The organism is Novosphingobium sp. Sphag1I (genome assembly GCF_056279125.1).
The window spans coordinates 56,899-111,595 of the sequence record NZ_JBWBQS010000006.1 but is presented as its reverse complement, the minus strand read 5'-3'; the positions used below and the strand labels follow the sequence as shown (position 1 = coordinate 111,595).

The 54,697-nt window shown below is 62.0% G+C and carries 62 protein-coding genes (2 of these 62 running past the window's edge); 27 read left to right on the top strand and 35 right to left on the bottom strand.

Going from position 1 to position 54,697, the window contains the following annotated elements; genetic code table 11:
• The 3 genes in view from argF to queC are tightly spaced (at most 41 nt apart) and all read left to right on the top strand, a layout consistent with a single transcriptional unit that may run on beyond the window.
• Positions 1-118, top strand: partial view of an ornithine carbamoyltransferase gene (argF, locus tag ACZ9HU_RS08810; protein WP_476104447.1) — the final stretch only. It extends 809 nt beyond the left edge of the window; 118 of the gene's 927 nt are visible here — the last part of the coding sequence; the start codon falls outside the window, past its left edge; the stop codon is at positions 116-118.
• 8 nt (positions 119-126) lie between these two features.
• Positions 127-996, top strand: a complete 870-nt coding sequence (gene hslO, locus ACZ9HU_RS08805; protein ID WP_476104309.1) for an Hsp33 family molecular chaperone HslO — start codon at positions 127-129, stop codon at positions 994-996.
• 41 nt (positions 997-1,037) lie between these two features.
• Positions 1,038-1,736, top strand: a complete 699-nt coding sequence (gene queC / locus ACZ9HU_RS08800; RefSeq protein WP_476104308.1) for a 7-cyano-7-deazaguanine synthase QueC — start codon at positions 1,038-1,040, stop codon at positions 1,734-1,736.
• 198 nt (positions 1,737-1,934) lie between these two features.
• Here queC and ACZ9HU_RS08795 read toward each other — a convergent pair whose 3' ends face one another.
• From ACZ9HU_RS08795 to ACZ9HU_RS08705, 19 genes are all read right to left on the bottom strand, one after another.
• Entirely contained in the window at positions 1,935-3,047 is a 1,113-nt protein-coding gene (locus ACZ9HU_RS08795; protein WP_476104307.1) for an OmpA family protein, read from the bottom strand.
• Positions 3,048-3,208: 161 nt separating this feature from the next.
• Entirely contained in the window at positions 3,209-3,661 is a 453-nt protein-coding gene (locus tag ACZ9HU_RS08790) for a DUF2793 domain-containing protein (RefSeq protein WP_476104306.1), read from the bottom strand.
• Positions 3,662-3,703: 42 nt separating this feature from the next.
• Positions 3,704-5,887 carry a phage tail protein gene (locus ACZ9HU_RS08785; RefSeq protein WP_476104305.1) on the bottom strand — a complete coding sequence of 728 codons (2,184 nt, stop codon included), beginning with the start codon at positions 5,885-5,887 and terminating at the stop codon, positions 3,704-3,706.
• A gap of 11 nt (positions 5,888-5,898) precedes the next feature.
• Positions 5,899-6,309 (bottom strand): NlpC/P60 family protein, encoded by a 411-nt coding sequence (locus tag ACZ9HU_RS08780; RefSeq protein WP_476104304.1) that lies wholly within the window; start codon positions 6,307-6,309, stop codon positions 5,899-5,901.
• Entirely contained in the window at positions 6,306-7,127 is an 822-nt protein-coding gene (locus tag ACZ9HU_RS08775) for a DUF2163 domain-containing protein (protein ID WP_476104303.1), read from the bottom strand. Before ACZ9HU_RS08775 ends, ACZ9HU_RS08780 begins: the two co-directional genes overlap by 4 nt.
• Positions 7,124-9,466, bottom strand: a complete 2,343-nt coding sequence (locus ACZ9HU_RS08770; protein ID WP_476104302.1) for a DUF2460 domain-containing protein — start codon at positions 9,464-9,466, stop codon at positions 7,124-7,126. Before ACZ9HU_RS08770 ends, ACZ9HU_RS08775 begins: the two co-directional genes overlap by 4 nt.
• A 17-nt stretch (positions 9,467-9,483) precedes the next feature.
• Entirely contained in the window at positions 9,484-10,080 is a 597-nt protein-coding gene (locus tag ACZ9HU_RS08765) for a tail tape measure protein (RefSeq protein ID WP_476104301.1), read from the bottom strand.
• Complete coding sequence (locus ACZ9HU_RS08760; RefSeq protein ID WP_476104300.1) at positions 10,073-10,273, bottom strand: phage tail assembly chaperone; 201 nt, start codon at positions 10,271-10,273, stop codon at positions 10,073-10,075. Before ACZ9HU_RS08760 ends, ACZ9HU_RS08765 begins: the two co-directional genes overlap by 8 nt.
• Positions 10,273-10,587 (bottom strand): gene transfer agent family protein, encoded by a 315-nt coding sequence (locus ACZ9HU_RS08755; RefSeq protein ID WP_476104299.1) that lies wholly within the window; start codon positions 10,585-10,587, stop codon positions 10,273-10,275. The genes ACZ9HU_RS08760 and ACZ9HU_RS08755 overlap by 1 nt, the downstream gene beginning before the upstream one ends.
• Positions 10,584-10,991 carry a phage major tail protein, TP901-1 family gene (locus ACZ9HU_RS08750; protein WP_476104298.1) on the bottom strand — a complete coding sequence of 136 codons (408 nt, stop codon included), beginning with the start codon at positions 10,989-10,991 and terminating at the stop codon, positions 10,584-10,586. Before ACZ9HU_RS08750 ends, ACZ9HU_RS08755 begins: the two co-directional genes overlap by 4 nt.
• Positions 10,992-11,017: 26 nt before the next feature.
• Positions 11,018-11,407, bottom strand: a complete 390-nt coding sequence (locus ACZ9HU_RS08745; RefSeq protein WP_476104297.1) for a DUF3168 domain-containing protein — start codon at positions 11,405-11,407, stop codon at positions 11,018-11,020.
• A gap of 5 nt (positions 11,408-11,412) precedes the next feature.
• On the bottom strand, positions 11,413-11,595 hold the full coding sequence (locus ACZ9HU_RS08740; RefSeq protein WP_476104296.1) for a hypothetical protein: 183 nt from the start codon (positions 11,593-11,595) through the stop codon (positions 11,413-11,415).
• Positions 11,592-12,221, bottom strand: a complete 630-nt coding sequence (locus ACZ9HU_RS08735; protein ID WP_476104295.1) for a head-tail connector protein — start codon at positions 12,219-12,221, stop codon at positions 11,592-11,594. Before ACZ9HU_RS08735 ends, ACZ9HU_RS08740 begins: the two co-directional genes overlap by 4 nt.
• Before the next feature lie 128 nt (positions 12,222-12,349).
• Complete coding sequence (locus ACZ9HU_RS08730; RefSeq protein WP_476104294.1) at positions 12,350-13,474, bottom strand: phage major capsid protein; 1,125 nt, start codon at positions 13,472-13,474, stop codon at positions 12,350-12,352.
• Between the two features lie 85 nt (positions 13,475-13,559).
• Positions 13,560-13,985 carry an HK97 family phage prohead protease gene (locus ACZ9HU_RS08725; RefSeq protein WP_476104293.1) on the bottom strand — a complete coding sequence of 142 codons (426 nt, stop codon included), beginning with the start codon at positions 13,983-13,985 and terminating at the stop codon, positions 13,560-13,562.
• Positions 13,982-14,290 carry a DUF6127 family protein gene (locus tag ACZ9HU_RS08720; RefSeq protein ID WP_476104292.1) on the bottom strand — a complete coding sequence of 103 codons (309 nt, stop codon included), beginning with the start codon at positions 14,288-14,290 and terminating at the stop codon, positions 13,982-13,984. The genes ACZ9HU_RS08725 and ACZ9HU_RS08720 overlap by 4 nt, the downstream gene beginning before the upstream one ends.
• Positions 14,287-15,444 (bottom strand): phage portal protein, encoded by a 1,158-nt coding sequence (locus ACZ9HU_RS08715; RefSeq protein WP_476104291.1) that lies wholly within the window; start codon positions 15,442-15,444, stop codon positions 14,287-14,289. The genes ACZ9HU_RS08720 and ACZ9HU_RS08715 overlap by 4 nt, the downstream gene beginning before the upstream one ends.
• 36 nt (positions 15,445-15,480) lie before the next feature.
• Positions 15,481-16,803: a DNA-packaging protein gene (locus tag ACZ9HU_RS08710; protein ID WP_476104290.1), complete on the bottom strand. Its 1,323-nt coding sequence runs from the start codon at positions 16,801-16,803 to the stop codon at positions 15,481-15,483.
• Complete coding sequence (locus ACZ9HU_RS08705) at positions 16,793-17,284, bottom strand: hypothetical protein (protein WP_476104289.1); 492 nt, start codon at positions 17,282-17,284, stop codon at positions 16,793-16,795. Before ACZ9HU_RS08705 ends, ACZ9HU_RS08710 begins: the two co-directional genes overlap by 11 nt.
• A 183-nt stretch (positions 17,285-17,467) precedes the next feature.
• On the opposite strand from ACZ9HU_RS08705, the gene ACZ9HU_RS08700 reads away from it, so the two are divergent.
• Entirely contained in the window at positions 17,468-18,118 is a 651-nt protein-coding gene (locus ACZ9HU_RS08700; protein ID WP_476104288.1) for a YqaA family protein, read from the top strand.
• 233 nt (positions 18,119-18,351) lie between these two features.
• On the opposite strand, the gene spt is transcribed toward ACZ9HU_RS08700, so the two are convergent.
• The 3 genes from spt to ACZ9HU_RS08685 all read right to left on the bottom strand — a co-directional run bounded on the left by spt (position 18,352) and on the right by ACZ9HU_RS08685 (position 20,252).
• Positions 18,352-19,551 (bottom strand): serine palmitoyltransferase, encoded by a 1,200-nt coding sequence (gene spt, locus ACZ9HU_RS08695; RefSeq protein ID WP_476104287.1) that lies wholly within the window; start codon positions 19,549-19,551, stop codon positions 18,352-18,354.
• Between the two features lie 5 nt (positions 19,552-19,556).
• Positions 19,557-19,796, bottom strand: coding sequence for an acyl carrier protein (locus tag ACZ9HU_RS08690; protein ID WP_476104286.1), 240 nt, complete (start codon positions 19,794-19,796; stop codon positions 19,557-19,559).
• Between the two features lie 78 nt (positions 19,797-19,874).
• Positions 19,875-20,252 (bottom strand): response regulator, encoded by a 378-nt coding sequence (locus ACZ9HU_RS08685; protein ID WP_476104285.1) that lies wholly within the window; start codon positions 20,250-20,252, stop codon positions 19,875-19,877.
• Between the two features lie 86 nt (positions 20,253-20,338).
• Between ACZ9HU_RS08685 and ACZ9HU_RS08680 the strand changes: the two genes are divergently transcribed.
• Genes ACZ9HU_RS08680 through ACZ9HU_RS08660 form a run of 5 tightly spaced genes read left to right on the top strand, consistent with a single transcriptional unit; the run spans position 20,339 to position 23,610 of the window.
• Positions 20,339-20,632, top strand: a complete 294-nt coding sequence (locus tag ACZ9HU_RS08680; protein ID WP_476104284.1) for a DUF3572 domain-containing protein — start codon at positions 20,339-20,341, stop codon at positions 20,630-20,632.
• The gene (locus ACZ9HU_RS08675) at positions 20,632-21,261 is read left to right on the top strand and encodes an HAD family hydrolase (protein WP_476104283.1); all 630 of its coding nucleotides are present in this window, start codon (positions 20,632-20,634) and stop codon (positions 21,259-21,261) included. The genes ACZ9HU_RS08680 and ACZ9HU_RS08675 overlap by 1 nt, the downstream gene beginning before the upstream one ends.
• Positions 21,254-21,718, top strand: a complete 465-nt coding sequence (locus tag ACZ9HU_RS08670; RefSeq protein ID WP_476104282.1) for a RidA family protein — start codon at positions 21,254-21,256, stop codon at positions 21,716-21,718. Before ACZ9HU_RS08675 ends, ACZ9HU_RS08670 begins: the two co-directional genes overlap by 8 nt.
• 3 nt (positions 21,719-21,721) lie before the next feature.
• Positions 21,722-22,474, top strand: coding sequence for a glycerophosphodiester phosphodiesterase family protein (locus ACZ9HU_RS08665; protein ID WP_476104281.1), 753 nt, complete (start codon positions 21,722-21,724; stop codon positions 22,472-22,474).
• The gene (locus ACZ9HU_RS08660) at positions 22,471-23,610 is read left to right on the top strand and encodes a GNAT family N-acetyltransferase (protein WP_476104280.1); all 1,140 of its coding nucleotides are present in this window, start codon (positions 22,471-22,473) and stop codon (positions 23,608-23,610) included. Before ACZ9HU_RS08665 ends, ACZ9HU_RS08660 begins: the two co-directional genes overlap by 4 nt.
• A gap of 23 nt (positions 23,611-23,633) precedes the next feature.
• Here ACZ9HU_RS08660 and ACZ9HU_RS08655 read toward each other — a convergent pair whose 3' ends face one another.
• Positions 23,634-23,990, bottom strand: a complete 357-nt coding sequence (locus ACZ9HU_RS08655) for an SEL1-like repeat protein (RefSeq protein ID WP_476104279.1) — start codon at positions 23,988-23,990, stop codon at positions 23,634-23,636.
• Between the two features lie 261 nt (positions 23,991-24,251).
• On the opposite strand from ACZ9HU_RS08655, the gene dksA reads away from it, so the two are divergent.
• The 4 genes from dksA (at position 24,252) to ctrA (ending at position 27,627) form a co-directional block, all read left to right on the top strand.
• Entirely contained in the window at positions 24,252-24,710 is a 459-nt protein-coding gene (gene dksA / locus ACZ9HU_RS08650; RefSeq protein WP_476104278.1) for an RNA polymerase-binding protein DksA, read from the top strand.
• 141 nt (positions 24,711-24,851) lie between these two features.
• Complete coding sequence (locus ACZ9HU_RS08645; RefSeq protein WP_476104277.1) at positions 24,852-25,235, top strand: PilZ domain-containing protein; 384 nt, start codon at positions 24,852-24,854, stop codon at positions 25,233-25,235.
• 78 nt (positions 25,236-25,313) lie between these two features.
• A complete protein-coding gene (locus ACZ9HU_RS08640) occupies positions 25,314-26,783 on the top strand; it encodes an ABC transporter substrate-binding protein (RefSeq protein WP_476104276.1) in 1,470 nt (489 codons plus the stop codon).
• A gap of 148 nt (positions 26,784-26,931) precedes the next feature.
• Positions 26,932-27,627 (top strand): response regulator transcription factor CtrA, encoded by a 696-nt coding sequence (ctrA, locus tag ACZ9HU_RS08635; RefSeq protein ID WP_476104275.1) that lies wholly within the window; start codon positions 26,932-26,934, stop codon positions 27,625-27,627.
• A gap of 69 nt (positions 27,628-27,696) precedes the next feature.
• Here the strand turns inward: ctrA and ACZ9HU_RS08630 are convergent, their stop codons facing one another.
• On the bottom strand, positions 27,697-27,873 hold the full coding sequence (locus ACZ9HU_RS08630) for a hypothetical protein (protein WP_476104274.1): 177 nt from the start codon (positions 27,871-27,873) through the stop codon (positions 27,697-27,699).
• An 82-nt stretch (positions 27,874-27,955) separates the two neighbouring features.
• Here ACZ9HU_RS08630 and trmB point away from each other — a divergent pair, with 82 nt between their 5' ends.
• Positions 27,956-28,675, top strand: coding sequence for a tRNA (guanine(46)-N(7))-methyltransferase TrmB (trmB, locus tag ACZ9HU_RS08625; RefSeq protein ID WP_476104273.1), 720 nt, complete (start codon positions 27,956-27,958; stop codon positions 28,673-28,675).
• 59 nt (positions 28,676-28,734) lie between these two features.
• Here the strand turns inward: trmB and ACZ9HU_RS08620 are convergent, their stop codons facing one another.
• Positions 28,735-31,011, bottom strand: a complete 2,277-nt coding sequence (locus ACZ9HU_RS08620) for an NADP-dependent malic enzyme (protein WP_476104272.1) — start codon at positions 31,009-31,011, stop codon at positions 28,735-28,737.
• A 113-nt stretch (positions 31,012-31,124) separates the two neighbouring features.
• Here ACZ9HU_RS08620 and mutS point away from each other — a divergent pair, with 113 nt between their 5' ends.
• Entirely contained in the window at positions 31,125-33,731 is a 2,607-nt protein-coding gene (mutS, locus tag ACZ9HU_RS08615; protein ID WP_476104271.1) for a DNA mismatch repair protein MutS, read from the top strand.
• 333 nt (positions 33,732-34,064) lie between these two features.
• Here mutS and ACZ9HU_RS08610 read toward each other — a convergent pair whose 3' ends face one another.
• The 5 genes from ACZ9HU_RS08610 to gluQRS form a co-directional block, all read right to left on the bottom strand.
• Positions 34,065-34,220, bottom strand: a complete 156-nt coding sequence (locus ACZ9HU_RS08610) for a hypothetical protein (protein WP_476104270.1) — start codon at positions 34,218-34,220, stop codon at positions 34,065-34,067.
• Positions 34,221-34,316: 96 nt separating this feature from the next.
• A complete protein-coding gene (locus tag ACZ9HU_RS08605; RefSeq protein ID WP_476104269.1) occupies positions 34,317-35,186 on the bottom strand; it encodes a 3-hydroxyacyl-CoA dehydrogenase NAD-binding domain-containing protein in 870 nt (289 codons plus the stop codon).
• Positions 35,187-35,205: 19 nt separating this feature from the next.
• A complete protein-coding gene (locus tag ACZ9HU_RS08600; protein ID WP_476104268.1) occupies positions 35,206-35,778 on the bottom strand; it encodes a cob(I)yrinic acid a,c-diamide adenosyltransferase in 573 nt (190 codons plus the stop codon).
• A 19-nt stretch (positions 35,779-35,797) separates the two neighbouring features.
• Positions 35,798-36,028 carry a hypothetical protein gene (locus tag ACZ9HU_RS08595; protein WP_476104446.1) on the bottom strand — a complete coding sequence of 77 codons (231 nt, stop codon included), beginning with the start codon at positions 36,026-36,028 and terminating at the stop codon, positions 35,798-35,800.
• Between the two features lie 21 nt (positions 36,029-36,049).
• Positions 36,050-36,907, bottom strand: coding sequence for a tRNA glutamyl-Q(34) synthetase GluQRS (gluQRS, locus tag ACZ9HU_RS08590; protein ID WP_476104267.1), 858 nt, complete (start codon positions 36,905-36,907; stop codon positions 36,050-36,052).
• 119 nt (positions 36,908-37,026) lie between these two features.
• Here gluQRS and ACZ9HU_RS08585 point away from each other — a divergent pair, with 119 nt between their 5' ends.
• Positions 37,027-37,635: an HNH endonuclease gene (locus ACZ9HU_RS08585; RefSeq protein WP_476104266.1), complete on the top strand. Its 609-nt coding sequence runs from the start codon at positions 37,027-37,029 to the stop codon at positions 37,633-37,635.
• A gap of 31 nt (positions 37,636-37,666) precedes the next feature.
• Positions 37,667-38,335: an MOSC domain-containing protein gene (locus ACZ9HU_RS08580; protein WP_476104265.1), complete on the top strand. Its 669-nt coding sequence runs from the start codon at positions 37,667-37,669 to the stop codon at positions 38,333-38,335.
• Here ACZ9HU_RS08580 and rpoN read toward each other — a convergent pair.
• Positions 38,332-39,843 (bottom strand): RNA polymerase factor sigma-54, encoded by a 1,512-nt coding sequence (gene rpoN / locus ACZ9HU_RS08575; protein WP_476104264.1) that lies wholly within the window; start codon positions 39,841-39,843, stop codon positions 38,332-38,334. The genes ACZ9HU_RS08580 and rpoN overlap by 4 nt on opposite strands.
• Positions 39,844-39,869: 26 nt before the next feature.
• Positions 39,870-40,655, bottom strand: coding sequence for an LPS export ABC transporter ATP-binding protein (gene lptB / locus ACZ9HU_RS08570; RefSeq protein ID WP_476104263.1), 786 nt, complete (start codon positions 40,653-40,655; stop codon positions 39,870-39,872).
• 211 nt (positions 40,656-40,866) lie between these two features.
• On the opposite strand from lptB, the gene ACZ9HU_RS08565 reads away from it, so the two are divergent.
• Positions 40,867-41,280 carry a hypothetical protein gene (locus ACZ9HU_RS08565; RefSeq protein WP_476104262.1) on the top strand — a complete coding sequence of 138 codons (414 nt, stop codon included), beginning with the start codon at positions 40,867-40,869 and terminating at the stop codon, positions 41,278-41,280.
• An 85-nt stretch (positions 41,281-41,365) separates the two neighbouring features.
• Positions 41,366-42,712, top strand: coding sequence for a TldD/PmbA family protein (locus ACZ9HU_RS08560; protein ID WP_476104261.1), 1,347 nt, complete (start codon positions 41,366-41,368; stop codon positions 42,710-42,712).
• Positions 42,713-42,769: 57 nt separating this feature from the next.
• Here the strand turns inward: ACZ9HU_RS08560 and ppa are convergent, their stop codons facing one another.
• From ppa to ACZ9HU_RS08545, 3 genes are all read right to left on the bottom strand, one after another.
• Positions 42,770-43,309 (bottom strand): inorganic diphosphatase, encoded by a 540-nt coding sequence (gene ppa / locus ACZ9HU_RS08555; RefSeq protein ID WP_476104260.1) that lies wholly within the window; start codon positions 43,307-43,309, stop codon positions 42,770-42,772.
• Positions 43,310-43,456: 147 nt separating this feature from the next.
• Positions 43,457-44,104: a DUF1345 domain-containing protein gene (locus ACZ9HU_RS08550; RefSeq protein ID WP_476104259.1), complete on the bottom strand. Its 648-nt coding sequence runs from the start codon at positions 44,102-44,104 to the stop codon at positions 43,457-43,459.
• 18 nt (positions 44,105-44,122) lie between these two features.
• Positions 44,123-46,081 carry a M61 family metallopeptidase gene (locus tag ACZ9HU_RS08545; protein WP_476104258.1) on the bottom strand — a complete coding sequence of 653 codons (1,959 nt, stop codon included), beginning with the start codon at positions 46,079-46,081 and terminating at the stop codon, positions 44,123-44,125.
• 154 nt (positions 46,082-46,235) lie between these two features.
• Between ACZ9HU_RS08545 and hisS the strand changes: the two genes are divergently transcribed.
• From hisS to ACZ9HU_RS08505, 8 genes are all read left to right on the top strand, one after another.
• Positions 46,236-47,474, top strand: a complete 1,239-nt coding sequence (gene hisS / locus ACZ9HU_RS08540) for a histidine--tRNA ligase (protein WP_476104257.1) — start codon at positions 46,236-46,238, stop codon at positions 47,472-47,474.
• Positions 47,475-48,539, top strand: a complete 1,065-nt coding sequence (prfA, locus tag ACZ9HU_RS08535; protein ID WP_476104256.1) for a peptide chain release factor 1 — start codon at positions 47,475-47,477, stop codon at positions 48,537-48,539.
• A complete protein-coding gene (gene prmC / locus ACZ9HU_RS08530) occupies positions 48,532-49,377 on the top strand; it encodes a peptide chain release factor N(5)-glutamine methyltransferase (RefSeq protein ID WP_476104255.1) in 846 nt (281 codons plus the stop codon). The genes prfA and prmC overlap by 8 nt, the downstream gene beginning before the upstream one ends.
• Before the next feature lie 236 nt (positions 49,378-49,613).
• Positions 49,614-50,528, top strand: a complete 915-nt coding sequence (locus ACZ9HU_RS08525; RefSeq protein ID WP_476104254.1) for a DUF4167 domain-containing protein — start codon at positions 49,614-49,616, stop codon at positions 50,526-50,528.
• A 73-nt stretch (positions 50,529-50,601) separates the two neighbouring features.
• Positions 50,602-52,242, top strand: coding sequence for an apolipoprotein N-acyltransferase (gene lnt, locus ACZ9HU_RS08520; RefSeq protein WP_476104253.1), 1,641 nt, complete (start codon positions 50,602-50,604; stop codon positions 52,240-52,242).
• A gap of 43 nt (positions 52,243-52,285) precedes the next feature.
• Entirely contained in the window at positions 52,286-53,512 is a 1,227-nt protein-coding gene (gene metK, locus ACZ9HU_RS08515) for a methionine adenosyltransferase (RefSeq protein WP_476104252.1), read from the top strand.
• A 192-nt stretch (positions 53,513-53,704) separates the two neighbouring features.
• On the top strand, positions 53,705-54,487 hold the full coding sequence (locus tag ACZ9HU_RS08510; RefSeq protein ID WP_476104251.1) for a universal stress protein: 783 nt from the start codon (positions 53,705-53,707) through the stop codon (positions 54,485-54,487).
• Positions 54,488-54,605: 118 nt separating this feature from the next.
• Positions 54,606-54,697 carry the 5' portion of a hypothetical protein gene (locus tag ACZ9HU_RS08505; RefSeq protein ID WP_476104250.1) on the top strand. It continues 355 nt past the right edge of the window, so the window shows 92 of its 447 coding nt (coding positions 1-92); its start codon is at positions 54,606-54,608; its stop codon lies off the right edge, out of view.

Genomic DNA, 54,697 nt, shown 5'->3' with positions numbered 1-54,697 from the left:
CGGCGAGGAAGTGACCGACAGCGTGATCGACAGCGCGCAAAGCGTTGTCTGGGATGAGGCGGAAAACCGTATTCATGCCCAGAAGTCGGTTCTGCGCTGGGCCTTTGGACAGTTGTGAGCGACGGCATGGATTGCGTTCTGCACTTCACCATTCCGTCGCGTGATGCACGGGGGCGGGCGGTTCGCCTTGGCCCCGTGCTCGACCTCGTGCAATCGGCGCATGATTATCCGCCGCCGATCCGCAAGCTGCTGGCCGAGGCGCTGGTGCTGGGTGCGCTGATGGGATCTTTGCTCAAGGATCAGGATAGCCAGTTGACCATGCAGGCGCAGACGCAGGATGGCGTCGTCGATCTGTTGGTCTGTGATTATCGCAATGGCGAGGTGCGCGGCTATGCTCGCCATGACGAGGAGCGTCTGGCCAAGCTTGGGCCGAATCCGACACTGCATGATCTGTTCGGCAAGGGCTATCTGGCGATTACCTTCGACCTGGCCGTAACGGGGCAGCGGTATCAGGGAGTTGTTCCGCTTGAGGGCGATTCTCTGGCGGAGGCTTGCCAAGCGTATTTCATTCAGTCGGAACAGGTCCCGACGCTGATCCGTGTAGCGACCTCGGACGAGGGAGGGCACTGTGTTGCTGGTGGCCTGTTGATCCAGCATTTGCCCGATGGTGAGGAAGGACGCGCTCGCTTACATGTGCAGCTCGATCATCCGCATTGGGAACATGTGGCGGTGATGGCCGGTTCGACACGGGACGCTGAACTGGTTGATCGCGATTTGGCGCTGGATCAGTTGGTTTGGCGACTTTTCCACGAAGAGAGCGAGGTGCGTGTTTCCGAAGATGCACCGCTCAAGCGTGGATGCCGGTGCAGCGAAGAACACTATCGTTCGATCCTGTCGCGGTTTGGCGAGGGCGATTTAGCGGAAATGCGAGACGAAAATGGCGCGATCATTATCGATTGTGCCTTTTGCTCTAAGCTCTTCCCGATTTCGATGTAAGGTGGTGCGGGCCTGATCGGCCTTGCCGCAATGAGATGGATATGACCCAGATTCCTGTTTCTCCGGGCCGCAAGGCGGTCGTCCTGCTCTCGGGTGGGCTTGATTCGATGGTTTCGGCCGGGCTGGCGCGCGAGGCTGGTTATGAGATTTATGCGCTGACCATCGACTATAACCAGCGTCATAGCTGCGAAATCGATGCTGCGCGTGTGCTGGCCAAGGAATTGGGCGCGGTAAGGCATGTGGTTTTGCCGCTTGATTTGCGCCAATTTGGCGGTTCGGCGCTGACGGATGATATTGATGTGCCCAAGGATGGGTTGGAGCCGGGGATTCCGGTGACCTATGTCCCGGCGCGCAATCTTGTGTTCCTTTCGCTCACGCTGGCGTGGGCCGAGGCTGTCGGGGCATTTGACATCTTCATCGGGGTCAACGCGCTGGATTATTCGGGCTATCCTGATTGCCGACCGGAATTTATCTCTGGTTTCACTGAACTTGCGCGATTGGCGACCAAGGCGGGCGATCAGGGTAGCGAGTTCACCATCCATGCTCCGCTGCAGTTTTTGGGCAAGGCCGACATTGCCCGTGAAGCAGACCGGCTTAGGCTGGATGTGGGCATGAGTTGGTCCTGTTACGATCCGCAGCCCGATGGCGCAGCCTGTGGCTTGTGCGATAGCTGCCGACTGCGCTTGGCCGGTTTTGCCGAAGCAGGCCTTGAGGATAAGGTTCGCTACGCTGTGAAGTAGAAGTTGGCCATTTCAGATTTATAGACCAAAAAAATAGGCTGGGCTCGATTATGAGTTCCAGCCTGTTTTTTTGGTTTGTTTCGCGTGTTGGTTTTGGCCGTAAGCGGCAAATGACTGGATTGCTAAGCGTCAGGCTGGCTGGCAAAAAAGAAGGGGCAGCTTTCGCTGCCCCTTCCGTGTCTGCCTGAAAGGCTGGACTTAGTTGCCCGAACCCGGACCGTAGGTGATTTCCACGCGACGGTTCTGAAGTTCGCGAACGCCGTCGGCGGTCGGAACGCGGGGGTTGGCTTCACCAAAGGCCTGGCTCGAGATCGCCGAGTCAGCGATGCCGTGCGAGGTGAAGTAGCCGCGGACCGAAGCGTTACGACGAGCCGAGAGGGCCACGTTGTACTTGGGCGTACCCGAGCGGTCGGCATAGCCAGCCAGAACGACGGGAACCGAAGCGCAGTTGCCATAGGCCTGAATAGCGCTGTCGAGGATCGACGCTGCTTCAGGGGTGATGTCGGCCTTATCCCAATCGAAGAACACGATGTAGGGACCCTTGTTGCACACCGGAGCCGGAGGCGGCGGAGGCGGCGGAGGCGGCGGAGGCGGCGGGGGCGGCGGGGGCGGCGGGGGCGGCGGAGGCGGAGCAACCGGAGCCGGTTCAGCACCGAAGTTGTAGGTCAGCGTCGCCAGCAGCGAGTGCGAGTGGAACTTTTCCGACAGCGTGTTGCCGGTGAAGCCCACAAAGCGGTCAGCACCCGGAGCGTTGAAGTAGCGATACTTCAGGCCCAGATCCCAGTTCTTGCTGATGGGAGCGCGAACGCCAGCAATGGCCTGCCAAGCAAAGCCGGTGGCCGAATCGTTAACGTTATAAGCAGCAACCGAGGTTGCGTTGAAGCTCTTGACGCGAGCAACGCCTACACCGCCGCCAATGAAGCCCTGAAGGCCGTTGTCGGGACCGAAGTCGAGCAGGCCGTTGGCCATGAAGCTCAGTGCGCTGGTGCTACCTGCGACCTGACCGTTGGAGTAGGTGTAGGTGGTGCCGTTCGCAGCTTCGAACGACTTGGTTTTTACGCGACGATAGCTGGCTTCGGTTTCCAGACGGAAGGGACCGAAGTCATAACCGACGATGCCGCCGAAGTCGTAGCCGAGCTTCGACTTGATGTTACCCAGAGCCGTGCCACCAGCGGTGACGTTGGCGACGGGGTTGGATTCTACGATGACACCACCGGCGTCGCCTTCGACGTACCAGGTCTTGTCTTTGGCCAGTGCCGGCGTAGCGAGGGCAGTCGATGCCAGCGCCAAGCCCAAGGCAATCTTGCGCATGTGTTTTCCCCTTGTGCGAGTGAGAGGCTACCAATTGGTCGCAGGTCTACCGCCTCGCTAACAGGGGTGCAAGCCGAGAAATTCCAAAGACTGTTGCATATTGGGCACATGTGCGACAATTCGGAATGCTGGCTTTGGCGCTTTTCTGCGCGATGAACCTCTTAGGGTAAAATACCTGCCAACTTTAATGCTGCAATCAGTTGATTTAAGGCCACCCTTGCTTCCGAATCGACATTCCCTCCGCCTGTGGGTGTGGTTACTTCTTGCGGAATTTTCCACTCGGAAAAGTAAAGCCAAGATTGGCCGGTTGCTCGATTGAAAATGCGCATGCCATCTTGAGGGGTGATGTATGTCCAAGCCCCGCTTTGCCAGCTGGCAATTTTGCCTGACTGCCCGCTCCATTCACCAGTGGGCGCTGATGCAATATGCCATGCGTCTCCATTGGCCGGTGTTGCAGGTGGCGTAGCAGCTGTGCCTTCGATGGCACAGTGCAATAGAGTGTCCGCGCGCGCCAAGGCTTCGTTGACGTAGAACTCCTTTTGCGCCTGTCCGACATAGAGGAAGGGCAAGCCGAAACGCGGGCTGGAATTTTCGAAGGTCAGCGGGTCGCTCATGAAAACTCTCCTTAGGATTATTCGGTTGTTTCATTCGGAAATTCACAGGGCGCAGAGGTACAGGGCGTCGGATGACTGATAGGTCCCACTTTGCTTGACCCAGATCGAAGCGTGTCCATGATTGGTGACCAGCGTCGCCTGCGCCTCTGGAGAAAGTGTCAGCTCGGGTGTGCCTACCTGCCAATAGGCATAGGGCGCAGCCGTCGGGCCGTAGCCCACTATATAGGCCTCTTTTTCCTCTTTAAGCGGTACGTCCACGTCATCCGACCAAGTCCAGCAGCCCCGCGCGCGTCTGGTCCAAGCGAGCGACAAATTGCCATCGGTCTGGAACACTGCCGCACCGTGGACTGGGGTAAGAGGACGGGTTGCGATACCTCGGCATGCGATGGACGATTCCGCCGGGCTGGCATCACCAAGGCCCATGGCGGCGATCAACACGTTTGGCGCGGTGCCAATCCTGCTTTTGTCCAGTTCCGTGATCGTGTCGTCGATAAGGCTGAAGTCTTCATCAATTGCATGACCGTCGGTTTGGACTTCTGTGCCGCCTCGGCCGCGAAGCAATTGTTCAAGCCTCCATCGTGTCCCGCCCAGCGGGACCGCACGGCCAAACTGGATGATCTCGCGGCCAAGCAAGGCACGATTTTTGCCCGCGGCCAATTGGGCCATGGTGACATCGACCAGTGCCAAATGATCATTTGCCAATTCTATTTCGACCGTGTTTTGCCGATCCAGCCGATGAGTAGGCCCACTGGCCAGAACCGTTGCGGTCTTGCCAATGGTGGCCATCTGGCGGCTGCTGTTGCCGATTTGGGTCAGCGCGCCTGTGCCGTCATCCACATAGATGGTGGCTCCCTTCCAGGTGTTGCCCGAAGTCGAAAGCGCCGCATAGATCAGGCCGCTGTCACCGGCAGTTGTGCCATCAGACGGTAATTCAAACGCGACGATTTGCGTCGGGCCCAGTTCAAGATCGGAAGCCAGATTGGCTTGGCCCGACGTCGTTGTGCCAAGTGTCAGCGTTTGGGTTGGCGCGATACGCGACAGTCCCAGTTCAATACCGGTATCACGCCATTCCCAGTCATCCACCCGCCAGACACCAGAGATATCGGGCAGTGTGACGCATGTACCCGGAGTGATCGCGGGATCGAGCTCCGCACATCGCCACTGAATGGTTTCCTGTGCCCAGCCTTCGTTCTGTGCCACGCTGCAGATCAGGCGAAAGGCCTGACCGCTGGTGGTGCAAACCGGCAGGTCGATCGTTTTGGGTTGACCGGGCAAGGTCGCGCCCGGCGCGCGTTGAGAGCCGGGTTGGTAATCAAGGTCCAGATCGTAATAGCGCAGCGTTCGCGGGGGCGACTTGCTGGGCGGGGTGCGCTTCCAGCTAAATCCTGCTTTGCCGCCGAAGTCACCCGACGTAGTGGCTGCCACCGGCTCGCCCAGGCTTCGTGTAACCGAGCCATTTTGATGGGCGATGGTCAATCCGCCGCCGTCTGCATCGCAAGTGATGGGGACAACCGGCATCCAGGTCGCCAATGTGTCGGCCAACGGGTCGCTGCATGAAAAGCCAAGGATGCCTTCAACCGGCAAGTCAGCCCGCGCCTCATCGACCGAATCGTGAACAAGAGCGCCCAGATTGAGCGTTCCTTCATCGCAGAAAATTTCAAAATTGAGGCTGGGCAACCGATTGCCGAATTCGCCCAGTTGGAGGCTTTCAAACACGACATAGGCCGTGCCTCGAAACGCCGGACAGGTGGCCGCCCCCAAGACCGCAGCCATCAGCGGGTCGACGGGTTGATCATCGGCACCCGTGTGGATACGCAATGTTCCCCCGACCTTCAGATCACCCGAAGCCCCGCGCAGCAATTTGCCATCAGCCCAGATCCGACCGATACCCTGAATGGGCCGACTGGCCAAAGCAACGGCGAAGGATGACGTATAGCTATAGGTTGTGGTCGATGGCTGGCCCTTGCCCCCGCCGGTGGTCGATGCATGCTCGCTTAAATCGGTTGCCCAGATGATGGTGCCGCCAACGCGCATTTGCCCATAATGGCGCGGCAAGGTTGCGCCATATGTGGACGTCGTGACGCTCATGTCTTGCAGGCGCGGGCCCTGTCGTTTCTTGGTGCCGAAAATCGAACCGTCGATCTGACTGCCGACCAGGGCACCCAAAGCGCCACCCAAAGGCCCGCCAAAGGCGGTGCCGATTGCCGTGAACAAAAGAGTAGCCATGTTCTGGTTCCTTAAAGCTTTGGATCAAGACGCCAGTGCTGCACGATCTCCCCCTCGGGCATGAGGGGGGCGAGGAGGACCTGTCGCAGGCCCGCATGGGCATGGACGAAAGCGCCTTGGGTGACGGCGATGATGAAATGCAGCGTGGCCGCCTTCATCCTCAGCAGGATGACGTCACCGGGCTGGATCACGCCTTGGGCGGGCACGAAATTCCAACGGGCGGCCAGATCAGCCGGCCGCTGCGCATTGGTGTTGCGCCATGCATAATCGGTTGGAAAATCACCCGGTAAACCGATCTCGCGCAGCGATGCGGCCACCACACCAAGGCAGTCCAGACCATGTTCGCGATGGCGTCCATGCAGACGAAAGCGCGTGCCGACCAGACCTTCGGCGGCCTGCGCCAGATCCAGCCCCCTGCTCATCCCGACACACCATAGCGGACCACCAGATCGTTTCCGGGCAGGAAGGGTTCTCCGCGGAAATTGATCGCATTGCCAAAGCGCTGACTGCACGTGGCCAAAGTGTGGTCACACCCTTCACGCAATTCGACGCGGAGGCCTGCGGTCAACGTCTGATCCAGCGGATGGTCCAGCATCAGAAAACTGCCCGACCGACCGGTGATCGTCATGGAAATGCCTGCGTAAGGCCCATCGATCCATCGCAGTTGCCCGCCCAGCAGAAGATCGAGGTCAAGCGAGGTCGTCAGATGAATGAGATTGCTGTCCAGATCATGCGCCAACAGCGTCGCTTCATGACTGAAACGTGCGGCGGACAAGGCGCATTCGCGGTCACAAAATTCGGCCCGGCAGGTCGGGCTGGTGCGGGGGATGGGATCGCGCGCCAACTCGGCCTTGCTCGATGCCAGTTCGGCCACAAAGCCTTGGGCTTCCTGCTGACTGAGCGTGCCGATCTCGCCTCGATAAAGCGCCTGATGCTCCATCGTTTCCCAATCCACAACGCCGACAATGACGCGTGCGCCGTCAAACCGACCGGATTGCAGATCAAAGCTGCTGATCGCGTCATGGCTGATGGCGCCGTGGATTTCGGCCGAATCGTCATCCAATCCGCAAGTGCGCCGGATCGCGGCGGGCATCATCCCCGGCGCGGCCAGATGGGCGACATTGTCGAACCACAGATCGCGGTCATGCGTGGAAAAACCCAGCGTTACCCCATCGCGGCGCATGATCCGCCAATAGGTTGCGACCGTTTCCAGTTCCTGCGCAAACCATACCCGGCTCATACCGCCTCCCGCACTTCGATCAGAGGAACCGAAGGTGCCTCGCCCGCAAGGAAGGTCAGGCCTGAAACATCGAGCCGATCCTGTTCAAAACGCACCGGCACGTCGAACAGAAAGCCGGCACGCACGACTGCTCCCACGGCAGGGGGCGATGCGAATTGCACCACGCCCAGCGCGCCCAATGTCCAACCGCTGGCCATGGCAATGCCATTGACGCTGACCTGCACCGATCCGCTGCGAGGACGCGTAATTCGCCGCAATTGCGCATCGTTATCCGTGCCATAACGCTTGACCAGAGCGAAGCTTGTGCTGCTGCCATTGCCGGTGCCCAGGATCTGATCGTTGGCGGTGGGCGTCCCGGTCATATCCTTTGAACTGAAATCGCTGGGATCGCACAGGCGAAAGCCGCGCGCTGGGCCACGCCGGGCGCGAAAGAATGTAAGCAGCGTGCCCAGATCCGCCTCCGAACGGATGCCCGGTCCGACGTCAAAGCTCAGCCTTGCATCACTCCACAAGCTGTTGCGCCGTTCAAAGCCGGAGGCCGTCGTGGTTACGCTGGTCGAAAAAGACGGGCTGATTTTGGTGTCCAGCCCCAGCGGCAAAGGATAGGCGACATCGTCAAAAGCGTTCATATCACTGTTGTCCTTGGAATAGGGCAAGGCGACAAAACCGTCGCGGCAAACTTGCGGCAGCGCCCAGACGAAGATTTCATGCGCCAGCCGATCACGCGCTTCGACGATTCCCTGATCGATAAAACGCCATTGAGCGGTTTGCGTGGACAGCAGGACAAAACCGGACAGGTAATCCTGTTGTTCGGGTGGATAGCCCAGCCGTTCATTGACCAGTTGATAGGCCGCATGGCGCTGTGCATCGGCCCCCGCGGTCAACCAGTCGTAATCCTCGACCTGCAACCTGTCGAAGGCAGGGCTGGCCCAGCCGACGGGCATGTTGGCCCGCTTGGCCTCCGGCGTGGCCGCATCCAGAACCGTCGGAACAAAGGTCAACAGCAGCGTTTCACAAACCGCGCCTGCGCTCTGCGCCACGGCCCGCGCGGCATTGGCAAGCGCGATGGTTGATGCCGCCAGCATCGCGCCCGCCTGATCCAGCAGCGCGTTTTGGGCCGAATTCAGCGGCGCTCGCAGATCGGGAATGGCCACCGGATTGCCGCCAAAACTGGCCTTGGCCGCATCGTCATAGATACAGATCCGGCCATCGGCCATGACCCACCACCATGGCTCGCCCACCTGAAATCGGACATCGCATCCCGCATCGACCATCAATTGCGCAAAGGCGGCCGCCACCGATTGTTGCCACGCCATCGCCGCCGTGTTGGCGGGTGACATCAGCGTCGAGGGCGGCGACCAGCCCGTCAGCGCAGCATCGCCATTGGCGGCCCGCTGTTGCCATGCCGCGGGGCAATGCGAGGCCAAAACCTCATAGGACAGCGAGGAAATGGGCGAATAGCCCCAAGCCTTGCAGGTGGCGAAGAATTCAGCATGCCAAGCCCGCGCCGGTCCGCATAAGGGATCGCTGGAAAGGCCCACCAGAAAATCGCTGCCTGATGCGGTGAGCTGAAAGAAATGGCTCATCCCGACATAGTGCAGGACGCTGCCGCGATAGCCCAGTTGGCGGATTGTTCGCATCAGCCGCGCCGGAGTCTGGTTGAAACTGTCGTCATAGGCCGTCGACATCGCCAATCCGTGGGGCGGGACAAAGACATTGCCGGTTTTCAACATCGCCTTTTGGCCCGATGCGCGGATATTGGTCATCTCTGCCCACGCGCTCGATCCAGTGGCCAAAGGCGCGGTCGATCCCGCCACATAGGCGGTGGGGACCAGCGAGATGAACATCCGGTCTATGTCGGAGGGATAGAGCGGGTCCATCCCCAATTCGCGCGACCATCCGCCAAAGACTTCGGAAAAGGGCAGGGTGATCTGCGCGTCTTCACCCGATCCGATGGCAAAGTTCCAGAGGCGGACATACCATGTCCGCGCCGCGCCCGTCGCATCGCGCCCTTCGATGGTCAGCGTCGGACCGTTGACCTGATCCAGAGGAATAAGCCCGTTCGAACGCCAACGAAAGGACAGGGTCGTGCCCGCATAATCGCGATTGGTGGCATAGGCGAGCAAGGGATGGTCCAGCGTATCCTCGCTGTCCCAGATCAAGCCCGCCAGATCGCCCTGCGTCAGGAAGCAGGCGTCCAGCCGCAAGGCGTCAGGTGCGGGCGTGGTGATCGCGGCCATCATCGGGCGGGGGAAATTCACCGTCCAGAACCGGGGATCAAACCGCGCGATCCAATCGGTTTCCTGACCCTCGCGGGTGGAAGCAAGCCAGAAGGCCATGGGATTTTCCTATTCTATCAGGATTGGGTGAGCGCGCGGCGCACGGCACTGGCGACCTGACGGCTGGATCGCTGCATGGCGGCCGGGGCGTCGCTGCCGCTGCCGTTCAGTTGGATCGAGACGCGGACATCGCGCGATCCGCCGCCAAGCGCGCTGTTGGACGCCACCGATCCGGCCGAGGTGGGCACGAACAATTCCGGTCCCCGTTCGCCCACCAGATAGGCCTGGCCCGGCGAGACCGGGCCGCCCGTCGCCCGTCCCGGCAGGCCAAGGATCGATCCCAGCAGTGAGGAAATGCTTGAAGTCGTGCTGGAACTGGATTCCAGCCCCAAGGCGCTGGACAACAGGCTGGTCGAAGCGCTGGCGGCAATGTCGGCCAAGGCCTTTAACGCCGTGTTGCGCAGATCGCCAAATCCGGTGGCCCCGCGTTTCAGAGCTTGCGTCAGCGCGTTATCGAGCGCCGATCCGGCCTGCGTAAAACCGGGCAGCAGCGTCGTATCAAAACCGCTGCGCATGGCCGAAATGTCCTGGGCAAAACCCTGAGTGCTGGCGCGCACATCAATCAACAGGGATTGGACCGTGTCCGATCCGCTGGAACTTGAAGAATTAGCCATGGTCACGCTCCATCAAGCGGTTCATTTCCTCGCGGGTGAGCGGGGCGGTGCCGGGGGCGGCATCAGGCGCCAGAATGGCGGCCAGTTCGGCAGGCGTAGCGGCCCAGAATTCATCGGGGCGCCACCCCAGCAGCCTTGCCGCCAGACCGGACAATCGTCGCGCGCCTTCGCCAAAACTGGCCCTGTCGGCCATTACCCTTCGCCTTGCAGGATCTGGCCAAGGAGGCAGCGCAATTGCGGCGATACGCCTGCCAAGCCTTGAGCCACCACCGCTTCGCCCAGTTGTTCGCGGGTGATCCCATCGCGCCGGGCAAGGCAGTGCCAGAACAGGCCGATCAATTCGGCAAGGCGCAATTGCCCCGCTGCGGCCCGTTCCACCAAGGCGAACAGCGGCCCCAACTCATCCTCGGCCGCGACCAGCGCGGCAAAGCTGGGGCGCAGGACCCGCGCCTCGCCCGCGATGATCAGGCTGGCCTCTCCGCGCCAGCTGTTGGCGGGGTCGATCATACCGACACCACCGCGCCCGAACTTTCCAACTGGATCGTATAGGATCGCTCATTGTTGTAATCGCCCGAATATTCCAGCTTCTGGACCAGGAACTTGCCCTGCATCTTGCTGCCGTCTTCAAAGCTGAGCTGATAGGTGTCGAGCGTGCCCGACAGCGCATTGGTGCGAATGCGCGTTTCGGCGGCCGATCCCATGAACACACCGGCCGCGCTGACCGAGATGGTGCGCGCGCCTGCGCCCGACAGCAGATCGCGCCAGCCCGCGCTGTCCTTGGTGGTGATGGTCACGGCCTGTCCCGCAATCGACATTTGGGTGGTGCGCAGGCCCGCCACCGTGTTGAACGTGGCGGGCGTGCCGCCATCGGTGATTTTCAGCAGAAAGGCGGCTCCGGATTGAGCGGTCATGGGAATCTCCTGGATAAGGAAAGGGTTCAGGCCGCGATGGTGCGGAAACGATATTCCAACAGCATCGCGCGGGTGTTGTTGGCGCGCGCTTCGGCGCGGCTGCGCAGGAATTGCAGCGTGACGATGCGAAAGGCGCCCTGATCGCGCGGGATGGCGGCAATGCGGGCCTGCACCGCGCCGGTCAGGGCGGCCCCATCTTCGGGTCGATCCCCGCGAAGCTGAAGTTCGACGGCGATGCGGGTTTCATAGCCGGGTTCGGTTTTCGTACTCCAGTCCACGCTGGCGCTGGTGGCAATCGCCAGCCACGGCAGGGCGGTCCGACTGGGCGCTTCCTCGGTGATGGCGTTCAACAGGCCGGCCAGCGCCGCATCGCTTTTGAGCCAACCGATCAGGCCGGCGCGCAGGGGAATTTCCATGAGGTCTATCCTTGATCTGCGGCTTGGGTGGTGAAAGCGGGCCAGAGCAAGCGCGCATCGCGCCACATGGCGGTGTTGTCGCGATTGTTCTGGGCCTCTCTTGCGGCTTCCTCGGCTATGGCCTCTGCTCGCCGGTTCAGCGCGGCGGTCAATTGGCCAGGGTCGGGCTGAAACGAGGCCGAGATCATGCCATGCGCATCCGGCGCCAAGGCCGCCAAAGCGCGGTGACCGATGCAGGGGGCAGGGCGTCGGCCCCGGCGCTTTCACGTTGACGATATTGATGCGCGGCCAGGCGCATGATGCCGTGGCGCAGGGATTCGGGCAGGGTGGACCAATCCAAGGCAAGGCCCGCGGTAAAGCGGATCACCGCCCGCTCGATGCCAGTGGTGGCAGGGATGCGGATCGCGCATTGGCCTTCGCCGTCGATGCGGGTGGTATATTGGTTTTCTGCCAAGGCGCTGCGGGTGCCGGTACTGCTCAGCGCCTCGACCGAGATCAGCGCCGAAACCGGGCGCACACCCAAGCGGTGCCACCCGTCCCCCGCACATCGCCCCGACCAGTCGGCGGGAAAATGACAGCTTTGCCAATCCATCGGGCCGGGAATGGCCATGCGCCCGGTGGGAACAGCGATGGTTTCTTCATAGGTGGCCCCCAAAGGCGCCATCCCGATATAATCGGCGCAAACGCCCAGCGCGGCGCCCAGCAGGCTGGTCAGACCCGCATCGTCCGCCGAAATGGTGATGCCAAGCCAATCCTTCAGCTCGGCCAGCGCCGCAGGTGGTAGCACCGGGGGCGTGACGATAACCCGCGTCATGGCGGTCTCCCTATTTGCAGGAATTGGAAAATGAGCCCCCGCGCGCGGGCGGCGCCACAACGCGGGGGCCAGGCAGTGCTGGCCGGAGAGGAGAGGAATGGAAGGCCCCGACCAGCCGGGGAGAGCCTTTAAGCGGTGATCTTGAGCAGCTTGATCGCGTCGCTGTCGAGCACCTGACCACCCACGCGCTTGGTGGCATAGAAGTTGACATAGGGCTTGTTGCTGTACGGATCACGCAGCAGGCGGGTGCCAAAGCGTTCGGTGATCAGATAGCCGTTCTGGAAATTGCCAAAGGCGATCGGCAGGGCATTGGCCGCCACATCGGGCATGTCGGAGGCTTCGACCACCGGATAGCCCAGCAGGCGGTTGGGCTGACCTTCGATCACCGAGGGCTGCCAGATATAGGCGCCGGTCGAATCCTTGACCTTGCGGATCTGGGCAATGGTGGCGGCGTTCATCACCCAGACCGCGCCCTGACGGTGGCCGGGTTTCAGCGCCATGACCATATCGATCAGCTTGTCATCGGGGTTGGTGCCCAGACCTGCCGCATCGCCCGAACCCAGATGCTGAAGCGTGCCAAAGCTGCGGACATCGTCAGCCGTCGAACTGGTCGCGCCGGTCAGGAAGCCCAGCGGCTGATTTGTGCCGGTGCCCGACACGAAAGCGGCGCCTTCGGCACGGGCGAATTCACCCGCGATCTGGCCCGCCAGCCATGCTTCAACATCGAAACCGGCATCGTCCAGCATGAACTGCGTGGCCGATGGGTTGGCATAGAGTTCACCTGAGGGCGGGATGATTTCGGCAAACTTGGGCGAGATGGTTTCGGTGCGGGCGCCGGTCTGGCTGGCCCAGCCCGACTGGGGCGCGCCGGTGGCGATCAGCTTGCGATAGTCCGAGGTCGTGGTCTGAACCACCTGGGCAATCGCGCGGATCGGGCTGAGGCGCAGAAGGCGCTCGGCAATCTGCTGATCCAGCGCGGTGGGGACGACAAAGCCGCCATCGCTCATCGTCACGGTGTTGAGCGATTTGAGTTCGGTGTCGCGGCCGGCGCGCAGATAGCCATCGACAAAACCCTTCATTTCATGGTTGCCACCCATGGCACCGGCCAGCGGCGGACGAGCGGGGGCACGGAAACGCGACTTCACTTCCTCGATTTCGCTGCGCAGGGCGTTCAGCGCGGCGTCGGCAGCTTCCTGACGCGCCACGATGTCGAACGATGCGTCGAGACCGGCGTTGAGGTTTTCATGTTCCATGAGGCATTTACCTTTCTGACAAAAAAGCCGCCCCCAAAATTGGCGGCTCGACGAAAAACGGGAAAATCGTGATGGTTGGCCGCGCTCAGGCGACCATGTGGACCCGCGCGTCATGCTGCATCGGGTGGGTTACAAGGCTGACCTCGAACAGGTCGATGTCGCGCAATTCGCGCCCCTGCGCATCGTGGTTGAAGGCGCGGGCGCGATAGCCAAAGCTCAGGCCCGTGACCTTGCCCGCTTTCAGAGCAGCCGCCGCGCCGCCCGCCGGGTTGTCGATCCGGGCGATCACGCGCAGGCCCCGCTCGTCCTCGGCGGCATTTTCGATCCAGCCGATCTGCTGGTCCGGATTGTGCTGCCAGAACAGGGGCAGGGGGCCTTGGCGGCGGGCGTCGCGTTCGGCCAATGTGCGGGCAAAGGCACCGGGACGGATCGTGTCGCGCCCGGCATCGCGTTTGTCGAACAGGGCGGCGTATCCGGCAAAGCGCAGGCCATCTTCAGAAGCGGTGGTCATTTCAACAAACCTCCCGCCCCGGAACGCATGGCAATGCCCACCAGAATGGCAGCAAGTCCCGCGCGCACCGCCCAATCGACGATGGCCTTCCACATGCTGCGCTTGGCGTCGCGCCATGCGCGCAGCAATTCGCGCAATTCGGACAGATCATCAGGCGCGCCATCATCGTTGAGCCCCATGCGCGCCAGCATCCGCGCCGCACCCAATTCGCTGGCCTCCTCGACAATCGCGCGCAGCGTGACCAGATCGCCCCCTTCGGCATTTTCCTGCGCCATCAGGCGGGCCAGCATCTCTTCGCGCTTCATGGCTGCACCTCTTGGGCCAGAGCAGGAAGGCCGAGCATTTCGCGCTTTTCCGCATCGGTCAGGAAATTGGCGGCATTGATCTGGCTCCACAGCGCCTGCCGGTCCTCGGCCAGAGCAGGGATGCGGTCGAGGTCGATGGCCAGACGCGCATCGGGGAACCATGTCTCCAACCCCTCGGCAATGGCGGAGAGAAGCTTGTCGGCCAAAGGCAGCAGCGTCAGCCGCCAGAGCGCCTTATTGGCCTCCTTGTAATTGTTATAGGTGCTGTCGCCCGGCAGGCCCAGAAGCATCGGCGGCACGCCAAAGGCCAGCGCAATATCGCGCGCGGCGGCCGATTTCAGTGCGGCAAAATCCATGTCGGCGGGCGACATCGACATCGACTGCCATTTCAGGCCCCCTTCGAGCAGCATCGGCCGCCCGGCGTTGGGCGAACCGGAAAACACCCGGTTCAATTCCTCGCGCAGCCGGTCAAACTGTTCGCCCGAAAGCCCCGCGCCATTGCCCGCATCATAAACCAGCGCCCCCGAAGGCCGCGCCGCATTTTCCAGCAAGGACCGGTTCCAGTTGGCCGCCGCATTATGCGTCGCCACCGCCTGATCCGCCGCGCCAAGGCATCCCGCGCCGTAATGGTCATCGCCCGGATGATAGCCCTTGATATGGATGATATTGGGCGAGGCATCGGCATCGCACATCGGGATGGTCATCGACCGATCCCCCACGCGATAGGTGATGCCCGTGGGCCAGCCATCATGGCCAAACACCAGCGTCACCCGTTCCGGGCGCAGGGCAAAGAGTTCGACCGGATAGCCCATGCCATCCTTCAAAATCTGCACATAGGCATTGCCGTGAAGCAGCAACTGGCTGGCCAGCGTTTCGAGCAAGGATTGCCCCGCCGAGGTTTCCAGCACCAGCATGGCCAGCGAAGGATCGGTGGGCGCCAGCGGCGCGCCGGCAATGCCATCGGCCACCAGCCGAACAGCCCGATGCGCCACCGGATTTTCCAGATAGGCGCGGCGCACCGCCTGATGATAGTCAAACGGCAGCCGACCGCCGCCGCTTTCGCCAAACAACCATGGCGAGACATAGGATTGCGCCAGCGGCACGCGGGCTCCCTTGCCCTTGAAGGCGGAAGCGATTGTTTCAAGCAGGTTCATGGGTCGCCTTTCAAGATGAAATGGTGGGCGAATGGGTCACAGATCGAGCACACGCGGCGGGGCGCGGGTGGAAAGCATCAGTTCCGTCAGCGCCCAGACGGCGGCATCGGCGCGGTCGGGCGACCGGCCCGGCCCCTGATAGGAACCGCCCGCCACCAGACCGCACAATTGGTCCTCCAGCGCGGGGAACGCGCCGACATGGCGCACCCGCCCCGTTTCATAGAGCGCGGCCACAGGCTCGGCCCGCGCCGCCTTGCCCACGCTGGCGTGAACCAGCCGGATGGGCAGGGCGACATTGGCCGCGCGCAGCACGCTTTCCACCATGGCGCCGCCCTGGTTGGCCTCGGCCACAACGCGGTCGGCGCGCCATTTGGCGGCCGCCTCGGCCACGGCGCGCGCCCATTTTTCGGGGCTGGCACGCATGACCGTGGCATCGGCCAGAATGCGGGCCACACCATCATCGCCCAATTGCGCGACAATGATCCCGCATGCGTCCCCCACCGCCGAGGCAGGCGGATCGACCCCGATCACCGTTCGCATCGGCGCGGCAGAAGGGACAGGTTCGCGCAACCGTTCGAACATGGCGCGCGTCCACAGCGCGCCCTCGATATCGGTCAGCAATTCGCCATCCAATTCCTGCCGCGCCAAAGCCGATCGGCCAAAGCTGCGGCGCATATCCTTCAAAAACCGCGCGGGCAGGTTCGAGAGATTGTCCTGTGTCCGTCCACGCGTGATCGAAACATCGTCTTGCCCCAGCAATTGCATCAACAAGGGCACCGCCCGCGGCGTGGTGGTGGCCAGCGCTTGGGGATTTTCGCCAAGGCGCAGGCCGAGCAACAAGTTGTTCCAGGCATTTTCCGACCGCTGGGCCGCATTGTCCCATTTGGCGATTTCGTCGCACCACGCGTGGCTGTGTTGCGGCCCGCGCAGGCTTTCGGGCTCCCCCGCCGAATAAAGTGTCGCCTGCGCCCCGTTGGGCCAGATCAGCCGACGCAGCGAAGGTTCGAACCGCGGGCGACGGCGTGGGGGACAGCAGGCCAGAATGCCGCTTTCCCCCTCGACCATCACCGCCCGCGCTTCGCCAAGGGACGCGCCGACCAGAGCGATGCGCGCATCGGGATTGTCGGCGGCCACCCGGCGGATCCATTCAGAACCCAGCCGCGTCTTGCCAAACCCGCGCCCCGCCATCACCAGCCAGATGCGCCAGTCATCGGCGGGCGGCAATTGTTCGGGCCGCGCCCATAATTCCCAGTGGTGGCGCAATTCCGCCCGTTCCGCCGGGGTCAGGATCGCCAGTGCAGTCTGCCTTTGTGCCAGGGGTTGTTCCAGAAGGCACTCCAGCATCCTGCTATTGCGCATCGGGCGCCTCCTCATTGGCTTCTTTGGCGGCGAGCCAGCGCTCGCGCATTTTTTCCAGCTTCATGTTGATCGAGGCGAGGATCGCGTCGGCATCCTCTTCCTCACGAATGGCGCGTTCGCGGGCGACCGTTTCGCGGTGCGCGGCCAGCAGGCGCAGCGCGGTGGCATTGTCAAAGCTGCGCGTGGCGCGTTTGGCGCCGGTGGCGGGCTTCAACTCGCCCACGCGCAGGCGATAGAGCAGCGCCATTTCCAGCGCGTCATATCCTTCGCAAAGCGAGGCGCGCCATGCGCGGGCAAATTCGGCGTCATGGCGGCGGGTGTCGTAAACCACGCGGGTCGACACCCCCGCCTTGGCCGCCGAGGCCGTGACATTCGATGTGGCGGCCAATTCGGCCAGAAAGATTGCACTCCAATCGGCATGGCCACGCCGCGGAGGCGCCGTCAGCTCATCCTGACGACGGGACTTGGGACTGTCCGCCATATCTTTGATCCATTGCTAGAAGGTGGGCGCTGCCGGAGCGACTCGGTCTTTCGCGATGTTCCCTATATGTACCTATTGAGCGTGACGATGTCAATGATAAAGTGCCATATGGGTTAAATGATCCGTGCTTGCCCATATGGTCTGCGCTGGCTAAGCATGTGGTCGAACTTTAGGGGAATTACGATGCTGCGCCGCCTGTATAACTGGACGATGGGTAAGGCCGCCGGGCCATTTGCCGAATATTGGCTGGCGCTGTTTGCCTTTGTCGAGGCCAGCTTTTTCCCGATTCCGCCGCATCCGGTGCTGGGGCTGATGTGCCTGGCGCGGCCAGAACGGGCCATTCGCTATGCCATTATAACCACATTGGCTTCTGTGGCGGGTGGTGTGCTGGGCTATGCCATCGGGCATTTCGCTTTTGCCATGGTGGGGGAAAAGCTGCTCGATGCGCTGCATCTGACGGCCAGCTTCCCCTATGCCGCCTGCAAATTGCGCGGCGAGGCGGGCTTTATCGCCATCATCGCCAAGGGCGCAACGCCGATCCCGTTCAAGCTGATCACCATCACGGCGGGCTTTATCGGTATGCCCATCGCCAAGTTCCTGTTGGCCAGCGTGATCTCGCGCTCGATCAGTTTCATGATTGTGGGCGTGCTGTTCCGCCTGTTCGGCGCGCCGATCAAGGCGTGGATCGACAAGTACCTTGGCATGGCCGTCGCCGGGTTCGTCGTGCTGGTGGTGGCCGGATTTGTCGCTGCCGCGATGCTGGGCGGGCACAAGGGTGGCAAGGTTGATGAATGCACCGGGGTGACGATGGAAACTTTGACGCAGGTGAAGTAAGGGGCTTATGCCTCCGGCGGGCAAAGGGATTTATCCCTTTGCAATCCCGATAATGGGGTGGTGTATCGATTGCGACGCTGCGTCATGTTCATAAAATTAAAGCCTGCGGCGCATCCAACGGCGCCGCAGGCTTTATCATTTCAACGCCGCGTTCGACACAAAACGCCGAACCCAAGGCGCAACGCAGACAGTAACGGGAGCGCGAGGGACGAGTCCCTCGCGCCTACAATCCCTTAAATAATCCCAGCCTTCTTACCGGCCCGCTCAAACATGCCGATAATCGTCTGGACCTGCTCTGCCGTATGCGCCGCGCACAGCGAGCAGCGCAGCAGCGTCATGCCGGCGGGCGTTGCCGGGGGGCGCGCCAGATTCACGTAAAGACCTTCGTGCAGCAGCGCCTCCCACATGGCCGCGCCGCGTTCCAGATCGGGCATGATGACCGAGATGATCGCCGACTGGGGCGTTTCGGTGCCCAGCTTGAACCCACGCTCGCGCAGGCCGCCATGCAGCACGCGCGAATTTTCCCACAGGTGGGCGCGCTTGTCGGCGGCATGCATCAGCTTGCGCACCGACGTCGCGGCGGTGGCCACAACCGAGGGCGGCAGCGAAGCGGTGAACACATAGGGGCGGCAGACCAGACGCATGATCTCGAACTTGGGATGGTTCGAAACGCAGAAGCCGCCGACCGTGCCGACCGACTTGCTGAAGGTGCCGATCACGAAATCGACCTGATCCAGCACGCCCTGCTCCTCGGCCACGCCGCGCCCGTTGGGGCCGATAAAGCCCATCGAGTGCGCCTCGTCCACCAGCACCATCGCGCCGTACTTCTTGGCGATGGCGATCATTTCCTTGAGCGGGGCAATATCGCCTAGCATCGAATAGACGCCTTCGAGCACGACCAGAATGCCCGCGCCTTCGGGCACGCGCTTCAGGCGCTTTTCCATCGCCTCGATGTCATTGTGCTTGAAAGGCACGACTTCGGCATCGCCCATCTTACACCCGTCCCAGATGGACGCATGGCTGTCGATGTCGAGGATGATGTAATCACCCTTGCCCGCGATCGTGGAAATGATGCCCAGATTGGCCTGATAGCCGGTCGAGAACACCATGGCATGATCCATGCCGTAGAAATCGCAAAGCGCCTGTTCGACCGCCTTGTGCCCGGCATAGGTGCCGTTCAGCACGCGGCTGCCCGTGGTGCCCGAACCGAAATCGTCCAGCGCCTGCTTGCCCGCGGCAATCACGTCCGGGTCAAACGTCATGCCCATATAGTTATAGGTGCCCAGCAGGATCGTCTCGCGCCCGTTGCACATGGCAACCGTGGGCGAAATCACCTTTTCCATCACCAGCCCGAACGGATCGGTCACGCCCGTGGACAGAAGATCCGTCCGCATCTTGATCAGGGGATCGAATTTGGAAAAAAGGTCCGTCATGGCGATCAACCCTGCAACTTCACGACCGCATCGACAAGCTGGCCATAGGTTTCGATTTCGGCCTGCTGGTTCATGCTGATGATGATGTCGAATTCGTCCTCGATGGCGGCCACGAAATCCATCACCGTCAGGCTGTCGAATTCCAGATCACCGGCAAAACTGGTTTCGTCGGAAATGGCGATGCCCTTCTTGTTGAAAGGCTCGATCAGCGCGGCGATCTTTTCGCTGGTGGCGGCGCGGTCCATGCAGAATTCCTTATGCAAATGCGGTGAAGGCCCTCTGGCCGACAATTGCGGCGCAAAAGGGGCGGTGTGGGGCAAATGTCAAGCGGGCGCGTTATCCAGCAACCGTTTCACCGCCGCCATAAAGGGGCCGATCGACACAGGCTTGGCCAGATAGCCATCGGCGCCCGCCTCGCGGATGCGTTCCTCGTCGCCCTTTCCGGCATAGGCGGTCACGGCCAGAACCGGGATCGAGCGCAGCACCGGATCGGCCTTGGCCCCCTCGATCAATTCCAGCCCGGAGATATTGGGCAATTGAATGTCCATGATCATCAGATTGGGGACAAAGTTGCGCGCCTTGTCCAGCGCCTCCAACCCGTCGCCCACCGGCTCGACGGTAAAGCCCTGGCTCTTCAAAACATCGCAGAACAGCTTGCGATTGAGGTCATTGTCCTCGACAACCATAATTCGCTTTGCCATGCGCCTGCCTGTGATCGTAATGGGGTGGTCGTTTGCGTTCCGGCCACTGGCTCTAGGACCTATCGAAGAGGCTGACAATTCTGCGCATGGCGAAAAAGGATGATGGCGAACCCGAAGGTCTGGCTCTGGCCGCTTTGGGGTGGATCCTGTCGGATGACGATCATGCCGACCGGCTGCTGGCGCTGACCGGGGTCAGCCCGGAGGAATTGCGCGAAAGAATTGGCGAGCGCGACGTGCTGGCCGCGATATTGGAGTTTGTCTTGAGCCACGAACCGGATTTGATCGCCTGCGCCGAAGCGCTGGGCGTCGCGCCCAAGGCGCTGGAAAAGGCCCATGCCGCGCTGGCCGCGCCGATGGGCGATGCGGATTGGGGGGCATAATGGCGCGCCCGCTGGTCATTTCCGATTGCGATGAAGTGCTGTTGCACATGATCGCCCCGTTCCGCGACTGGCTGGCCCAGACGCAGGATGTCACTTTCACCATGAACGGCAATGATTTCTCGCGCTCGATGCATTATGCCGATGGCAGCGCGGTGCCGGGGCCGGAGATGTGGCGTCTGCTGGGCGCCTTCTTCGACACCGAAATGCATCGCCAATCGCCAATTTCCGGCGCGATCGAGGGGATGACCGAATTGTCCCGCGATGCCGATGTGGTGATCCTGACCAATCTGGAGGACCACCGACAAGAGGCCCGCACGCGGCAATTGGCCGATCACGGTTTGAACATCCGCGTATTCACCAATCAAGGCCCCAAAGGACCGGCGATTCGCGCCATCCTGAATGAATATCGCCCCAACCGCGCGGTTTTCATCGACGACATTGCCCAGCATCACGGTTCCGCCTTTGAAGTGACTCCCGATGTTTCTCGCCTGCATCTTTGTGGCGAACCTTTGCTGGCCCCCCATATTCAATGCGCCTTTGTCCAGGGCCATGCCCATGCCCGTATCGATGATTGGGCCAGTGCATTGCCCTGGCTGAAGGCCCGACTGCATGGAGATACCAATGACTGATTCTGTTGAAGCCCGTTTGGCCGAACTGGGCCTGACCCTGCCCGCGGCGGCGGCTCCCGTTGCCGCCTATGTGCCGGTGGTCGAAGCGGGCGGCCTTGCCCATGTGTCGGGCCAGTTGCCCTTTATCGATGGCGCGCTGGTCAAGGGCCGCCTTGGCGAAAACGTCAGCACCGAAGAAGGCTATGAAGCGGCGAAGGCTTGCGGCCTGATGCTGCTGGCCCAATTGAAGGCCGCTCTGGGCAGCCTTGACCGGGTTGAGCGCATTGTAAAACTGGGCGCTTTCATCAATTCGACCGGCGATTTCACCGACCAGCCCAAGGTCGCCAATGGCGTCAGCGAGCTGATGGTTGCGGTCTTTGGCGACGCCGGCAAGCATGCCCGCAGCGCGGTCGGCGTGCCGGTCCTGCCGCTGGGCGCGGCGGTGGAGGTTGATGCTATCGTGGCGGTAAAGGCCTGAGGCATGCGTGATTCAGAGCGGGCCGAAGACAGGCTCGCGTGGTTGCGCGGCGCCGTGATTGCCCATCGTGGGCTGCACGACATGGCCCGCTCTGATGCACATTGGGTGGAAAATACGCTTTCCGCCTTCGCCTGTGCGATTGCGGCCGGATATGGCATCGAATGCGATGTCCGGCTGGCGGGCGATGGTACGGTGGTGGTCTTTCACGACGATACGCTGGACCGATTGACCCATGCCACAGGGCCGGTGAAGGCTCATGGCATGGATGTCCTCTCGCGCCTGCCGATTGCGGGCACGCGCGATGTCATTCCAACGCTTGCGCAATTGCTCGATCTGGTGCGGGGGCAGGTGCCGCTGCTGATCGAGATCAAGCTGGACAAGCGTGAGGATCCCGCGCCGCTTTGCGAAGGTGTGGCGCATGCGCTGGCCGATTATGCCGGGCCGGTGGCGATCATGAGTTTCGATTCGCGCGCGCCGCGATGGTTTGCCGCCCATGCGCCCGATGTGCCGCGCGGCATGGTGCTGGACGCGCGCGACATGACCGGCTGGCGCGCCAAGTGGTTGACGCGGCGCACTCTTCTGGCCGCAGAAACAGAGTTTTTGGCCGTAGACATTCGCGCCTTGCCCAATCAGACAGTTGCGCAATGGCGCGAAAACTGGCCCATCGCCACATGGACCGTGCGCCGCGCGGTTCAGCGGGATGTGGCGATCGCCCATGCCGATGCCCTGATTGCCGAAGGAGATGGTCTGGCGTGAGCGAAGCCCAATATACCGCCCATGTGCAGCCCGGCGTCGCCCAGCTGTCCGCGGCGGATTGGGATGCGTTGACCGATGGGGCCAACCCCTTTGTCTCGCACGCTTTTCTATCGGCGTTGGAGGATTCGCATAGCGTGGGCGATGGCACCGGGTGGCAACCCGCGCCCATCACGATCCACGATCCCGCCGGTCGGCTGGCCGCCGCCTTGCCCGCCTATGTCAAGACGCATAGCCAGGGCGAGTATGTCTTTGACCATAGCTGGGCCGATGCGTGGGAGAGGGCGGGGGGCGATTATTATCCCAAATTGCAAATTGCGGTGCCCTTTACCCCGGCGACCGGCCCGCGTCTGCTGACCCGCCACGAAGATCTGATGCCGGCGCTGATTCGCACCGCCGAAACCATGTGCCGCGATGCGGGCCTGTCCAGCGCCCATGCCACTTTCATCGAGTCGGAGCAGGTGGCCGCCTTTGAAAAAGCGGGCTGGTTGATCCGGCATGATATCCAGTTCCACTGGGCCAATGCCGGATATAGCGGGTTTGACGATTTTCTGGGCGCGCTGTCCTCGGACAAACGTAAGAATTTGCGCAAGGAGCGGCGCGCGGCGCAGGATGGCGTGGTGATTCGCCAACTGACAAGCGACTCGATTCGTCCCGAACATTGGGACGCGTTTTGGCGATTCTATCAGGACACGGGCAGCCGCAAATGGGGCAATCCCTATCTGACGCGGGCGGCATTTGATCTGTTGGGCGAAAGGATGGCGGACCGGATCCTGCTGGTCATGGCCTTTATCGATGATCGTCCTGTGGCCGGGGCGCTCAATTTCATCGGGGGCGATTGCCTTTATGGCCGCTATTGGGGGGCGACCGTGGACAAGCCCTTCCTGCATTTCGAGCTGTGCTATTATCAGGCAATCGATGCCGCCATCGCCATGGGCCTGAACCGAGTCGAGGCCGGGGCGCAAGGTGGGCATAAGCTGGCGCGTGGATATGCCCCGGTACGCACAACATCGGCGCATTACATTGCCCACGCGGGCTTTCGCAACGCGGTGGCCGATTTCCTGCGCCGAGAGCGCGAAGGCATTGCCGCCGATCAGAATTTTCTGGAAGCGCGCACCCCGTTCAAGCGGGGCGGATAAGACCCCGTTTGGATCAGGGCGTTTCAGGCCGCGTGGCGGTCCATGGGCGCTTTGGTGGCCAAAATCCATGCGCGGGCGCGGCGCTGGGCCTCGGCAATGTCGCGGACGGTCATTTCATCGGAGACTTCGGCGCGGCAATGCTGGGCTTCTTCATGGCCACCAACTGCGGCCAGATTGAACCATTTATGCGCCTCGATCAGATCGCAGACAGCGCCATGGCTGCCGGTGGAAAACGCGACGCCCAGATCGAAATAGGCATCGATGCAACCCTGGCTGGCGGCCAGCAGGCAATTGGCGATGAGGCCCGAAATCGCGCTCTCTGTCGCCGGCGTCGATGCGCCTAAGAGGAGGTCTTGTGATTGTGGCCGGTTGTATCCCATGTCGAAGTTCCCCATGTCCTGTTCATGAGAATGAAGCTGTCGGAAGATGACTAACAAGTCGTAAACCATCGGCAGAATTTTGCCGCGTGTCATGACGGTGTCACCGTCAAACGTTTTAGCCCCGCCCTATTCGTAATTTAGCGGTGGTTTAACCTGTTCGATTTTGGCTTTGTCGCTTGTGGAGCCTTATGGGCCAAACTATAGGCCAAGCCATAGAATGGGACGATTACCAGTCCCGCGGATGGAATTCGGAGGGTTATAATGGCAAGTGGTCTGGCGGACGAAATCGATGTCCTCGTCAAGGCGAGGCGATCGCTGGCCGGTGATTATGTCCCGTCCGATGCCGAAGAATACATGAATGCCGAACAGCAGGACTACTTCCGCCGTCTGTTGCAGCAGTGGAAAAAGCTGATCCTGAGCGCGGCGGCCGATACGCTCAGCCAGTTGCAGGAAGGCCCGCTGCGCGAGCCTGATCTCAACGATCGTGCGTCGTCGGAAACGGATTGGGGCATCGAACTGCGCACCCGCGATCGTCAGCGCAAATTGATCTCCAAGATCGACTCGGCGCTGCGCCGGATCGAGGAAGGCGAATATGGCTATTGCGAAGTGACCGGAGAGCCGATCGGCCTTGGCCGTTTGATTGCCCGCCCGATCGCGACCATGACGGTTGAGGCGCAGGAAGCCCACGAACGTCGTGAACGCGTTTCGCGCGACGATTGATCCCGATTACGTAAGTTACCGGGCGTCGTTTACGCTTTCTTTGCCATTGCGCGTTAACACTTTGCTGTGAATTTCCAGCCCTTCCCTTGTCATAGGGTGGCTGGTTTCATAGGCCTGTTTACCTAAGCAGGCGCCTCAGTAATGGGAAGTGAGCCAACGATGGCCGGTAACGAGCAACGCCAGATCAACCGCGACAGCCTGTTCATGCTGGCAGGTTTGCGCGTGGACGGCCGCGATCCGGTGCGCCGCGTCAAAATCCGCAATCTGTCGAGCGGCGGTCTGATGGCCGAAGGCGACATGCGCGTGGTGGCCGGAACCCCGGTCGAGGTCGAATTGCGCAATGTCGGCTGGGTTTCGGGCGTGGTGGCCTGGGTTCAGGAAAGCCGTTTTGGCGTCGCCTTTCACGAGGATATTGACGCCAAGAGCGTTCGCGCCGCGCAATCGCCCGCTAACACCGATTTCGTCCCGATGCGCCCTCTGGCCGCGGTGACACAGGTCGAGCCGGGCCAGTTGCGCAAGATCTGAAACTTTCCAAACGCTTGCTAAAACAACATCTGGCGGGCGTTTCCCTGCGCGGCAAATTGCTCTAGGCTTGTCGCAATCATGCTGCGCAAAAATCGCATCTCCATACTGATGGCCGCCCTGCTGGTCGGGGCCTGCCATGGCTCAAGCGAGCAGCAACCGCTGCGGGTTGTGGTGCTGGGCGAATCGGGTGACAGTCCGGCTTCCTTTGACATCTGGCTGCGCGCCGCCACCAGCGAAGGGCTGGTCAGCCTGGATGAGGAGGGCAAGGTTGTGCCCGGTCTGGCCGAACGCTGGATCGTGGCGGACGAGGGGCGTGGCTATATCTTCCGCCTGCGCGACAGCACGTGGAAAGATGGCACAAGGTTGAGCGGGGAAACCGCAAGGTTGGCGCTGCGCCGGGCGATTGCCGCGCAAAAGGGGACGGCGCTGGGGCAGGATCTGACGGTCATCGAGGATATACGCGCGATGGCCGGGCGGGTGATCGAGATCCGGCTGGCCAATCCCATGCCCAATTTCCTGCAATTGCTGGCCCAGCCCGAACTGGGCCTGCAGCATCGCGGGCAGGGCGCAGGGCCGATGAATCTCAAACATGTCGATGGGCTGGACTGGCTGACGCCGATTTCGCCCGATGCGCAGGGCCTGCCCATGCCGGAGGGCTGGGCATCGAGCGTGCGCCCGTTGGCCGTTCGGCGCATGGGGGCGCAACAGGCCGTGCCCGACCTGTTGGCGGGCAAGGTTGATGTGGTGCTGGGCGGGCGGTTGACCGACCTTGCGCCGGTTCAGCGCGGCCTTTTGGGCCAACGCGGGGCCAAGTTCGATATTGCACCCGGCCTGTTCGGCCTGCTGGTCGAAAGTGACAGCGGCTTTCTTGCGCTTCAGACGAATCGCTCGGCGCTGGCCATGGCGATTGATCGGGCGGGGCTGGCCGGGGCGCTGGGGGTGCCGGGATGGGTGACCACGACTCGGCTGATCTCGGCGGGCATTGGCGAGGTGCAGGTCCCCGAACGCTGGGCCGACATGGATATGGAACAGCGCCGCAATGTCGCGCGTGATCGGGTCGCGGCATGGGTCAAGCTGCGCAAAGCCGCGGCCAAGCCGGGTGAATTGATCAGCGATGGACTCGATTTGACGCTGGCCATGCCCAAAGGCGCTGGCAGCGACATCATTTTCACCCGACTGGCACAGGATATGGCCGCAATCGGGTTACGCCTACGCCGGGTTTCTTTGGGCGATTCGGCCGATTTGCGCATATTGGACGAGGTTGCCCGTTATCCGGCGCCTAATTGGTTTTTTAACCAGTTGCATTGCGGCGTGCATAAAATTTGCACCCCCGACGCCGATCAACTGGTGGCCCAGACCATGAATGTCGAGGCCCCGCTCGTGCCCGCGCTTTACGCCGAGGCGGAGCGAGAAATGATTGATAATAATGTTTTTATTCCGATAGGTCAGCCCGTCCGCTGGTCTCTGTCGGCTAATGGAATACGCGGATTGACACCCAATCCTTATGGCATACACCCTCTTTACCCATTCTCGCAGGGACCGCGTTAGGGGCATTTACGAGTTTGCCCAAAAAAATGGCGGTTTGCCTGTGGGTTTACATAAAATTAACCTTTCGCGTTCATTTCTCCTATGGTTAATAGCGGATGCATCCGATTGAGATGCTTCTTCGGGTTTCGGGGCAAGGGGGTTCACCCATATGCGCGTGTTGTTGATCGAAGACGAGCCGACTACGGCAAGAGCGATTGAGTTGATGCTCACCACAGAGGGCTTCAACGTCTATTCGACCGATCTCGGGGAAGAAGGCCTCGATCTCGGCAAGCTCTATGATTACGACATCATCCTTCTGGACCTCAACCTGCCGGACATGCACGGCTATGACGTGCTGAAAAAGCTGCGCGTGGCCAAGGTGCAGACCCCGGTGCTGATCCTTTCGGGCATTTCCGAAATGGACAGCAAGGTGCGCTCTTTCGGCTTTGGCGCCGACGATTACGTGACCAAGCCTTTCCATCGCGAAGAGCTGATCGCCCGCATTCACGCTGTGGTCCGCCGTTCCAAGGGCCATTCGCAGTCGGTCATCCGCACCGGCAAGCTTTCGGTCAACCTTGACGCCAAGACGGTCGAAGTGGATGCCGCGCGCGTCCATCTGACCGGCAAGGAATATGCGATGCTCGAGCTGCTTTCGCTGCGCAAGGGCACCACGCTGACCAAGGAAATGTTCCTCAACCACCTGTATGGCGGTATGGACGAGCCTGAACTCAAGATCATCGACGTGTTCATCTGCAAGCTGCGCAAGAAGCTGGCGCATGCGTGTGGCGGTGAAAATTACATCGAAACGGTGTGGGGCCGCGGCTATGTGCTCCGCGATCCGAATGAGGATGCGGTCGCCGCCTGATACGGACCTATTTCCCGAAGCCCGACCTGAAGGCCCGCCTCCGCAAGGATGGCGGGCTTTTCATTGGGATTATCGTTTTCGGCTGGCCTTGACCAGGGCGAGGGCAGCGGTCCCGCTCATCGCTATGGCGGCCATCAGGCCGATGGCCGCGCCCCAAAGACCCGCTCCTTCGCCGCCAAAAAACAACCCGCCGATAAAGCCGATCAGCGGCAGAACGATCAGGGCCAGGCATCCAAGCGCAAACATCGCGCGGGTTCATGGCCCGCTGGCCCTTGACCCTGCCTTAACGGCCTGCCATCGCGCCCGGCGAAAACTTGAAGGCACAGATATGACCGCGCATAAAGAAGGCGATCCCACCACGCTCAACCGGCTCTATGGTCGTTCAAAGGGCAAGCCCCTGCGCGCCGGACAGCAAGGTCTGGTCGACACGCTGCTGCCCCAGATCGCCGTGCCGCTTGAAGGCGAAGTGACGGCCCAGCGCCTGTTCGGCGAGGACCGCCCGCTGCATTTCGAAATCGGCTTTGGCGGGGGTGAGCATATGGCCTTTCGCGCCGACATGCTGCCCGATCATGGCTTTATCGGCGCCGAACCCTTTATCAACGGCGTGGCCCAGGCCCTGACCCATCTGTCGGGCGACAATGGAGCGCATGCCCCGATCCCGAACGTCCGCATCCATCACGGCGACGCGTTGGAGGTGCTCTCGCGCATTCCCGATGGTTCGCTCACGATGCTCTATCTGCTGCATCCCGACCCATGGCCCAAGGCGCGCCATGCCAAGCGTCGCATGATGAATGATGGCCCGGTGGAAATGTTCGCCCGCAAGCTGAAGCCCGGCGGCGAATTCCGATTCGGCACCGATCACGCGATCTATGTCCGCCATGCCTTGATGGTGATGCAGCGCCACACCGACAAGTTCGAGTGGCTGGCGAAAGAAGCCAAGGACTTTCAGGTTCGTCCCGGCGGCTGGCCGCAAACGCGCTATGAACACAAAGCGCGCACGGTTTACGGCCACGAGGTCTGGTATTTCCGCTATCGCCGCAAGGCGTGAGGCGGCGGAATAATCAAAGAAAAGGCCGGTAAGCCCACAAGCTTACCGGCCTTTTTTCATCAGCCCGAGATGCCGGCCGCGGCCAGCACGGCCAGCGTCAGCACATCAGGGGCAATCGCGGTCATGGGCACGATCTGCACCGGCTTTTCCATGCCGATCTGGATCGGACCGATGGCCGTGTTGCCGCCCAGTTCGCGCAGCAGCTTGGCCGCGATATTGGCCGATTGCAGGCCGGGGAAGATCAGCACATTGGCCGGAGCCGTCAGGCGGCTGAACGGATAATGCTTCATCACCGCCGGGTTGAGCGCCGCGTCAGGCGTCATTTCACCTTCATATTCAAAGTTCTGCGGCTCTGAATCAAGGATCGAGATCGCCCCGCGAATGGGTTCGACCCATTTGCCCATCGGGTTGCCAAAGGTCGAGAAGGACAGGAACGCCACGCGCGGTTCATGCCCCAGACGACGCGCCACAGCCGCCGTTTCCTTGGCGATGACCGCCAGCTCTTCCGACGTCGGGCGTTCGTTACAGGTCGTGTCGGCCAGAAATGTCGTGGCATTCTTGCCCACCATGACGTGGATGCCAAAGGGCAGATGGCCCGGACGCGGATCCAGCACATGGCGCACTTCGCGCATCGTCTGGCCAAAGGGACGGGTGGCGCCCGTCACCAGCGCATCGCCCACGCCCAGCTTGAGCAGCGCGGCGGCAAAACCGTTGCGGTCCTGATTGACCATGCGCTTGATGTCGCGTTCCAGATAGCCGCGACGCTGCAAACGTTCATACAGCATCTTGCCCATGGCTTCGACATGTTCGCTGTCGGCGGCATTGTGGATCTCGAAAGATTCCGGCTTGCCCACGCCCAGTTCAATCAGCTTTTCGCGCACGGCCTGCGTGCGGCCGACCAGAACCGGCGTGCCATAACCGAAATCCTTGAACTGGATCGCGGCGCGCAGCACCACTTCATTCTCGGCCTCGGCAAAGATCACGCGCTTCGGGTTGGCCTTGACCTGTTCATAGACATTGGTCAGCACCGAAGTCGTCGGGTTCAAACGGCCCTTGAGCTGATTGCGATAGGCGTTGAAATCCTCGATCGGCTGCTGGGCCACGCCGCTGTCCATGGCGGCCTTGGCAACGGCCATCGACACCACTTCCATCAGGCGCGGGTCGAAGGGAGCCGGGATGATGTAATCGCGGCCAAAGCTATGGTTCTTGCCATAGGCCAGCGCGACTTCTTCGGGCACCTGTTCGCGCGCCAGTTCGGCGATGGCATTGGCGGCGGCAATCTTCATCTCTTCGTTGATGGCGGTGGCGCGCACGTCCAGCGCCCCGCGGAAGATGAAGGGGAAGCCCAGCACATTGTTCACCTGATTCGGGAAATCCGAACGGCCGGTGGCGATGATGCAGTCGGGGCGGGCGGCCTTGGCCTCGGGCGGGGTGATTTCGGGCACCGGGTTGGCCATCGCAAAGATGATCGGTTCGGGTGCCATTTCCTTGACATATTCAGCCGGCAAAGCGCCCGCCGCCGACAGGCCAAGAAACACGTCCGCGCCCTTCAGCGCCTGTTCGAGCGTGCGCGCATCGGTGTCGATCGCATGGGCGCTCTGCCACTGGTTTACCGGCTTTTCGCGGCCGCGATAGATCGGGCCGTCGCGGTCGCACACGATCACGTTTTCGTGACGCACGCCCATCGATTTGATCAGCGATGTACAGGCCAGCGCCGCCGCGCCCGCGCCATTGACCACGACCTTGATGTCTTCCAGCTTGCGGTTGGTGAGCATGCAGGCGTTGATCAGGCCGGCCGCCGAAATGATCGCGGTCCCGTGCTGGTCGTCATGCATGACCGGGATCTTCATCCGTTCACGCAGGGCCTGTTCGATCACGAAACATTCGGGGGCCTTGATGTCTTCAAGGTTGATCCCGCCAAAGCTGGGTTCCATCAGTGCGATGGCTTCGATCAGCGCTTCGGGGTCTTCGGAATTCAATTCGATGTCGATCGAATCGACGTCGGCAAAGCGCTTGAAGAGGACCGCCTTGCCCTCCATCACCGGCTTTGACGCCAGAGCGCCCAGATTGCCCAGACCCAGAATGGCCGTGCCGTTCGAAATCACCGCAACCAGGTTGCCCTTGGCGGTGTAATCATAGGCGGCGGCAGGATCCTTGGCGATGGCTTCGACGGGAACCGCAACGCCGGGCGAATAGGCGAGGCTGAGGTCTCGCTGGGTTGCCATCGGCTTGGATGCGATGATCTCGATTTTGCCGGGGCGGATTGTGTTGTGGTAGAACAGCGCTTCGCGCTCGGTAAACCTGACGTTGGCTTGCTCGGGGCTTTCCTCGGACACCGACACTTTCTCCTTCTTGCAAGGCTGCCCTAACCAATGTGATCGCACAGCGATAGGGGAAAGCGTGGGTTGAATGCATTCCAATGCAACGATTCTACGGCTAACCCATCATCATGAGTGAGAAGAACACCCCCCAGACCGTGACGCCGATGATGGCGCAATATCTTGGCCTAAAGGATAAGGCCGACGGATGCCTGCTGTTTTATCGCATGGGCGATTTCTTCGAGCTGTTTTTCGAGGATGCGAAATTGGCGGCGCAGATTCTCGACATTGCGCTGACAAGCCGGGGCGAACATGGCGGGGCGCCGATTCCGATGTGCGGTGTGCCGGTCCATGCCGCCGAATCCTATCTGGCGCGGCTGATCAAGGCCGGGTGCCGCGTCGCCATCGCCGAACAGGTCGAAACCCCCGAACAGGCCAAAAAGCGCGGCGGATACAAGGCGCTGGTCATGCGCGACATCGTGCGATTCGTGACGGCGGGGACGTTGACCGAGGAAGCCTTGCTGGAACCGCGCCGCGCCAATGTGCTGGCGGCGGCGTGTCTGCTGCGTGAAAAGGTGGGCGTGGCGGCGGTCGATATTTCGACCGGGCGGATGGAATTGGAAGAATGCGATCCCGAAAACATGGGTGCGGCTCTGGCCCGTCTGGGGGCCAGTGAAATCATCGCCCCGGACAATTGGGGGGAGGCGCCGTTCAATTCGATCCCGCGTGAACCCCATGAATTTTCCAGCGAGGGCGGGGCCGAGCGTCTTTGCGGCATTCACGGCGTGGCAACGCTGGACGGGTTCGGCACATTCACGCGGCCCATGCTGGCGGCGGCCTGCGGCTTGCTGGCCTATCTCGACCATGTAGGGCGGGGCAAATTACCGCTGCTGCTGCCCCCGGTCGCCCGCCACGGCGAGGCGCATATGGCGATGGACGAGGCAACGCGGGCCAGTCTGGAAATCCTGCGTTCCTCCACCGGGGGCCGTTCAGGCAGCCTGATCGAGGCGGTGGACCGCTGTGTCACGGGCGCGGGGGCGCGGCAACTGGCCGAGGATCTCTCGGCGCCCTTGCTTGATCGCGCCGTCATTGAGGAGCGCCTCGAACTGGTCCAGTGGCTTTATGATGACGCGCTGCTGCGTGAGGATCTGCGCGGGCAATTGCGCAGCCTGCCCGACGCCGGGCGCGCTTTGGGCCGGGTGGTGGCGGGGCGCGGCTCTCCGCGTGATCTGGGGCAATTGCGCGATGGTCTGGCGGGCGCGGCGCGGCTGGCGGGGCGTCTGGCGCGTGTGGCGGATCGTCCGACGATGCTGGATGCCTTGCTGCCTGCGCTGGTTGGGCATGATCGGCTGATTGATCTGTTCATGCGCGCATTGGTGCCCGCGCCGCCGACCGAGCGGTCGCAAGGGGGCTTCATCGCCGAGGGCTATGACGCGGACCTTGATGAATTGCGCAGCACGTCAAAGGACGCCCGCGACGCCATTTCCAAGCTGGAAGCCAAATATCGCGAACAGACCGGCATTACGGCGCTGAAAATCAAATATAATGGCGTTCTGGGCTATTTCATCGAAGTGCCTGTGCGTTACGGCGACCAGTTGATGGCGCCCGACAGCGGTTTTACCCATCGCCAGACCATGGCGGGGGCGATGCGTTTCAACGCTCTGGCCCTGCATGAGGAAGCGAGCCGGATTGCCGAGGCGGGCGGCCATGCCTTGGCGGCCGAGGAAGCGCATTTTGAGGAATTGACCGCCGCCGCGATTGCCGCGCGCAATGAAATCGCCCAAACCGCCGCCGCCCTTGCCCGCATCGACGTGGCCGCAGGGCAGGCCGAACGCGCCGCCGAGGGCAATTGGTGCCGCCCGGTAATCAGCGAAAAATGCGAATTGGCCATTGTCGAAGGCCGCCATCCTGTCGTCGAAAACGCTTTGGGCGCGCAGGGTGAGCGCTTCGTCGCCAATGATTGCACGCTCAGCCAGTTCGACCGATTGTGGCTGCTGGGCGGGCCGAACATGGGCGGTAAATCGACTTTTCTTCGTCAGAATGCGCTGATCGTCCTGTTGGCGCAGGCGGGCGGGTTTGTGCCGGCACGCGCCGCCACGATCGGCTTGGTCGACCGCCTGTTCAGCCGGGTGGGCGCTTCGGACAATCTGGCGCGGGGGCGCTCGACTTTCATGGTCGAAATGGTCGAAACCGCCGCCATCCTGCAACAGGCCACGGCGCGCAGCTTTGTCATCCTGGACGAGGTGGGGCGCGGCACCAGCACCTATGACGGCCTTGCGCTGGCATGGGCGGTGGCCGAGGCGGTGCATGGGGTCAACCGTTGCCGCTGCCTGTTTGCCACGCATTACCATGAACTGGCGCGGCTGGCCGATTCGTGTGAGGCCTTGACGCTCCACCATGTCCGCGCGCGAGAATGGAAGGGTGATCTGGTCCTGCTGCACGAGGTGACGACTGGCCCTGCGGAAAGTTCTTTCGGTTTGGCCGTCGCGCGTTTGGCGGGCGTTCCGGGGCCGGTGGTGTCTCGCGCCAAATCGGTGCTGGCGAAACTGGAAAAGGGTCGGGCGGAAACCGGCGGGATCGCTGCTGGCCTTGGCGATCTGCCGCTGTTCGCCAATGTGGTGGAGGAAGAGCCCAAGGGCGATCCCTTGCGCGAAAAGCTGGCCGCGCTGGATATTGATGCGCTTTCGCCGCGCGATGCTTTGGGCTGGCTTTATGAATTAAAGCGCGAGATCGGTTAACCAGTTTTGCGGCGGGAGGTTTAACCGTAACCTGTGTAAACCTCCCGCATGCTTCCTTTCGGCCCCCGCCTGACCACTGTTTTTGCCAGCCGCTGGAAAGCCCTGTTCTGGGCTGGCGGGGTCATGGTGACGGCCTATTTCACGGCTGTCGAAGCCAGGCATGAGCCAGACCCCGATCAGGCCGCCGTCGTTATGCCCACGTCTGCTGCCACAGCGACAGAGGGTGCCAGTCAGGCGTCTCCCTGGGCGAAATAGGCGTGGCGATGGCGGGGTGCTTCCCACTTGCGCTGACGATCTTTTCGGTAAAACCCGGCATGAAGGGCTGTTGGGCAGCTATCGTTCCACAGCGCTCTGACCCGACGCGTCGGTGTCGGGCGGCGGAACGTCGGTCAGATCGGGCAGGCCCGGTTCAGGTGAAGGCGGCGGGGGAACCTGCGGTTCGATCACGGGCGGGACTTCAGGCGTGGGTTGCTCCGGCGCGCTGGCCATAAGGCTCTCCTTTTTGGGACGCATAAGGCGTTCGTGCAAAAAGAAAGGCTTGGGCGCCGCGACAGGTTCCGCAACCCGTCGCGGCGCCTTATCGCTTTATCGCGTGGGCACCGGCGTTTCGCCGCTGTAATCATAGAAACCGCGCCCGGTCTTGCGACCCAGCCAACCGGCCTCGACATATTTGACCAGCAGCGGGGCGGGACGATATTTGCTGTCGCCCGTGCTGTTCAACAAAATGCGGATGATTTCGAGGCACGTGTCCAGCCCGATGAAATCGGCCAGTTCGAGCGGCCCCATCGGATGGTTCAGCCCCAATTTCGCCCCGGTGTCGATATCAACCACATTGGCCGTGCCCGCGCCCAGCGTGAACACCGCTTCGTTGATCAACGGCATCAGGATGCGGTTGACGATAAAGCCGGGTTCATCCTGCGACAGCACGACCGTTTTGCCCAATCCGGTGGCGAATTCGCGGGTGGTGGCAATGGTTTCGGGGCTGGTGGCAAGGCCGGGGATGATTTCGATCAGCTTCATCACTGGCACGGGATTGAAGAAATGCAGCCCGATGAAGCGGGCCGGATCGGGCGATTGGGCCGCCATACGGGTGATCGGGATCGAGGAGGTGTTGCTGGCCAGAATCGCGTCCGCGCCCAGCACCTTACCAGCCGCTTCAAAGATTTTGGCCTTGATGTCTTCGCGCTCGGTGGCGGCCTCGATGATGAAACCGGCCTCGCCCATCGGCGCATAATCGCCCACTGGCGTGATGCGCGAAAGCGTGTCTGCGGCATCCTGCGCGGTGATCTTTTCCTTGGCGACAAGGCGTTCCAGCCCCTTGCCGATCTTCGCCTTGGCCTTTTGCGCCAATTCCACCGACACATCGGCCAGCAAGACGCCATGGCCAAAAGCGGCAGCCGTCTGCGCAATGCCCGAGCCCATCTGGCCCGCGCCGATCACACCCACAATCGTCATCGCATCAACCCCTTTGCGTTCAGGCGCTGCGGCTGGCGCCCGGCACCCACAAAATATCATCGGCGCCATTGTTATTCAGAGCGCGCGCCAGAACAAACAGATAATCCGACAACCGGTTGATATAGGCCAGAGCGGCTGGATTAACCGGCTCGGCGGCGGCCAGCGCGGTACAGGCGCGCTCGGCACGGCGCACGGCGGCCCGCGCAATATGGGTGCGCGCCGCGCCTTCCGATCCGCCGGGCAGGATGAAGCTGGTCAGGGGATCGAGCGTCTCATTCACTGCATCGATCGCGCCTTCCAGCCAGTCGACCTGTGCCCCGACAATGCGCAGCACCATCGGTCCCGGCGCGAAATCTTCCCCCGGTGTGGCCAGATCCGCGCCCAGATCGAACAGGTCATTCTGAATCCGCAGCAAAGCGTCGCGATGCGCCCCATCGACCGCCACCACGGCAAGCCCCAGCGCGCTGTTTGCCTCGTCCACGCTGCCGATGGCTTCCATTCTGGCGGCATGTTTGTCGACGCGCGATCCATCCACCAGCCCGGTCGTGCCCTTGTCGCCCGTGCGGGTGTAAATCTTGTTCAGCTTGACCAAAGTCTTGTCCTGTTTGCGGTTACCTGGCCGTGGCCAATAGCACCGCAACCACGATCACCGCCAGAGCCTGATATTTGATGCGGGCGAACATCATTTCGTTCTGCTTTAACTGCATCGGGCTGGGGCCAATGCCCGACCCGCTTTCCAGATCGCTGCGCGTGGTGTTCAAAAAGGCGACGATGCCCTTGACCAGGCTGACCAGCACAAAACCCATGGCCACCACAATCACCGGAATGAGAACATATTTCAGCATCGCCCGTCTCCCACCTTGTTATGGAGCGCAGCCTATGCCTGTTGCCAGCGAAAGGCCAGCGGGCAGATGGTGGCGCCGCAGATCATCGACCAGTTTGCGCCCGTCCACCCCATCCCGGCGCATGTCGGACAGCGAAGGGCTGCCCCGCCGTTTGGCCAATTTGCGCCCGTCGTCCTCGACTATCAGCCCATGGTGATGCCATCGCGGCACGGGCAGATCGAGCAGCGCCTGAAGCAGGCGATGCACATGGCTGGCCGCGAACAGATCGGCCCCGCGCGTGACCAATGTGATGCCATCGGCCGCATCATCCATCGTCGCGGCCAGATGATAGGATGCTGGCGCTTCTTTCCGCAGCAGCACGATGTCGCCAAAGACTTCGGGCGTTGCCGCCTGAGGCCCGGCCAGTTCATCCTCCCACACCAACGGCCCCACCATCGCTGCCGCCCGGGCCATGTCCAATCGCCAAGCCGCGCCTTCGGGATCGACATCACGCCCCCGGCATGTGCCCGGATAAATCAGCCCGTCCGGCCCATATTGCGTGGCCGCAGCCGCAATTTCCGCCCGCGTGCATCGACAGGGATAGAGCAGGCCCAGCCCCCGCAAATGATCCGCCGCCGCGCTATAGGAAGACAGGCGCGAAGATTGCCACACCACCGGACCATCCCAATCCAGCCCCAGCCATTGCAGGTCCGTCAGCATTTCCTGCGCCAGTTCGGGGCGTGAACGCGCGGCATCAATATCCTCTATCCGCAGCAGGAATTCGCCGCCGCCATGGGCCTTGGCGCCGTGGGCCAGATCATGCGCGACGATGGCGGCATAGGCATGGCCAAGATGCAGCAGGCCATTGGGGCTGGGGGCAAAACGGGTTCGGATCATCGCGCGCAACATGTATGTGGATATTGCCCTCTGGCAAGGCTTGACCTTGGCGAAAAGACGGTGTTGATTACACCCATGATTTGTCGCCAAACCGTCATTCATGCTTGTTATCAGGAGCCATGCTCAAGGCGGAGCTGATAGAGCGCGCGGCCCGGTTCCGCAGCGCCGGGGAGGATCCCTCCCGCCATTTGAGCGATTGTCCTGCATTGGTGTTGAACGCGGACTTTACTCCGCTCTCCTACTACCCTTTAAGTCTCTGGCCATGGCAGACCGCGATCAAGGCGGTGTTTCTGGAAAGAGTGGACATTATCGCCAGTTACGAGCGCGAGGTGCATTCCCAGAATTCGGCGATGCAATTGCCCTCGGTCATCGCGCTGCGGCAATATGTGCGGCCTTCGGAATTTCCCGCTTTTACCCGTTTCAACGTTTTCCTGCGGGATCGGTTTTCCTGCCAATATTGCGGCAATCCGCATCAATTGACCTTTGACCATGTGCTGCCCCGGCGGCTTGGCGGCCGCACCAGTTGGGAAAATATCGTGGCGGCCTGTTCGCCGTGTAATCTCAAAAAAGGCGGGCGCACCCCGCGTGAGGCGCATATGCCGCTTCTGACCCACCCTATCCGCCCGACCAGTTGGCAATTGCAGGAAAGGGGGCGGGCCTTCCCTCCCAATTACCTGCACGAAACATGGCGCGACTGGCTCTATTGGGATGTCGAACTGGAGGCGTGAACGGCGATTGACGGGGAGCGGGGGATGCCTCATGACTTTGACGATGAACAGCTTTTCCACCACCATCCTTGCCGTGATGACAGGCACCGCCATCCGTTTCCGCGACGCCGATGAACATAGCGCGATTACCAAGCGCCCGGTCGACGGCCCGGTTCGCGTGGGCTTTCTGGGGATTGAGGGCGATGAACAGGCCGACCGCAAACATCATGGCGGCCCGGACAAGGCGATCCACCACTATGCCTTTGACCATTATCCGGCGTGGAAGGGCGATCTGGGCGACCATGAGTTGTTGAATGCGCCGGGCGGGTTTGGCGAAAATATCTCGACACTGGGCCTGACCGAGGATCAGGTTCTGCTGGGCGACCGTTTCCGTTTGGGCAGCGCCTTGATCGAGGTCAGCCATGGCCGTCAGCCGTGCTGGAAACTGGGCCATCGTTTCGGCCACGCGCCACTGGCGGCCAAGATCGTCAAGAACCTGCGTTCCGGCTGGTACTATCGCGTGATCGAGGAAGGCGTGGTGCAGGCGGGCGATCAATTGGTTCTGGTCGAACGCGGGTTGGCAGACTGGCCGGTGTCGCGCCTGTTCCATGTGCTGATCGGCGGGGGGCACAAGGCGGATCCTTCGGTCCTGCCTGACCTGGCCGCGATGCCGGTGCTGGCGCAGGCGTGGCGGGGGCGTGCGGCGGAACTTTCCGCTTAACGCTTCCCGCTCAGGGCCTTTTGGCGCCGCCGCTGAACCGAGGAGCCAAGCCCGATTGCCTCGCGATATTTGGCCACCGTGCGGCGGGCCAGTTCAAAGCCCTTTTCTTTCAGCAGATCGACCAGCGTGTCATCCGACAGGATCTTTTTGGGATCCTCATTGTCGATCAATTGCTTGATTGCGGCCTTGACCGCCTCGGCCGAAACGCCTTCGCCATCGGAACCCGAAACGCCGCTGGTGAAGAAATATTTGAGTTCAAAGGTGCCGCGCTCGCACATCAGATATTTGTTGCTGGTGACGCGGCTGACGGTCGATTCGTGCAACCCCACCGTTTCGGCCACGGCGCGCAGGGTCAGTGGTTTCAACTGGCTGACCCCTTGGCGGAAAAAGCCTTCCTGTTGGCGCACCAATTCGCTGGCCACTTTCAGGATCGTCTTCTGCCGCTGGTCCAGCGCCTTGACCAGCCAGTTGGCATCGGCCAGCTTTTCCGACAACCAACCGCGATCCTCCTTGGCCGCGCTCTTGCCCTTACACGCCCCGCGCATTTCCAGATAATAGCTGCGGTTAAGGATCAGCTTGGGCAGGGTGGCCTGATTGAGCGCAACATTCCAGCCGCCATCGGCGCGCGCCGTAATCAGGATGTCGGGCACCACGGGCGCGGCAACCCCGCCGCCATAGCGCAGCCCCGGCTTGGGGTCGTAACCCCGCAATTCGGCCAGCATGTCGGCGAAATCTTCTTCATCCACGCCGCACATCCGGCGCAGGCGCGGCAATTCGCCGCGGCCGATCATCTCCAGATTGTCGATCATGCGCGCCATGGCCGGATCGTAACGGTCCGCCTCGCGGGCCTGAAGCGCGATGCATTCCGACAGACTGCGCGCGCCAATGCCGGTGGGGTCAAGCGATTGGACCAGGGCCAGCGCGGCTTCGGCTTCCTCCATCGAGACCTGAAGGTCGATGGCAATTTCGCGCAGGGGCATGGCCAGATAGCCCGCATCGTCCAATTGATCGATAATGAAACGGGCGATGAAGACCAGTTTCGCATCGCGCGCCACCGCGCCGATCTGATCGTGCAAATGCTGGGCCAGTGTTTCATCGCCGGCGCCATATTCCTCCATCGCGGGGGCTTCGCCGCCGCCGGAGATCTGCGCCTCGCCCTCAAAGGGTTGTTCATAGCGTTCTGGCGGGGCGTCGCCGGTGTCACGGTCAATGTCCAGCGCCTCGGCATTGATGTCGAGGGGACGATCTTCCTCGGCCCGCCCTTCGCCGATCAATTGATCGCAGGGGGATGTTTCAAGGCTGGTGCGGCGTTGATCCGGTTCGATGGTTTCAACCGGGGGCGGGGCCGCCTCGCCGATTTCGAGCAGCGGGTTGGCGTCCAGCGCATCGCCGATGAACGCCTCGATTTCCAGATTGGACAGCGTGAGCAGCTTGATCGCCTGCTGCAATTGCGGCGTCATCACCAGCGATTGCGTCTGGCGAAGGTCGAGGCGCGGCCCCAGCGCCATGATCCTTTATGCGCCCCCTGCTGGCATTACAGCGTGAAGCCTTCGCCCAGATAGAGCCGCCGCACGTTTTCATCGGCCACCAGCGCTTCGGGGCTGCCCGCGAACAGCACTTGCCCGCCATAGATGATGCAGCCGCGATCACAGATTTCCAGCGTTTCGCGCACATTGTGGTCGGTGATCAGCACGCCGATGCCGCGCTGTTTCAGATCATGCACCAGATGGCGAATGTCCGCGATGGAGAGCGGATCGATGCCCGCAAAAGGTTCGTCCAGCAGCATGATCGAAGGCTTGGCGGCCAGTGCGCGGGCGATTTCGGCGCGGCGGCGTTCACCGCCCGACAGCGCCATCGACGGACTGGAGCGCAGGCGCGTCAGGCCGAATTCTTCGAGCAGCCGTTCCAGTTCGCCCGCCCGCGTCGCCGGATCGGGTTCGACCAGTTCGAGCACGGTCGAAATATTCTGCTCCACCGTCAAGCCGCGAAAGATCGAGGTTTCCTGCGGCAGATAGCCAAGGCCCAGAATCGCGCGGCGATACATCGGCAGATTGGTAATATCGATCCCGTCGAGCAGGATGCGCCCCGAATCCGGCCGCACCAGCCCCATGATCGAATAGAAGCACGTCGTCTTGCCCGCGCCATTGGGGCCAAGCAGGCCCATGACCTCACCCTTGGCCACCTCCAGCGAGATGTCGGTCAACACCGCCCGCTTGTCATAACTTTTGGCGATGGACACCACCTGAAGCCCGGAAAACGAGCCTTGTGGGTCGGACTGTCGGCTGGTCTGGCCAGCATCGGGGGCGATTGTCTGCGTCATCTTTCGGCATTTTAGGCGCGGCAGAGGCAATCGGCAAGGGTGATGCGCCCGATTGGCAGGTTTCATGCATGGCAAAATGCAATGCACCTCGGTTCGGCGCTAGGACAAATCGTCCTATCCCGGCGCAGGTGAATGCGCTTGATCGATCGGGGTATCGATGATTTACTCGTACTAAAGGCTAATGGGCCGTGGAAGTTGGGGAGAGGGCCATATGGCCAAGGCACGCGTTGAAGCGATTGCCCGTATTGCGCCGCGCAAAGCGCGCCCGATCCCCAGCACCAGACGGGGGGAGGCGATGCTGGACTGGCGTAAGCGGATCAGCGATCATATCGCCTATGCTCTGCTGGTTTATACTGGCTTGCAGATTTTCGTGACCATTGCCGCCCTGCGTGAAGGCAGAGCGTCGGTTTTGCCGGGGCTGGCGCTGGTTGTGCTGGTCGCCGGGATCATCCCTGCCTGTCGCCAGATGGAGCGGCGATGGACGCGGTTGAGCGATGCCGAAGCGGGTGATCCGGCCCGCGCGCCGGCCTTCTACCGCGACCGGGCGTTGGTGTGGGGGGCGGCCATTGGGTTGCCCTTTATCGTCACCGGGGGCTTTCGCCTGCTGGCCATGATGGTGGGGTGATGGTCGTTGCTCTTGGGCGGGCGGGATTGTAGAGCCTGCCCCTCGCGCGAAACTTTGCGCCACCTCAGGAGCTTGCCAGAACACCATGCTTACCACGCTTCAGGCTCAGGAAAGGGCACAAGCCCTTGTCGAACGCGCGCGCAAGGCTGGGGCCGATGCCGCCGACGCGGTCTATATCGCCGATGCCTCGGAAAGCGTTTCGGTCCGTTTGGGCAAGCTGGAGGATGTTGAGCGTTCCGAGAGCGAGCATATTGGCCTGCGCGTCTTTGTCGGGCGGCGCTCGGCCTCGATCGGCTCGTCGGATCTGTCGGATGAGGCTTTGAGCGAACTGGCCGCACGCGCGCTGGCCATGGCGCAGGGCGCGCCCGAAGATCCCTATGCGGGCCTCGCGCCGGAGGAATTGCTGTTCAAGGGGCCGTTCCCCGATCTCGATCTGGTCGACAACGGCGAACCCAGCCCGCAGGCATTGCGCGCCATGGCCGAGGAGGCCGAGGATGCCGCACGCGCCGTCGCGGGCGTGACCAACAGCGAAGGCGCAGGCGCGTCAAGCGGCGGGGCCGTCATGGCTCTGGCGACCAGCCATGGTTTCGCGGGCGCCTATGCCGCCACCAGCCGTTCGATTTCGGCCAGCGTCGTGGCGGGCGAAGGCAGCAATATGCAGCGCGATTACGCCGCCCGCATGGCGCGCCACCGTGAGGATCTGATCTCTCCGTCCGAAATCGGTCAGCAGGCAGGTGAGCGCGCCGTTGCCCGACTCAATCCGGGGCGGATGAAGAGCGGGCCGATGCCGGTCGTGCTGGATCCGCGTGTGGGCGGATCGCTGGTGGGGCATCTGCTGGGCGCGATGTCGGGTGCGTCCATTGCGCGGCGGGCCAGTTTCCTGATCGGGCGATTGGAAGAGCAACTGTTCGACAGCGCGGTGCGGATTGTCGATGATCCGTTGCGCCCGCGTGGGTTCCGCTCGCGACCGTTCGATGGCGAAGGTTTGCAGACCGCCGCACGTGATGTGGTGCGTGACGGACGCATCACCGGCTGGCTGATGGAATGCGCGTCGGCGCGGCAATTGGGCCTGACGCCGACGGGCCACGCCGCACGCGGGGGCAGCGGGGCGCCGGGCGTCGCGCCGGGCAACCTGCATCTGGCGGCGGGCAGCCTGTCAGTGGCCGAACTGATCGCGGATATCGAGGATGGCGTCTATGTGACCGAGTTGATCGGGCACGGCGTCAATGGCGTGACCGGCGATTACAGCCGGGGCGCGTCGGGATATCGCATCATCAAGGGCGAAATCGCCGGGCCGGTGGCCGAATTCACCGTGGCGGGCAATTTGATCGACATGTTCAAGGGGATGACCCCGGCCAGCGATCTGGAATGGCATCGCACGATCAACGTGCCCACGATCCGGGTCGATGGCATGACGATTGCCGGAGATTAGGCGCGCGGGAGACTGGGCAAAGAAAAAGGGGCGGTTTGACCCGCCCCTTTCGCATTCTCAGGCCTTCTTGCCGGCCTGATAGCGTTCGATCGCTTCGGTCACGATCTGGCGCGCTTCGGCGGCATTGCCCCAGGTGCCCACGCGCACCCACTTTTCGGATTCCAGATCCTTGTAGTGGGTGAAGAAGTGTTCAACCTGCTGCGCGATGATGTCGGGCAGGTCTTCCTTTTCCTTCACGTTGGCATAGTAAGGGAAGGTCTTGTCGTCGGGAACGCAGAGCAGCTTTTCGTCGCCGCCGGCTTCGTCCTCAAGGTTGAGCACCGCGATCGGGCGGCAACGCACAACCGAACCGGGCACGAAGGGCGAACGGGCCACCACCAGCGCGTCAAGCGGGTCGCCATCGGGCGAGAGCGTGTGGGGCACAAAGCCATAATTGGCGGGATAGCGCATCGGCGTATGCAGGATACGGTCCACGAACAGCGCGCCCGATTCCTTGTCGAACTCATACTTCACAGGTTCGCCACCAGTGGGAACCTCGATGATGACGTTCAGGTTGTCAGGCGGGCTTTTGCCGACCGAAATTTTGCTGATGTCCATGGCACCGTCATTTTTATATGTGAGCGACACCGCCCCTTGCGGGTGTCGCGCAGGAATCTGCGGGGAAAGCCCTAGCGGTGGGCGTATTGCATTGCAACAGCGGTGCGGTCTTAATACCTGTAAACTTGCGCCCAATTGGTTAAGTGTTCAGCTGCCCGCTGTGACATTGATCGTAAAAGCCAGAACGATCAGATTGTAGAAAAACGCCAGCGCGCCATGGACTGTTGCCACGCGGCGCATGCGTTGGGTGGTGATTTCAACGTCCGATGTGGCAAATGCCATGCCAATGGTCAGAGAAAAATAGAAAAAGTCCCAAAAATTAGGACAGTGCTGTGCCTCGCCCTCTTCGGTTGTGGGGAAGCGTAATCCGCTTTCCTTATTTCCGCCGTAATAGAGATGGGCATAGTGCAGCGCATAAATAAGGTTCGAAAATATCCATGCGATAACCAGACTGGCCAGAATAAGGGCCAGCGCCACCCCTTTGGCATAACCGATGTCGCCGCGGGCATGAGGCAGATCGACAAAGAGCGCGGTGACGATCACCAGCATGATCAACGCGCTGATCACCAGCACGGCAAAGCGATTGGCGTCATTCTGGCGCGCGTGCAGGCGCATCTGGGCATGGGAATTGTCGCGCGATAGCGGCCAGAGCGAGGCGATGAACACCAGCGCGCCCAGATCGAACCCGCCCAGCACCGCCTGACCCCAGCGCAACCCTTCGGTCGCCAACAGGCCGGTGCCCAGCGCAAACAGGCCCAGAAACCATGAAAAACGTGCGGGCAGCATCCACCGCATACCCGCACGCCTTTTCATTTACTTCGCGCCCGGACGCTTGGCCGAGAGCAGCAGGTCAAGGCCAGCAGGCTCCTTGCCTTCGACCGCCTTTTCCAGCCACGGATAGCGAAGGCCGTCGTGATAGTTCAGCACCATGGTCGCCACCTTCTCACCGCGCTGGGTGACAAGAGTGATGGGCTTGTCATTGCCCTTGGCGGCGGTGATCGCGGCCTTCATCGCGTCCTCGCTATAGGTCGCGCCATTGATGGCGACGATCTTGGTGCCCGTCACCAGCGCAGCGTCGAACGCGGGGCTGTTCCAAAGGGTCGAGGTCACCACGCCTTCACGGTTCAGCACGATGCCCAGCGAATGGGCAAGGCTGAGCACCTTGGCCGAACCGAAACGGCCCTTGTCATAGGGGTTGGGCGTGTCCTTCCACACCAGCTTGTACCCGGCCTTTTCGATCCCCGCCAAGGGGGCGGGCTGACCGGGCTGGTTCATATGCTTGTCAAGGAAGGCTTCCCAATCATAGGGATAAACGCCGTTGAGGGCGGCGGCCACATCCTTGAAATTATAGGTGACTTCGCCCCAATCGCCGTTCTTGATGCCAAAGAAGGCCTTGGCGAAATCGTCCAGCCCCTTCTTGCCCTTGGTGCCTTCGCGAATGATGCCATCGGCCTCCAGCCACATCAGCGCGCCTTCGGTGTAATAATCCTCGTTGCGGTTGATGCTGGCATAGGGCTTGGCGCGGCGGCCCGAAATGACCGGGTCGAACCCGGTGTCCTCGACGCTGCGCCAATCGCGGCCCGCCCATTGGGTGAACATGCCCGCATTGGCGGCAAAGGCGCCCAGGATCGATTCTTTGGTCTGAATGCCCGAACGCGCGGCCAGAACATAGCCCCAGAACTGCGTCTGACCTTCGTAAACCCACAGCAGGTTGCCCTGCATCGGCTGGCGATAATCGGGGGTCCACAGCTTGTCCGGGCGGCGGAATTTGCCGTCCCAGCTATGGGTGAATTCGTGGGAAATCACATTGCGCGCCCAGTCCAGATCCTTCCAGTCGGTCCAGACCTTGGGCATCATCGCGTTTTCCGAAGAACGGTGATGTTCCAAACCAATCCCGCCCATCCGATCGGTCAGCGCCAGCAGGAAGTCGTAATGGTCGAAGTGAAACGAACCGAACGTGGTCCATGCTTCGTCAACCAGCGCCTTGTACGTGGCCAGATGTTCGGGCGTGATGTCCAGCAATTCGGGCTTGTCGGCCACGACATTCATGGCCACGCCATGGCCAAGGTCGAAGCGCTTGAAATTGACGCCCGCAAAAATGGGCGAATCGACCAGAGCTTCATAATCGATGACATCCCACGTCACCTTGTTGCCGCTCACCTGCTTGCCATCCAGAGCGGTCGCCACCTGCCATCCTTCGGGGAAGGTGACGGTCGGCTTATACTTGATCTGGCGGGTGTAATAGCCGGCGGGGTACAGGCTCATCCGGTCCCATTGCAGGTTGAGCATTTCGGGCGTCATCGTGATGCGCCCTTCGCTGCTGGCCAGAGGCGAGGTATGGGCGAATTTGGCCACGACCGATTTGGCGCCTGCGGGAACGTCGATGTGAAAGGCAAAGACTTCGGTCGGATCGCGCCACCAATGCAGCAGCTTGCCATCGGCATAGAATTTCACATCGACCAGTTGGTCGATCGTGCCGCGCGGATTGTGCCCGCCCGGAACCCATTGCGGCAATTGCAGGATCAGGCTTTTCGCGCCCGGCGCCACCGGCACATTCTGGGTCACGCGGTAAATGCCGCGCGCGATGTCGGTGGCGTCAATGTCCAGCGCAATGGTGCCGCCCGGATAGGGCACATCCTTGGCATCGGGCACGCCCTGTACCACCGGGATGGCCGTGGGGGCGGAACGTTGCGCCATGGCCGGGGAGGAAACGAGAAGAGCGGCGGAAAGGCCCAGCGTGATCCGGGCGCGTACATTCAGGCGTTTTGTCATGGATACACTTCATGGCGCGAAGATCGGCCGCCAGCAAGAGGGGTGAACACGATATTTACCCCTTTGTCAGCATCGGCGTTTTTCCGCCCGATTGCGCCCCGGATTCGACAGGAAGGGCTTCACCTTGGCCGCGCCAATGTATAGGGGGCCACACATGAGCAAGCCCCAGATCGAAACGCCGCAGGCCATCCGCGGCACCCAGGACATTTTCGGCGCCGATGCCGACGCTTTCGCCTTTGTGGTGGAAACGTTCGAGCGTGTGCGCAAACTGTACCGGTTCCGCCGGGTGGAAATGCCGGTCTTTGAAAAGACCACGGTGTTTTCGCGCAGCCTTGGCGAGACGACCGATGTGGTGTCGAAGGAAATGTATTCTTTCGAGGATCGCGGCGGGGAATCGCTGACCCTGCGCCCGGAATTCACCGCTGGTCTGGCGCGCGCCTATCTGACCAACGGGTGGAAGCAGTTTGCGCCAGTCAAGCTGGCGACGCACGGCCCGCTGTTCCGTTATGAACGCCCGCAAAAGGGCCGCTATCGCCAGTTTCACCAGATCGACGCCGAAGTCATTGGTGCGGGTGAACCCACCGCCGACGTCGAACTGCTGGTGATGGCCGATCAGTTGCTGAAAGAACTGGGCATTGCCGATGGTGTGACGCTGACGCTCAACACGCTGGGCGATGGCGAGAGCCGCGAGGCATGGCGCGCGGCGCTGATCGACTATTTCCGTGGCGTTAAGGGCGAACTTTCCGAAGATTCGCAGGAGCGTCTGGAAAAGAACCCGCTGCGCATCCTCGATTCCAAGGACCCGCGTGACAAGGCTTTCGTGGCCGATGCCCCGCGCATCGACGATTACCTGTCGAGCGAGGCGCAGGACTTCTTTGCCGCCGTTACGGGCGGTCTGGATGCGGCGGGCGTGGCTTGGACGCGTAACGGGGCGCTGGTGCGCGGCCTTGATTACTATCGCCACACCGCGTTTGAATTTGTGACGGATCGTCTGGGCGCGCAGGGCACGGTCCTTGGCGGCGGGCGCTATGACGGGTTGATGGAAAGCCTCGGCGGCGCGCCGACCCCGGCGGTCGGCTGGGCGGCGGGCGTGGAACGTCTGGCGATGCTGGTGTCGGGCGAAGGCCTGATTGCCGAGGATCGCACCGATGTGACCGTGGTGGTCGAGGATGACCGTGCGATTTCGGCTGGCGTGGCGATGGCGGCGAAACTGCGCCGGGGCGGTCTGTCGGCGGAACTGGTGGCCACCGGATCCCCTCGCAAGCGTTTCGACAAGGCGGTCAAGACCAACACCCGCGCCATCCTTGCGCTGGGCTTTGGCGATGAAGGCGTGACGCAGCGTTTGCGCAATGTCGACGCGGATGCGGCGCGCATTGAGGCGCTGATCGCCTAAATGAGCATCCCCTCCACCCGTCTAGCCCAGATTTCGGCGCGTTTTGCCGAGATGGAGGCGCGTCTGGCCTCCGGCACGCTGGAGGGGGCCGATTTCGTGGCGGCGAGCCGGGATTATGCCGAGCTGGAGCCGGTCGCGCGTGCGGCGGCCGAAGTGGCCACGATGCGCGGCGAGCTGGAAAGTCTGGCCGCGCTCGACGATCCCGAAATGCGCGAATTGGCCGAGGAAGAGATCGCCCGCATCCGCGCCGAATTGCCTGAGGCCGAACGCGCGCTCTCCATCGCCATGTTGCCGCGTGATACGGCCGACAGCCGTCCCGCCATGCTGGAAATTCGTGCTGGCACCGGGGGGGATGAGGCCGCCCTGTTCGCCGCCGACCTGTTCCGCATGTACGAACGCTATGCCGCACAACAGGGCTGGCGGGTGGAAGTGGTCAGCGCGAACGCCAGCGAAATCGGCGGCTTCAAGGAAATCGTCGCCCATGTTTCCGGCCAGGGCGTTTTTGCCCAGCTGAAATTCGAATCCGGCGTCCACCGGGTTCAGCGCGTTCCGGTGACCGAGGCAGGTGGGCGCATCCATACCTCCGCCGCCACGGTCGCCATCCTGCCCGAACCGGATGAGGTGGATGTCCAGATCGAGGACAAGGACCTCAAGATCGACGTCTATCGGGCCAGCGGCGCGGGCGGGCAGCACGTCAACACCACCGATTCGGCCGTGCGCATCACGCATATTCCGACCGGCACCGTCGTCACCTGTCAGGACGGGCGCAGCCAGCACAAGAATAAGGACAAGGCGATGCAGGTCCTGCGCGCCCGCCTGTACGAGGTCCAGCGCGACGCCGCCCAAGGCGAGGAGGCCGAAGCGCGCAAGGCGATGGTGGGCAGCGGCGACCGATCGGAACGCATCCGCACCTATAATTTCCCCCAAGGCCGCGTCACCGATCACCGCATCAACCTGACGCTCCACCGCCTGCCCGAAATCTTGGAAGGGCCGGGGTTGGGTGAACTGGTCTCGGCGCTGATTCATGAGGATCAGGCCAAAAGGCTGGCGGCATTAGGTGAATAATATTGCGCTGGCCATCCGCGATGCGGCGCAAAGGTTGAGCCAGACCAGTGATACCGCAAGGCTGGATGCCGAAGTGTTGATGGCCCATGTTTTGCAATGCAGCCGCACGGATTTGTTGCTGCGACATATGGGCGATTCCGTGCCCGATGGTTTCGATGCTTTGATTGATCGCCGCGCTCGGCATGAGCCGGTTGCCCATATTACCGGCCATCAGGAATTCTGGGGCCTGTCGTTCCGGGTTACGCCCGCCACGCTGATCCCGCGGGGGGACAGCGAGACAATTGTGGAAACCGCGCTCAATGCCTGTGCCTCGCCCGCGCGCGTATTGGATTGCGGGACGGGGACGGGGGCGTTGTTGCTCTCGGTCCTGCATGAACGGCCGGGAGCCGAAGGGGTGGGGATTGACGCCTCGCCTGATGCTCTGACCGTGGCGAGCGGCAATGCGGCGGCGCTGGGCATGGGCGAGCGGGTGCAGATGGTGCTGGCCGATTGGACGCAGGCGGGCTGGGCCGATGGGCTGGGCCGGTTTGACCTTATCCTGTCGAACCCGCCCTATGTCGAAAGCGATGCCGCGCTCGACCCCAGTGTCCGCGATTTTGAACCGGCCAGCGCGCTGTTCGCCGGTGCGCAGGGGCTGGACGATTATCGCATCCTGATTCCCCAATTGCCGGGGCTGTTGCTTCCCGGCGGGGTGGCGGTGCTGGAAATCGGCTATCAACAGGCCGAAGCGGTGAGCGAGATCGCCGTGCAGGCCGGATTTGCCGTAGAATTGCGCCTTGATCTGGCCAATCGCCCCCGCGCCTTGCTTCTTTCACAGGAAAGCGGGGGCTGTGCGTAAGATTCTGCTTGGCTTTTGGCGGCGGGCCTTTTAATTGAGCTACAGGACCGCCGAGGGATGGGATCTTCCCCTCTGGCTGGTGCTACTCCAGCATCTTCGTCAGGATAGGCCGATAAGGGCCGGACCCGACGAAACAGGGCTACGCTGCGAAATTTCGCGGTGCGGCGTAATGACAGGACGAGGAGCACGCCGGCATAGAGGCCGAGCGGCGATCCGGGGTTAAGGAATACTCACCCTTGAACAACAATCGTGGGAATAACCGCCGCCGTGGCCGGGGCAACAACAACCGGCCGCAAAATGGTGGTCAGCAGCTTAACCGGATCGACAGCCGGGCGCGGGGCAATGCTCCGCAATTGCTGGAAAAATATCGCAAACTTGCCCAGGATGCCCATCTTAACGGTGATCGCGTTCAGGCCGAGTATTACCTGCAATTCGCGGACCATTACTTTCGCGTGATTGCCGACACCCGCCTGCGTCAGGAAGAATCGCGCGCCCGCCGTGACGATCGCTGGCAGGAAAATGGTGAAGGTGGCCGTGACGATGGTGACGATCAGGGTGATTTCACCGTAGAGAGCGATTTCCCCGCTTTCGACGCGCCGCCGGTCTATACCCGCCGCGAACGCGAAGAACGCAGCGAACCGCGTCAGGATGCCCCGGTTCAGCGCCGCGTCGAAGAACCCGTCGAAGAAGCCGGTGACGGTGAAGGCGAAGGTTCGAGCGAATCGTCCTCGAACATTTACGAGCCGGCGGAAAATCCGTTCCTGCGCGAAAACCGTGGTCCGCGCGTGCCGCGTGGCCGCCGTGAAGAACGTCGCCCCCGTCGCGACGATCGCGCACCTCGCGAAGAACGCGCACCTCGCGAAGAACGTGCCCCGCGTGAGGAACGCGCTCCTCGCACCCCGCGTGTAGCCGCAGAAGTGGTCGTGGATGGTTCGGGTCTTGGCGCCGCTCTGCCCCCCGCCATTTCGGCCAGCCCGCGCAAATCCGTGGAAACCAAGCCGGTTGCTGAAGCTGCGCCGGTCGAAGTCAAGCCCGTCGCTGAAGCGCCCGCCGTGGTTGCCGAAGTTTCGGCCGAAGCAGCGCCTGCGCCCAAGCGCCGTGCGCCCCGCCGCAAGGTGGCTGCGCCCGCGCCCAGCGACAGCGCGGAATAAAAAGTCCCCTTTGTGGGCACATGATGCCAAGGCGGGGTGACGGCATGGGCCGCCCCCGCTAAAGCATGCCGCCATGGATGATGCGGCTAAGCCTTGGCACGACAGATATTTCGGCAAATATAAGCGCAAGGCAAAGCTGTTTGCCCACGCGTGCTGGCATTGGGGTTGGCGCGGAGCGGCGTTGATGGCGATTGGCGCGGTTGGCGCGCTGGGCTTTCAACCGCTTGGGCTTTGGCCTTTGACCTTTTTCAGCGTGGCGGTTCTGTTGTGGATCGCGGCGCGATTGCCCCATGCGGGCTGGGCGGCGGTGGCGGGCTGGCTCTGGGGTGTCGGGCATTTCACGCTGGGGCTGAACTGGATCGCCACAGCCTTTACCTATCAGGCCAAAATGCCGTCATGGCTGGGCGGATTGGCGGTGTTTCTGCTCTCGCTCTATCTGGCGCTGTTTCCAGCCATGGCCATGGCGGGGGGCTGGTTTTTGCGCGGGCGGGCGGTGTCGCGCGTTTTAGGTTTTGCCGGTTTCTGGATTTTGACAGAGGCACTGCGCGGGTGGCTGTTCACCGGCTTTCCGTGGAATCCTCTCGGCGTGGCGCTGCTCGGCGGTGATGCGAAGCCGGGGCTGGCGTTATTGGCGCCGTGGCTGGGCACCTATGGTCTGTCGGGGCTGGTGGTCATTCTGGGGGGCATTCTGGCCGAAGGGCGTTTGCTGTGGTTGACGGGCCGGCGCCGTGATGGTGGCGCGATGATCGCGGGGCCTTTCGCGCTGGGCCTTGCCGCGATGGCGGTTCCGGGGCCTGCAACGCCGCAAGGCCATGTCGCCTATACACTGATTCAGCCCAATGTTGCGCAGGAGGATCTGGACGATCCCGCGCATTTCGAGGCCCAATATGTGGCTTCGGCCAAATTGTCGGCGCCATTGAAGGCGGGGCAGAAGCGTTTGGTCCTGTGGCCTGAATCGGGCGTGCCGGATTATGTCCGCGATGGTTATCCGGCATGGTATTATCAGTACACTTTTGGCGGCGACCCGTGGCTGGCCCGGTGGCGTCTGGCACGCACGATTGGTGAAGGTGGGCTGTTGCTGACCGGCACGGTTGATCTGGACCTTGTCGGGCGCAATGCGACCGGGGGGCAGAATGTCATTACCGGCATCGATGAACATGGCGATATTGCCGCCCATTACGCCAAGGCTCATCTGGTGCCTTTTGGCGAATACCTGCCCCAGCGTCAGTGGCTCAAGATGATCGGGCTTGAACGGCTGGTGCCGGGCGATTTCGATTTTCGCCCCGGTCCGGGGCCGCAAACGCTCGATCTGGGCGCATTGGGCAAGGCGGGGATGCAGATCTGTTACGAGATCATCTTTCCCGGCGCGGTGGTCGATCGGGCGCACCGGCCCGACTACATCTTCAACCCGTCCAACGATGGCTGGTTCGGCAGTTGGGGCCCGCCGCAACATCTGGCACAGGCGCGGTTAAGAGCGATTGAGGAAGGTTTGCCGGTCCTGCGTTCGACCACCAATGGCATCAGCGCCGTGATCGACGCCCATGGCGTGGTGCGTCAACATGCAGGGCGGGGCGTTGCGGCGCGGCTGGATGGTTTTGTGCCGCCCGCTCTGGCCCCGACATTCTTCGCAAAATGGGGCAACTTCGTCTCAATTGGGGTCGCAATAGTTCTTCTTGTGGTTGGCGCCCTTGTGTTGCGGCGCCGTCGCGGCTAGTGACGGTGCCGCATAAAGAAACCTTTATATGGCAGGTCTCCCAATGTCCGATACCGCGCGCAGTGATTACCTCTTCACCTCCGAAAGCGTTTCGGAAGGTCATCCCGACAAGGTCGCGGACCAGATTTCCGACGCCATCGTCGATCTGTTCCTGTCCAAGGATCCCGAAGCGCGCATCGCCTGCGAAACGCTGACCACGACCCAGCTTGTGGTGCTGGCGGGCGAAATCCGTTGCAAGGGCGTCTATGAAAATGGCGCATGGGCGCCGGGCGCACAGGAAGAAATCGAAAAGGCCGTGCGCGATACGGTCAAGCGCATCGGCTATGAACAGGACGGTTTCCATTGGGAACAGTTCGAATTCATCAACCGCCTGCATGGTCAGTCGGCGCATATCGCGCAGGGCGTGGACGCGGGCGACAACAAGGACGAGGGTGCGGGCGACCAGGGCATCATGTTCGGCTTTGCCTGTGATGAAACCCCCGACCTGATGCCCGCGACGCTGTATTACAGCCACAAGATCCTGGAACAGTTGGCCAAGGATCGTCATTCGGGCGCGGCGCCTTTCCTTGAACCCGACGCCAAGAGTCAGGTGACGCTGCGTTACAAGCATGGCAAGCCGGTGGCCGCCACCGCCATCGTCGTTTCGACCCAGCACAAGGCGGGTTATGACGAAGGCGCCAAGAAGGCCGAGCTGGAAGCCTATGTGAAGCAGGCCGTGGGCGCGATCCTGCCCGCCGGTTTCATTTCGGGCGATACGGTGTGGCACATCAACCCCACGGGCAGCTTTGAAATCGGTGGCCCCGATGGTGACGCGGGCCTGACCGGGCGCAAGATTATCGTGGACACTTATGGTGGCGCGGCCCCGCATGGCGGCGGCGCGTTCAGCGGCAAGGACCCGACCAAGGTTGACCGCAGCGCCGCCTATGTCGCGCGCTATCTGGCCAAGAATGTGGTGGCCGCCGGCCTTGCCACGCGGGTGACGATCCAGCTGTCCTATGCCATTGGCGTGGCGCGTCCGCTCTCGCTCTATGTCGATACGGCGGGCACGGGTTCGGTGGCTGACGCGCTGCTCGAAGCCGCGATTGCCAAGGTGGCGGAAGAAAAGCTGGGCGGTCTGACCCCGCGCGGCATCCGTCTGGGTCTGGGGCTGAACAAGCCGATCTATGGCCCCAGCGCGGCCTATGGCCATTTTGGCCGCAAGCCCGATGGCGATTTCTTCCCTTGGGAACGGACCGATCTGGCCGAAGCGCTCAAGGCTTCTCTGGTCTGACAGCTGGCCGGTTGGCAGGAATTGAAGGGCGGTGGCGTATGATGCGCCGCCGCCTTTTTTCATGCGCATGGGGGGCGGCAAAAACGCGAATCCATGGCGTTGCTTGACCTGAGTCATGGTAGGTTACGGTTAGAGGAGTAAAGTTGCCCCCGACGGAAGGGACACGGTCAAAAGCGATAAGGGAGACCGACGATGCGCTCTATTCTGGTTTATGCCGACCAAACCGAGGAAACCTCTGCAAGGCTGGAAACGGCCCTTTCGCTGGCGCGGGCCACTGGCGGCCATCTCAGCGTGTTGATCGATACGCCGGTGGCGCGTTTCATGGCGATGGATGCGCTGGGCGGGGGCTATCTGGCGGCCGATGCGGTACGCGAGGCGGTGCGACGCGACGATGAATATGCCGAAAAACTGGCCGCACATTTGCGCAACGAGGATGTGCCTTTCGACGTTTTGCGGGGCGAGGAAGAGCCGGTCGATGCGATGACCGAGGCGTCGCTGCTGTCGGATGTTATTGTGCTGTCGCGCGGTTGCGAATTTGCTGGGCAACTGGCCGTGGATGGCAAGGCACCGATCCTGATCGTGGGCGATGACAAACCTATGTCGGTGCCGGTCAATTGCGTCGCGGTGGCGTGGGACGGTTCGCATGAGGCGGCCGTGGCGCTGCGGGGCGGTCTGCCGCTGCTCAAGATGGCGGGACAGGTCCACGTTCTGACCGTGGGCGACAAGGCGGGCGTGTTTCCGCCGCTGGATGCGGTGCAATATTTGTCGCGCCATGGGGTGAAGGCGGAAATTGATTCGCTGGCGCGGGTTGGTTCGATTGAGGAAACGCTGGCCAGCGCGGTGGCGCGTCTGGGGGCGGATCTGTTGGTGATGGGCGCCTTTGGTCATAGCCGGTTGCGGGAATTCCTGCTGGGCGGGGTGACGCGCTATTTCCTCGATCTGAAAGACGGGCCGAGTCTGCTTTTCGCCCACTGATTCTGATGGGTTATGGTGGTTAAACCGGGGTGTGCGTGGGCAAACCCCGGTTTAGATTTGTATTGCATACGTATTGCGCAACAAGGCATGTTTTGGGGTGGTTTGGTAAAGGCATGATTTGGCGTTAAATTTGCGGTTCGATCTATTTGTTGCATTTCTCGCAATCGTCCATGATGAATCCGCATTTGCCGCAAGGCCCGCTGTTGGGCA

Coding starts and splice junctions, on each gene's coding strand:
- hslO (WP_476104309.1), top strand. CDS start 127: ATGGATTGCGTTCTGCACTTCACCATTCCGTCGCGTGATGCACGGGGG.
- queC (WP_476104308.1), top strand. CDS start 1,038: ATGACCCAGATTCCTGTTTCTCCGGGCCGCAAGGCGGTCGTCCTGCTC.
- ACZ9HU_RS08795 (WP_476104307.1), bottom strand. CDS start 3,047: ATGCGCAAGATTGCCTTGGGCTTGGCGCTGGCATCGACTGCCCTCGCT.
- ACZ9HU_RS08790 (WP_476104306.1), bottom strand. CDS start 3,661: ATGAGCGACCCGCTGACCTTCGAAAATTCCAGCCCGCGTTTCGGCTTG.
- ACZ9HU_RS08785 (WP_476104305.1), bottom strand. CDS start 5,887: ATGGCTACTCTTTTGTTCACGGCAATCGGCACCGCCTTTGGCGGGCCT.
- ACZ9HU_RS08780 (WP_476104304.1), bottom strand. CDS start 6,309: ATGAGCAGGGGGCTGGATCTGGCGCAGGCCGCCGAAGGTCTGGTCGGC.
- ACZ9HU_RS08775 (WP_476104303.1), bottom strand. CDS start 7,127: ATGAGCCGGGTATGGTTTGCGCAGGAACTGGAAACGGTCGCAACCTAT.
- ACZ9HU_RS08770 (WP_476104302.1), bottom strand. CDS start 9,466: ATGGCCTTCTGGCTTGCTTCCACCCGCGAGGGTCAGGAAACCGATTGG.
- ACZ9HU_RS08765 (WP_476104301.1), bottom strand. CDS start 10,080: ATGGCTAATTCTTCAAGTTCCAGCGGATCGGACACGGTCCAATCCCTG.
- ACZ9HU_RS08760 (WP_476104300.1), bottom strand. CDS start 10,273: ATGGCCGACAGGGCCAGTTTTGGCGAAGGCGCGCGACGATTGTCCGGT.
- ACZ9HU_RS08755 (WP_476104299.1), bottom strand. CDS start 10,587: ATGATCGACCCCGCCAACAGCTGGCGCGGAGAGGCCAGCCTGATCATC.
- ACZ9HU_RS08750 (WP_476104298.1), bottom strand. CDS start 10,991: ATGACCGCTCAATCCGGAGCCGCCTTTCTGCTGAAAATCACCGATGGC.
- ACZ9HU_RS08745 (WP_476104297.1), bottom strand. CDS start 11,407: ATGGAAATTCCCCTGCGCGCCGGCCTGATCGGTTGGCTCAAAAGCGAT.
- ACZ9HU_RS08740 (WP_476104296.1), bottom strand. CDS start 11,595: ATGATCTCGGCCTCGTTTCAGCCCGACCCTGGCCAATTGACCGCCGCG.
- ACZ9HU_RS08735 (WP_476104295.1), bottom strand. CDS start 12,221: ATGACGCGGGTTATCGTCACGCCCCCGGTGCTACCACCTGCGGCGCTG.
- ACZ9HU_RS08730 (WP_476104294.1), bottom strand. CDS start 13,474: ATGGAACATGAAAACCTCAACGCCGGTCTCGACGCATCGTTCGACATC.
- ACZ9HU_RS08725 (WP_476104293.1), bottom strand. CDS start 13,985: ATGACCACCGCTTCTGAAGATGGCCTGCGCTTTGCCGGATACGCCGCC.
- ACZ9HU_RS08720 (WP_476104292.1), bottom strand. CDS start 14,290: ATGAAGCGCGAAGAGATGCTGGCCCGCCTGATGGCGCAGGAAAATGCC.
- ACZ9HU_RS08715 (WP_476104291.1), bottom strand. CDS start 15,444: ATGAACCTGCTTGAAACAATCGCTTCCGCCTTCAAGGGCAAGGGAGCC.
- ACZ9HU_RS08710 (WP_476104290.1), bottom strand. CDS start 16,803: ATGCGCAATAGCAGGATGCTGGAGTGCCTTCTGGAACAACCCCTGGCA.
- ACZ9HU_RS08705 (WP_476104289.1), bottom strand. CDS start 17,284: ATGGCGGACAGTCCCAAGTCCCGTCGTCAGGATGAGCTGACGGCGCCT.
- ACZ9HU_RS08700 (WP_476104288.1), top strand. CDS start 17,468: ATGCTGCGCCGCCTGTATAACTGGACGATGGGTAAGGCCGCCGGGCCA.
- spt (WP_476104287.1), bottom strand. CDS start 19,551: ATGACGGACCTTTTTTCCAAATTCGATCCCCTGATCAAGATGCGGACG.
- ACZ9HU_RS08690 (WP_476104286.1), bottom strand. CDS start 19,796: ATGGACCGCGCCGCCACCAGCGAAAAGATCGCCGCGCTGATCGAGCCT.
- ACZ9HU_RS08685 (WP_476104285.1), bottom strand. CDS start 20,252: ATGGCAAAGCGAATTATGGTTGTCGAGGACAATGACCTCAATCGCAAG.
- ACZ9HU_RS08680 (WP_476104284.1), top strand. CDS start 20,339: ATGGCGAAAAAGGATGATGGCGAACCCGAAGGTCTGGCTCTGGCCGCT.
- ACZ9HU_RS08675 (WP_476104283.1), top strand. CDS start 20,632: ATGGCGCGCCCGCTGGTCATTTCCGATTGCGATGAAGTGCTGTTGCAC.
- ACZ9HU_RS08670 (WP_476104282.1), top strand. CDS start 21,254: ATGACTGATTCTGTTGAAGCCCGTTTGGCCGAACTGGGCCTGACCCTG.
- ACZ9HU_RS08665 (WP_476104281.1), top strand. CDS start 21,722: ATGCGTGATTCAGAGCGGGCCGAAGACAGGCTCGCGTGGTTGCGCGGC.
- ACZ9HU_RS08655 (WP_476104279.1), bottom strand. CDS start 23,990: ATGGGATACAACCGGCCACAATCACAAGACCTCCTCTTAGGCGCATCG.
- dksA (WP_476104278.1), top strand. CDS start 24,252: ATGGCAAGTGGTCTGGCGGACGAAATCGATGTCCTCGTCAAGGCGAGG.
- ACZ9HU_RS08645 (WP_476104277.1), top strand. CDS start 24,852: ATGGGAAGTGAGCCAACGATGGCCGGTAACGAGCAACGCCAGATCAAC.
- ACZ9HU_RS08640 (WP_476104276.1), top strand. CDS start 25,314: ATGCTGCGCAAAAATCGCATCTCCATACTGATGGCCGCCCTGCTGGTC.
- ctrA (WP_476104275.1), top strand. CDS start 26,932: ATGCGCGTGTTGTTGATCGAAGACGAGCCGACTACGGCAAGAGCGATT.
- ACZ9HU_RS08630 (WP_476104274.1), bottom strand. CDS start 27,873: ATGTTTGCGCTTGGATGCCTGGCCCTGATCGTTCTGCCGCTGATCGGC.
- trmB (WP_476104273.1), top strand. CDS start 27,956: ATGACCGCGCATAAAGAAGGCGATCCCACCACGCTCAACCGGCTCTAT.
- mutS (WP_476104271.1), top strand. CDS start 31,125: ATGAGTGAGAAGAACACCCCCCAGACCGTGACGCCGATGATGGCGCAA.
- ACZ9HU_RS08610 (WP_476104270.1), bottom strand. CDS start 34,220: ATGGCCAGCGCGCCGGAGCAACCCACGCCTGAAGTCCCGCCCGTGATC.
- ACZ9HU_RS08605 (WP_476104269.1), bottom strand. CDS start 35,186: ATGACGATTGTGGGTGTGATCGGCGCGGGCCAGATGGGCTCGGGCATT.
- gluQRS (WP_476104267.1), bottom strand. CDS start 36,907: ATGATCCGAACCCGTTTTGCCCCCAGCCCCAATGGCCTGCTGCATCTT.
- ACZ9HU_RS08585 (WP_476104266.1), top strand. CDS start 37,027: ATGCTCAAGGCGGAGCTGATAGAGCGCGCGGCCCGGTTCCGCAGCGCC.
- ACZ9HU_RS08580 (WP_476104265.1), top strand. CDS start 37,667: ATGACTTTGACGATGAACAGCTTTTCCACCACCATCCTTGCCGTGATG.
- rpoN (WP_476104264.1), bottom strand. CDS start 39,843: ATGGCGCTGGGGCCGCGCCTCGACCTTCGCCAGACGCAATCGCTGGTG.
- lptB (WP_476104263.1), bottom strand. CDS start 40,655: ATGACGCAGACAATCGCCCCCGATGCTGGCCAGACCAGCCGACAGTCC.
- ACZ9HU_RS08565 (WP_476104262.1), top strand. CDS start 40,867: ATGGCCAAGGCACGCGTTGAAGCGATTGCCCGTATTGCGCCGCGCAAA.
- ACZ9HU_RS08560 (WP_476104261.1), top strand. CDS start 41,366: ATGCTTACCACGCTTCAGGCTCAGGAAAGGGCACAAGCCCTTGTCGAA.
- ppa (WP_476104260.1), bottom strand. CDS start 43,309: ATGGACATCAGCAAAATTTCGGTCGGCAAAAGCCCGCCTGACAACCTG.
- ACZ9HU_RS08550 (WP_476104259.1), bottom strand. CDS start 44,104: ATGCGGTGGATGCTGCCCGCACGTTTTTCATGGTTTCTGGGCCTGTTT.
- ACZ9HU_RS08545 (WP_476104258.1), bottom strand. CDS start 46,081: ATGACAAAACGCCTGAATGTACGCGCCCGGATCACGCTGGGCCTTTCC.
- hisS (WP_476104257.1), top strand. CDS start 46,236: ATGAGCAAGCCCCAGATCGAAACGCCGCAGGCCATCCGCGGCACCCAG.
- prfA (WP_476104256.1), top strand. CDS start 47,475: ATGAGCATCCCCTCCACCCGTCTAGCCCAGATTTCGGCGCGTTTTGCC.
- lnt (WP_476104253.1), top strand. CDS start 50,602: ATGGATGATGCGGCTAAGCCTTGGCACGACAGATATTTCGGCAAATAT.
- metK (WP_476104252.1), top strand. CDS start 52,286: ATGTCCGATACCGCGCGCAGTGATTACCTCTTCACCTCCGAAAGCGTT.
- ACZ9HU_RS08510 (WP_476104251.1), top strand. CDS start 53,705: ATGCGCTCTATTCTGGTTTATGCCGACCAAACCGAGGAAACCTCTGCA.